Source organism: Serratia sp. X3 (assembly GCF_014982455.1).
In the GTDB taxonomy this organism is placed as follows: Bacteria; Pseudomonadota; Gammaproteobacteria; order Enterobacterales; family Enterobacteriaceae; genus Serratia; species Serratia ureilytica.
The window spans coordinates 172,854-215,642 of the sequence record NZ_JADCNB010000007.1; the positions used below are offsets into that span (position 1 = coordinate 172,854).

The window sequence follows — 42,789 nt, forward strand, 5'->3', positions numbered from 1 at the left end:
TGTGCGCGTCTTCCTGATGGTAATCGTACGTGCCGTTCTCCGGCGCGGCGAAGAAGCGGCCGACCTGCGAGCCTTCCATCACCGCGGCGTTGTCTTTATACGCCGACAGCACATAGTCCGGCGTCTGCTCATAGGTGTTCTTGATCATTTTGAACAGCGACTTGGGCTGCTGTTCGCCGTCGATGATCCAGTCGGCGTTGAAAATCTTGTGGCGGCAGTGCTCAGAGTTGGCCTGCGCAAACATATAGAGTTCGATATCCGTCGGGTTGCGCCCCAAACCGGTAAAGGCATTCAGCAGGTAGTCGATCTCGTCCTGCGCCAGCGCCAGGCCGAGCCGGACGTTGGCCTGCTCCAGCGCGGCGCGCCCTGCGCCCAGCACGTCGACCGACTGATACGGCGCCGGCTGATGGTGCGCGAACAGCTGTTCAGCCTGTTGCAGCTCGCTGAAGACGGTTTCCATCATGCGATCGTGCAGCAGCGCAGCGAGCTGGTGCCACTGGGCTTCCGTCAGCTCAGGCGCCTTGACGTAGAACGCCAGACCGCGCTCCAGCCGCAGCACCTGTTGCAAACCGCAGTTGTGGGCGATGTCGGTGGCTTTGGAAGACCAGGGGGAAATGGTGCCCGGACGCGGCGTGACCAGCAGCAGCCGGCCTGCGGGGGCGTGTTCGGCGAGAGAAGGACCGTACTTGAGCAAGCGCTGAAGTTTGGCGTGTTCTTCGGCACTTAGCGGTGCGCTAACATCGGCAAAGTGGACGTACTCGGCGTAGATATCACTGACGGGCAGGTGGGCGTCCTGGCAGCGGGACAGCAGTTTGGTAATGCGAAAAGCCGATAAAGCGGGCGAACCACGCAGAATTTCCATAATCAAAGTTCTCTCGTCTTCGAAGCGACGGATAAGACGCTTCATTGGGCGCAACAGGGGAAAACGCGCGTCATTATAGAGAATCCTCGCCGCCGACGAAACCGTTTGCGTAGGGATTATTGATAAAAGCGCGCCGCACCGTCGAATTGTCATAACGTGTCAATAAAGTTGCACACTGGCGTTTTGTTGCGCAAAATGCCCCCCGCACTGGTGATTTAACCATGAGAAAAGTCGCGGTTGTCGTCGCCGGCGTACCTGTGCCATCACTGGATAACTATTTGAAACGTCTTAAAATAAACTACATCCTCATCGGCGTTGTCACTCTGCTTCTGGCTCTCGCGCTGTGGCCCAATATCACCTGGCGCAGCGGCCAGGGCGGGCAACTCCAGGAGATCATTTCCCGCGGCGAGTTGCGTATCAGCACGCTGAATTCACCGCTGACCTATTTCAACACCAAGCAAGGGCCGGGTGGGCTCGACTACGAACTGGCCAAGCGCTTCGCCAACTACCTCGGGGTAAAACTGGTGGTGATCCCCCATCAGAACATCAATGACCTGTTCGACGATCTGGACGACGACGACGCCGACCTGCTGGCGGCGGGCCTTATTTACAACCAGGAGCGCCTCAGCCGCGCGCGCACCGGCCCCGCCTACTACTCCGTTTCCCAACAGCTGGTGTACCGGCTGGGCACCCCGCGGCCGAAAAGTTTCGCCGACATCAAAGGCAAGCTGGCGGTCGCCTCCGGTTCCGCGCACGTCAGCACGCTAAAGCAGCTCAAACAGGATAAATACCCGGATCTCGCCTGGGAGTCCTCCAGCGATCTCACCTCCAAAGAACTGCTGGAGCGGGTTGCCGACGGCAAGCTGGACTATACCCTCGGCGATTCGGTGACCATCGCGCTGCTGCAGCGCATCCATCCACAGCTGGCGGTGGCGTTCGACGTCACCGACGAAGAGCCGGTCACCTGGTACCTCAAACGCGACGGCGACGACAGCCTGTACGCGGCGATGCTGGATTTCTACAGCCAGATGGTGGACGACGGCACCCTGGCGCGGCTGGAAGAGAAATACCTCGGCCACGTCGGCAGCTTCGACTACGTGGATACCAAAACCTTCCTGTCGGCCATCGACTCGGTGCTGCCCAACTTCCGCCCGCTGTTCGAGAAACACGCCAACGAGATCGACTGGAAGCTGCTGGCGGCCATCGCCTATCAGGAATCGCACTGGAATCCGCAGGCCACCTCCCCCACCGGCGTGCGCGGCCTGATGATGCTGACCCGCGCCACCGCCGACGGTCTGGGGGTCAACGATCGCCTCGATCCGGAAGAGAGCATTCAGGGCGGCGCCCTGTACCTGCAGCGGCTGATGGCCAAGGTGCCGGACAGCGTGCCGGAAGACGAGCGCATCTGGTTCTCGCTGGCGGCCTACAACATGGGCTGGGGCCATATGCTGGACGCGCGCAAGCTGACCAAAACGCAAAAAGGCAACCCGGACAGCTGGGTCGACGTCAAACAGCGTCTGCCGATGCTCAGCCAAAAGCGCTACTACCCGCAGCTGACCTATGGCTATGCGCGCGGGCGTGAAGCCTACAATTATGTAGAAAACATCCGCCGCTACCAGGTCAGCCTGGTGGGTTATCTGCAGGAAAAAGAGAGAAAGGCGGCGCAAGCGGCCGCCGAGCAGGAAGCGTTGGGAAAAGGCTATCCGACGGTGATGCCGGAACTGGCGCTCAACTACTGATTATTCCGGCTTATCCGCCGCCCGCTGCGCCAGCTTGAGCGCTTTTTTCTGTTCGCGGCGCAGGCGGAAGAAATTGCTCAGGGTGGCGGCGCATTCGTCCGCCAGCACGCCCGAGACGATCTCCACCTGATGATTCATGCCCGGATGGCGCAAAATGTCCACCAGCGAACCGGCCGCGCCGGTTTTCTCGTCGGCGGCGCCGTACACCAGCCGGCGGATGCGGCTGTGCACCATCGCGCCGGCGCACATCACGCAGGGTTCCAGCGTGACGTACAGCGTGGCGTTCAACAAGCGGTAGTTTTGCAGCACCGCGCCGCCCTGGCGCAGCGCCATGATCTCGGCGTGCGCAGTAGGATCGTGCCGGCCGATCGGCCGGTTCCAGCCCTCGCCGATGACCTGATTGTCCAGCACCAGCAGCGCACCCACCGGCACCTCGCCCTCTTCCTGCGCGCGCAGGGCCAGCTGCAATGCCTGACGCATCCAGTACTCATCGTTATATTCAGTCATCGCATAATTCCTCGTGCGCTTTTGCGGCGGGCATTATACACACTAGCCTCCCTTTGTCGTAGCCGCGCGCCAATGGCTATACTGGCCTCATCAGCGTGTGATTCAGGGACAAGAAACATGAAACTCAGTAAAAAGAACGCCGTCGTGGTGCGCAAGGCGCTGGACGGCTGGGTTGGGGAAGGCGCCTTGACCCCCGAGCAACAACAGCAACTGCTGCTGCATGTGGACGTGCAGCCTTTCGACTGGCGACGGCTGGCGCGCTATGCGTTTCTCGCCGCGCTGGCCTCGTTGCTGATCGCCGTCACCAGCCTGTTCGCCGACAGCGCACTGCTTGAATGGCTGAGCGAACTGTTCCGCTTCGACGCGCCGGTGCGCATGGCGATCGCCGGCGTACTGGCGGCGCTGGCCTACGTTTGGGCGCTGCGTCGTCGTCAACGCCATCCGGAAAAACGCTACGGCAATGAGGCGGCGCTGTTTGTCGCCGTGTTGCTCACCGCCTGCGCCTTATGGCAACTGGGCGTCTGGCTGGATAACGGCAGCGGGCGGGTTTCCGTGCTGCTGCTGGTCGCCGCGCTGCTGTACGGCGCGATCGGCTGGTTCAGCCGCTCCGGGCTGGTATGGTGGTTCGCCCTGCTGTCGCTCGGCAATGCCTTCGGCGCCGAGACCGGCTACCTGTCCGGCTGGGGCGCCTACTGGCTCGGCATGAGCTACCCGATTCGCTTTATCGCCTTCGGCGGGGTGCTGATCGCCGCCGCATTGCTGCTGCGGCCGCTCTTGGCGCAGCGCGGCCTGCAGCGGGTGTCACTGGCGATGGGCCTGCTGTACCTGTTCATCGCGCTGTGGCTGCTGTCCATCTTCGGCAACTACGGCGATCTCGACAGCTGGTACCGCGCGCGCCAGATTGAGCTGTTCCACTGGAGCCTGCTGTTCGGGCTGGCCGCCCTCGCCGCCATCTGGCTGGGGTTGAAGCATGACGACGCCATGCTGCGCGGTTTCGGGCTGACCTTCCTCGGCATCAACCTCTATACCCGCCTGTTCGAGTTTTTCTGGGACAGCATGCCGAAGACAATTTTCTTCGCGCTGCTCGGCCTGAGCCTGTGGGCGTTGGGGCATTATGCGGAGAAGATTTGGCAGCTCGGGCGCAAACCACACGACGTGATCGACGACTGATCGCGGCAGCGATAACCGCAAAGGGCGGAATTCTCCGCCCTTTGTTTATTCCAGCTGCTGCAGCTCGCCCTGCTTGCTCACCCGCCAACGGTGCTCGCAAAAAAACAGCAGCGGGTTATCCTGCTTGCTGTCGCTGTAACCGCTGTACAGCTTCAGCGGCGCGCCGAGCCGTTGCTCCAGCTGCACCACTTTTTGCACGCCCAGACAGCGCAAGGTCAGCACCCAGCCGCCATAGCGACGCGCGATGCGGCTGCCGACCAACCGCACCCGCGGCAGAAACGCCGAATCCCGATACACCTGCGCCACCAGTTGCTCCGGCGAGCCGGTAATCAGCCACACCTCGGCATCGTGCTCATCCAGATACTGCCGCAAGCGCATTTGCACCACCGGAAACGCAGTGACCTTCTGGCGGAAAACCTCAATGAACTGCCGCTCCAGCGCCTTCAGCGTCGCTTCGGTACGCCCGAAGGTGATAGCCCACAGCAACAGGCTCATCGGCCAGCGCGCGGCGCGCCCCAGCAGCAACAGCGCCAGACCAATCAATGGCAACAGCGGTATCACTAGCAGCAGATTCAGCGGTAAACGGCGCAGCAGGAAACGCAAGAAACTGCCGAACATATCTTCCTGATGCAGAGTGCCGTCCAGATCGAAAAAGACCACGCGGCGCCCTGCTGCGGCCGACGGTTGCTGCTTGTCGTTCAAACGCTACTCCTCGGGATCGTTGAACCCCATCATCCAGGTGAAGAGAAAACCGGCGATAATCGTAATCAGCATCCCCGCCAGATACAACATCACCTTACCTGAGACGATGGTCAACGCCAAAGGCAGCCCCGAAATGCCAAAGGTAATCACCGTCGCCACTTTCCAGTAGCTGATCAGCGCGCCGCCTACCGCACCGCCGAGGCAGGCGCCGATAAACGGCCGGCCCAGCGGCAGCGTCACCCCGAAGATCAGCGGCTCGCCGATGCCGAGAATGCCGACCGGCAACGCCCCTTTGATCACCTTCTTCAGCCGCGCGTTGCGGGTTTTCAACAGCACCGCCAGCGCCGCCCCCACCTGACCGACGCCGGCCATCGCCAGGATCGGCAACAGCGGGTTGGAACCGTGCGCCTGCACCAGCTCGACGTGGATCGGCACCAGCCCCTGGTGCAAGCCGGACAGCACCAGCGGCAGGAACAGCCCGGAGAGCAGCGCCCCGACAAGCAGCCCGCCCTTGTCGATCGCCAAATTGGCGCCGTGGGCGATGGCATCGGAAATGGCGCCGCCGATCGGCTGCAGGATCAGGATCGCCAACGAGGCGGTCACCAGCGTGGTCAGCAGCGGATTGAGGATCAGTTCGACCGACTCCGGCAGTAGCGTGCGCAGGCGTTTCTCCACCCAGCACATCAACGCCACCACCAGCAGCACGGCGATCACCCCGCCGCGCCCCGGCTGCAGCGCCTCGCCGAACAGGGTGATCTGCGCCAGCGCCGGACTGGAAAGAATGCCGGCCATCACGCCGCCCATCGCCTGTGAGCCGCCGAATACCCGCGCGGCGTTCACCCCGACCAGAATGTTCATGATGGCGAACACCGCGCTGCCGAAGATCGCCAGCAGCCCCAGCGCGTTCGGGTAGTCCAACGCCAACTGTCCGGCGATGTCGGGCCGCTTCAGCAGGTTGATGATGCCGGTGATCAGCCCCGAGGCGATAAACGCCGGGATCAGCGGAATAAAAACGTCGGCCAGCTTTTTCAGCGCGCCGCTCATCGGCGCAGCGTATTTTTGCTTGGCCTGCGCCTTGGTGCGGGCAGCGTCACCAACGGCGGGCTGCGCGCTGCCGCTCAGCAAGGCGCGCATGGCGTCCACCACCTTGGCGGCGGCGCCCGGGCCGACGATAAACTGATGCTGTTCACCCTGCTTGATATAGCCCTTCACCCCCGGCAGCTGCTTGAGGGCCGCCAGATCCAGACGCTGTTCGTCGCTGACCTCGACGCGCACCCGCGTCATGCAGTTCTCCAGTTTGAGGATATTGCCCTCGCCCCCCACGCCCGCCAGGATCTGTGTTGCCAATGCCGTTGTCTTGTCCATCGCCGCCCCCACCGTGAATTAACGCGCCAACGCCGCGCGCAGGTAGCCGTCGTGCCGCTGCAGCCGCTGCTGCGCCTCATCGGCGCTGACGCCGGCTAAAATCATCAGGATCGCCGGTTTGACCTCAAAGCCGGTCTGCGCCAGCGCCGCTTCCGCCTGAGCGCGTTCGGCGCCGGTGGCTTCCACCACGATGCGGCAGGCGCGATCCACCAGTTTAAAGTTGGTGGCCTTCACGTCCACCATCAGGTTCTGGTAGACCTTGCCCAGCTTGACCATCGCGCCGGTCGACAGCATGTTGAGCACCAGCTTCTGCGCGGTGCCGGATTTCAGGCGCGTCGAACCGGTCAGGGCTTCCGGCCCCACCACCGGCGAGATCGCCACCTGCGCTTCGTGCGCGATCGGCGAATCCGGGTTGCAGGAGATGGCCGCCGTCGGGCAACCCAGCCCGCGCGCATAGCGCAGCGCGCCGATCACGTAGGGCGTGCGCCCGGAGGCCGCCAGCCCCACTACCATATCGACGGCGGTGAGATTCAGCGCCCGGAGATCGGCTTCGCCCAGGGCTGCGTCATCTTCCGCCCCTTCCACCGCTTTGAGCAGCGCGCCCGGTCCGCCGGCGATCAGCCCCACCACCACACCGTGTGGCACGCCGAAAGTCGGCAGGCACTCGGAGGCATCCAGCACGCCCAGGCGGCCGCTGGTGCCGGCGCCCAAATAAATCAGCCGCCCGCCGACCTTCAGCGCCGCCGCCGCCAGGTCGACCGCCTGCGCGATCGCCGGCAGCACCTTTTCAATCGCCTCCGGCACCTTGCGATCTTCCTGGTTAAAGCAGCGGACCATGTCCAGCGTCGACATCTCATCCAGCCCCATGGTGGCCGGGTTGCGGGTTTCCGATACCAGTGCGCCTAAGTTCATCTGTTCACCTTTGAATTTTTAATTCACAAAATTAAATCAATACTTGAATATTTTATTCAACAAAGCGAGCGTTATTTGCTATTTTAACGACGAGCTCACAAAAATTTTCACCGCGCGTTTTCGCCGCCTGCATGGCAAAATGACCGCTGGTTTCCTGGGAAAGATCAATGAGTACCCTTCTGCGCATTCGCCAGATGTATCCAACACTGGCGCAAAACGACCGCAAGCTGGCGGATTTTTTGCTGAACAACGCCGAACAGGCGCGCCATCTCAGCTCGCAAAAGCTGGCTCAGTTGGCCGGCGTTAGCCAGTCGAGCGTGGTGAAGTTCGCCCAAAAGCTGGGCTATAAAGGTTTCCCGGCGCTGAAGCTGGCGCTGAGCGAGACGCTGGCCCAGCCGCAGGCCGAACCGGTAGTGACCGTTCATAACCACATTCTCAGCAGCGACACGCTGAAAACCGTCGGTGAAAAGCTGTTGGCGGAAAAGCAGGCGGCGCTGCGCGCGACGCTGGACATCAACAGCGAAGAACGGCTGCATCAGGCGCTGGACATGCTGCGCCAGGCGCGCCGGGTGATGCTGATCGGCATCGGCGCCTCCGGGCTGGTGGCCAAGGATTTTTCCTTCAAGCTGCTGAAAATCGGGGTGATGGCGGTGGCCGAAGCGGATATGCACGTTCAACTGGCGGCGGTGCAGGCGCTGGACAAACGCGATCTGCTGGTGGCGATCTCCTTCAGCGGCGAGCGGCGTGAAATCAATCTGGCGGCGGAAGAAGCGCGCCAGGCCGGCGCCAGGGTGCTGGCGCTGACCAGCTTCTCGCCCAACGGCCTGCAGCAACGCGCCGATCACTGCCTCTATACCATCGCCGAAGAGCCCCGCACCCGCAGCGCGGCCATCTCTTCCAGCACCGCCCAGTACGCTCTCACCGACCTGCTGTTTATGGCGCTGATCCAGCACGACCTCGATCATGCCCGCGACCGTATCAGGCACAGCGAGCAATTAATGAAAAAATTGGTTTGAGGCGTATAATGGCGGCCGATAAAAAGCCGCCAGTTCAATTATTTCCCTTCTCTGCATTCGAAAAATAATGTGCAGGCGGTTATTTAATCAATTATCGAACGATAGTTGAGCTTGCATGGACAGCATTATTTGGCGATATCATTATGAATACACACTCAGTAATTTTAGATAAGTTACGGCATTCCGTCGCTCATCCTCTTCTTCGTGCCAGTTTGTTTTATATCGTTACGGCATTGATATTAATCAAAGCCATGGGATACAGCGGTGGAAAAGGCATTGATATTCTTTTTATTGCACTTATTTTACTATTATTATCTATTCATTCGCTTACTCGATACGGCCTGATTATTCCGTTTATTCTGCTGTGCGCGCTGTATGCGCCGGTCGGGGCTATTTACGGCACCCCTTCCGCTACCGTGATGTCAGCCCTGTTGCAAACCAACCTGATAGAAGCGACGGAGTTCTTGCAGACCCTGCCTGCCCGTTGCTATCTGCTGCCTGCCGCCATTCTGGTTATGCTGGCCATTCTCGGCCTATTTATTTGGCGGCAAGCCATTTCAAAACAAACAATACTTCCCTTGCTAGCCCTGCTGGCGATTATCATTATCGCCAGAGCCTTCAATGGCGGCGTGGCGAACCTTAAACTGCCTGACTTCTTTTTATCCATTTACTCGGCTTACCATCAATACCAACAGCAGGTTGATGAATTAAGTGCCGGTGCTTCAGCGCCGAATACCTGGTCAGTAACCGCAGGCGTGCCAACGGATGAAAACTATGTCATTATCGTCGGCGAAAGTATGCGCAGGGATCATATGTCCTTATTTGATTATCCGGTGTCCACTACGCCGTTTCTGGATAATGCCAAAGGACGGTTTTACAGCAATTATATTTCTACCGCGCCAAATACCTTCGAATCGCTCCCTCGCACGCTGGCTTTAAGCAACGGCCACAACATTGCCATCGGAGATAATATCATCACCCTGGCAAAAGCCGCCGGCCTCAACACCCACTGGCTGTCCAATCAGGGCATGTTCGGACAATTCGATACGCCGGTGTCAAAAATCGCGATGTTCAGCGATAGTCATTATTTCCTGAAGAAAGGCGACTTCCAATCGCGCAACACCGATGATGATGCGCTGCTGCCGATATTTGACCAATTATTGCGGCGCCAGGGGCAAGGCAACCTGTATGTGCTGCATCTGATGGGCTCACACGCCGACTTTTGCGAGCGGCTTAATGATGAACCACCAAGCATCGAGTCGCCGAATCAGGAACTGGCCTGCTATCTCTCCACCTATCGCAAGACCGACCGTTTCATCGAACAGGTTTATCAAAGTCTGAAACATAACGGTGCGCCGTTTAAACTGTTCTATTTCTCCGATCACGGCCTTTCCCATAAGGATATCGGCGGCGGGCGTTCTTTGCGCCACAGCGGCGATACCCGGCAGAATTACCAGGTGCCGTTACTGGTGCTGACCGATCGTGATCGGCAACATCAGGTTATTGATGCCCCCTTGAGCGCTTTCGATTTTATCGGGCTGTTTGCTCAAGAAGCAGGAATACGAATCGCCTATCCGAAAGTGATGCCCACCATGCATATGGTGGATGCAGACAAACGCTGGGTGTTTGACGGGCAGAGAATGGTTGATTTCGATCAGTTGGCTGACGACCCGCCTGAGTTACCCTAAGCGGTAAGATGACGAAAAAACGCCCGTTGCACGGTGATTCTATGATAGATTGCGCGCCAGCCCGAGCACACCGATGGAAAAATAACTGAAGATGGCACTGCTGATTACCAAGAAATGCATCAACTGCGACATGTGCGAGCCGGAATGCCCGAACCAGGCGATTTCGATGGGCGATGAGATCTACCAAATCGATACCGACCGCTGCACCGAGTGCGTTGGCCATTACGATACGCCAACCTGTCAGCAGGTCTGCCCCATCGACAACACCATCATTACCGATCCGCAGCATCGCGAGACTAATGAGCAGCTGTGGGATAAGTTTGTGGTGTTGCACCACGCCGATCGCATTTAACCCGCCGCAGGACTGACAAGGGCGCCATAGGCGCCCTTTCTCTTTTCAGCTTTCGACGATCACCGTCGCGCAGGCGTAGCGCCGTTCATCGGCCAGCGAAACGTGGATCGCGGTGACCCCCATCTCCCCCGCCAGCTCGGCGGCGCGGCCGTGCAAACGAATATTCGGTTTGCCCAACGCATCGTTGAACACCTCGAACTGGTTGAACGCCAGACCGTTGCGAATGCCGGTGCCGAACGCCTTGGCGGCGGCCTCTTTCACGGCGAAACGCTTGGCCAGAAAGCGAATCGGCTGCTGGTGCTGCTGGTACAGCGCCCACTCGGCATCGCTCAGCACCCGGCGCGCCAGACGATCGCCGCTGCGCTCCACCACCGCTTCGATACGCGCCATCTCGACGATGTCGGTACCCAGCCCGAGCACCGCCATTACCGGCGCGCTTCCCGCATCAGCACTTTCATGTCGGCAACCGCGGCCGGCAGCCCGCACATGACCGCCTGGCCGATAATCGCATGGCCGATGTTCAGCTCGTGCATTTCCGGCAGCGCGGCGATCGGCTGCACGTTGTGATAGGTCAGGCCGTGACCGGCGTTGACCTTCAGCCCCTTCTCGGCCGCGTAGGCGGCGGCGACCGCGATGCGGCGCAGCTCGGCCTGTACCGCCAGCTCGCCCTGCGCTTCGGCGTAGGCGCCGGTGTGGATTTCGATATAGGGGGCGCCCACCGCCACCGTCGCGTCGATTTGGCGATGATCGGGATCGATGAACAGCGAGACCAGAATGCCCGCCTGCGCCAGGCGCTCAACCGCCACGCTCATTTTGTCCAACTGGCCGGCGACGTCCAGGCCGCCTTCGGTAGTCACTTCTTCGCGCTTTTCCGGCACCAGGCAGCAGAAATGCGGCTTCAGCTCCACGGCGATGTCCAGCATCTCGTCGGTCACCGCCATCTCCAGATTCATGCGCGTCTGGATGGTCTGGCGCAGCAAACGCACGTCGCGATCGGTGATGTGGCGGCGGTCTTCGCGCAGATGCACGGTAATGCCGTCAGCCCCCGCCTGTTCGGCAATGAATGCCGCCTGAACCGGATCCGGATATTGGGTTCCGCGCGCGTTACGTAACGTGGCGATGTGATCGATATTGACGCCCAGCAGTAAATCAGCCATGACAACCTCTAAATACGATTTTCAGTGCCAGCAGTTTACACGTGGGCGCAGAACGGCAAAAGGGGAAAAGGTCAGGCGTCGTCGACCGGCGTATTCGGCTGTTTGCGCACGAATTGGCGAAACAGTTCGCGGCTCTTCAACGGCTTGCCGCCGAGGTAGGGTTTCAGCGCCATGCGGGTGAAACGCTTGGCGGCACGCAGCGTTTCGGCATCGGGAAACTGCCGCTCCGCCAGCGCGCGCAGTTCGCGCCCGGTGAAGCTGTAGTGATCCACCACCAGGCTGGCGATAAAGCCTTTCTCTTCACGATAGCGGTAAGTCATGGCGTCATCCACCGGCAGGCCGCTGCCGGCGCAGTGCAGGAAATCGAGGCCGTAACCCAGGTGCTGCAACAAGGCCAGCTCGAACTGGCGCAGCGCCTGTTCCGGCGAGCTGTCTTCCGCCGCCAGCGCCTGCAGGCACTGCAGGTAGTCGAAGAACAGCACCGAGTAGTTGGTTTCCTGCTCCAGCACGCGCGCCAGCAGTTCGTTCACATACAAGCCGCTGTAAAGCATCATGCCGCTGAGGGGTAAACCGAGAGAGACCGCTTCGGCGTTGCGCAGCGTTTTCACTTCGCCGCGGCCGCCCCAGCGTACTAACAGGGGGGTAAAGGGCTGCAGGCAACCCTTCAGATTGGAGCGGCGGCTGCGCGCGCCTTTCGCCAGCAAGCGCACCCGCCCATGACCTTCGGTAAACAGATCCAGCATCAGACTGGTTTCACTGTACGGCCGCCCATGCAGGACGAAAGCGCGCTCCCAGCCGTCCACGGATCGTTACTTCAGATCGTCAACATAGCCCAGGCTGCGCAGCGCACGTTCGTCGTCCGCCCAACCGGATTTCACTTTCACCCACAGCTCCAGATGCACTTTAGCGTCGAACATCTGTTCCATGTCCTGGCGCGCTTCGATGCCGATGGTTTTGATCTTGGCGCCCTTGTTGCCGATGACCATTTTCTTCTGGCCTTCGCGCTCGACCAGGATCAGGCCGTGCACATCGTAGCCGCCGCGATCGTTGGCCACGAACTGTTCGATTTCCACCGTCACCGAATACGGCAGCTCTTCGCCCAGGAAACGCATCAGCTTCTCGCGGATGATCTCGGACGCCATAAAGCGCTGGGAGCGATCGGTGATGTAGTCTTCCGGGAAGTGGTGCTCCGCTTCCGGCAGCAGCTTGCGCACGATGCCGGCGATGGTGTCGACGTTCATTCCTTTCTCGGCGGAGATAGGCACCACGTCGAGGAAATTCATCTGCTGGCTGAGGAACGCGATGTGCGGCAACAGCTTGGATTTGTCGGTGACGTTATCGACCTTGTTGATCGCCAGCAATACCGGGCAGCGCAGGCTGCGCAGCTTGTTGACCACCATTTCGTCGTCGGCGGTCCAGTTGGTGCCTTCGACCACGAAGATAACCAGTTCGACGTCGCCGATCGAGCTGCTGGCCGCGCGGTTCATCAAACGGTTGATGGCGCGTTTTTCTTCGATGTGCAGCCCGGGGGTATCGACGTAGATCGCCTGATAGGCGCCATCGGTGTCGATGCCCATGATGCGGTGACGTGTCGTCTGCGGCTTACGCGACGTAATGGAAACCTTCTGCCCCAGCAGTTGGTTCAGCAACGTCGATTTGCCCACGTTCGGGCGGCCGACGATGGCGATAAAACCGCAGTGTTGTTTTACTTCACTCATTCAAGCTCCAGCTTTTTCAGCGCTTGTTCCGCTGCCGCCTGCTCGGCTTTACGGCGGCTCGAGCCGGTGCCCACCACGGGCTCGCTCAAACCACTCACCTGGCAGTGGATGGTAAACTCTTGGTCGTGCGCTTCACCGCGAACCTGCACCACCAAATAAGAAGGCAACGGCAGATGACGCCCCTGCAAAAATTCCTGCAAACGGGTTTTCGGGTCTTTCTGCTTATCACCGGGGCTGATTTCGTCCAACCGGCTGCGATACCAGTCCAAAATCAGGCGCTCGACGGTCTGGATGTCGCTGTCCAGGAACACGCCGCCGATCAATGCCTCCACCGTATCCGCCAGGATTGACTCGCGGCGGAACCCACCACTTTTCAATTCGCCCGGCCCAAGCCGCAGACATTCGCCCAGGTCAAACTCGCGCGCCATCTCCGCCAGCGTGTTGCCGCGCACCAGCGTGGCGCGCATGCGGCTCATATCGCCCTCGTCTACGCGAGGAAAGCGGTGATAGAGCGCATTGGCGATGACAAAGCTAAGAATCGAGTCACCCAGAAACTCAAGACGTTCATTGTGTTTACTGCTGGCGCTGCGGTGAGTCAAAGCCTGCAGTAAAAGCTCCTGCTGTTGAAAAGTGTAGCCCAGCTTCCGCTGCAGCCTGTTTATTACGATGGGGTTCATGAGTTACCAATAGATCAAGAATGCGTCAAAAACTTGCAGCATACGGAACAGGCCTGCTTCGCCGAAAGCCGATCCAAAGCTGTTTCGTTTGCAGTGGCTCCCAGCAGGAGCCAACTTTTATCGCTCGAGAAAGTATTCTACAACGAGTGGAAACATAATGCTGTGTTTATATCCCCTTAATCTTTCACGCCGCAACAGGCTGCGGCGTGAAATTGACAGGGAATAAATCAGCGATTAATGAATGCCGCCAATCCGGCTGAAACGCACGCCGGTAGGCCACTCGCCTTCCTGCTTTTCAAAGCTCATCCAGATGGCCGTGGCTTTACCCACCAGATTCTTCTCCGGCACAAAGCCCCAGTAACGGCTGTCCGCGCTGTTGTCGCGGTTGTCGCCCATCATGAAGTAATGCCCGGCCGGCACCACCCACTCCGCCAGCGGTTTGCCCGGCTGTTGGTAGTAAGCGCCCACCTGATCCTGCGTGCCCGGCACGGTCAGGATGCGGTGCGTCACGTTGCCCAGGCTCTCCTGACGTTCACGCAGACGAATGCCGCCCTGCGGCACGTTGTCATTCAGCGGGATCTGGTAGAAACCGTTGCTGGCCTCGCCCATGCCGCTGCGGCTGAACAGCTGTACGAAGTCGCTCGGCTGCGCGTCGGCGTAGGTGACCGCCAGCGCGGTATCGCAGGACTGCCCGCTGTTGCACGACGGCTGCACCGTAACGCGCTTATTCACCGGATCGTAAGTAATACGGTCGCCCGGCAGGCCAATCACGCGCTTGATATAATCCAGCTTCGGATCCAGCGGATATTTAAATACCGCAATATCGCCGCGCTTCGGATGACCGGTTTCAATTAGCGTGGTCTGGGTTATCGGATCTTTAATGCCGTAAGCATATTTCTCCACCAGAATGAAATCGCCAATCAACAGCGTCGGCATCATTGAGCCGGACGGGATTTGGAACGGTTCGTAAATAAACGAGCGCACCACAAAGACCAGCAGCAACACCGGGAAGACCGATGCCCCGGTCTCTACCCAGCCTGGCTGCTTAGCCACTTTCGCCAGCGTTTTATCGTCTACTGCGCCCGCGGTCTGCTCGTTGACCGCCGCAATCTTCGCGCGGCGGGCCGGCGCCCATTTAAAGCGCTCGAAGCACCAGATGATCCCGGTGACCAGGGTGGCCAACGCCAGGATCAGGGCAAACATATTCGCCATGCAAACTCCCTCGTTTCGCGAACTCGTCGCGGTTACTTGCCGTCTTTACCGACGTGCAGAATGGCCAGGAACGCTTCCTGCGGCAGCTCGACGTTGCCGACCTGCTTCATGCGCTTCTTACCGTCTTTCTGTTTCTGCAGCAGCTTTTTCTTACGGCTGACGTCACCGCCGTAGCATTTCGCCAGCACGTTTTTACGCAGCTGCTTCACGGTGGAGCGCGCGATGATGTGCGTGCCAATCGCCGCCTGAATCGCGATGTCGAACTGCTGACGCGGGATCAGATCTTTCATCTTTTCCACCAATTCACGGCCGCGATACTGCGAGTTGTCGCGGTGGGTGATCAGCGCCAGCGCATCCACGCGCTCGTTGTTGATCAGCACGTCCACGCGCACCATGTCGGAGGCCTGGAAGCGCTTGAAGTTGTAATCCAGCGACGCATAACCGCGCGACGTGGACTTCAGGCGGTCGAAGAAGTCGAGCACCACTTCCGCCATCGGGATTTCATAGGTCAACGCCACCTGGTTGCCGTGGTAGACCATGTTGGTCTGCACGCCGCGTTTCTCAACGCACAGGGTGATGACGTTGCCCAGGTATTCCTGCGGCATCAGCATGTGGCATTCGGCGATCGGCTCGCGCAGTTCCTGGATGTTGTTCAACGGCGGCAGCTTGGACGGGCTGTCGACGTAGATCACTTCTTTGCCGGTGGTTTCCACTTCGTAGACTACCGTCGGCGCGGTGGTGATAAGATCCAGATCGTATTCACGCTCCAGACGCTCCTGAATGATCTCCATGTGCAGCAGACCGAGGAAGCCGCAGCGGAAGCCGAAGCCCAACGCGGTGGAGCTTTCCGGTTCGTAGAACAGCGAAGCGTCGTTGAGGCTCAGCTTGCCCAGCGCATCGCGGAAAGATTCATAGTCGTCGGAGCTGATCGGGAACAGACCGGCATACACCTGCGGCTTCACTTTCTTGAAGCCCGGCAGCGCTTTATCCGCCGGCTGGCGCGCCTGCGTCAGGGTATCGCCCACCGGCGCGCCGAGGATGTCTTTGATCGCACAGACCAGCCAGCCCACTTCGCCGCAGTTCAGCACGTCGCGATCGACCTGCTTCGGCGTGAAAATGCCCAAACGATCGGCGTTGTACACCTGGCCGGTGCTCATGACCTTGATCTTGTCGCCCTTGCGCAGCGTCCCGTTCTTGACGCGCACCAGCGACACGACGCCCAGGTAGTTATCGAACCAGGAGTCGATGATCAACGCCTGCAGCGGCGCATTCGGATCGCCCTGCGGCGCAGGAATGTCGCGCACCAGGCGCTCCAGCACGTCGGGCACGCCGACGCCGGTTTTGGCCGAGCAACGCACCGCATCGGTGGCGTCGATGCCAACAATGTCTTCAATTTCCTGCGCGGCGCGATCCGGATCGGCGGCCGGCAGGTCGATTTTGTTCAACACCGGCACCACTTCCAGATCCATTTCGATCGCGGTGTAGCAGTTGGCCAGCGTCTGGGCTTCTACGCCCTGACCGGCGTCCACCACCAGCAGCGCGCCTTCGCAGGCCGCCAGCGAGCGGGACACTTCATAGGAGAAGTCAACGTGGCCAGGGGTGTCGATAAAGTTAAGCTGATAGGTCTGCCCATCCAGCGCCTTGTAATCCAGCGTGACGCTCTGCGCCTTGATGGTGATGCCGCGCTCGCGCTCCAGATCCATGGAATCGAGCACCTGCGCAGCCATTTCACGGTCGGACAGGCCACCGCAGATTTGGATAATGCGGTCAGACAGCGTCGACTTACCGTGGTCAATATGGGCAATAATGGAGAAATTTCGTATATGCTTCATTATAAAAGTTTTTCTGCCTTGGTATTTCTGAATTACTCGCCTATAGAAACCCGCATGGACCTAAAGCGACAGTGAATGGGTTAGGCCGTCTTGCACCTGAATCGCTGCATTCTACATGCCACACCACTGAAAACCTAGCGATCGGTGCAGTGAAGGCATTCTATTATGCGCAGTTAAATGTTACAGGGTGCCCCGGCTGATGAAAACAGATGTTAACACGGGCCATACGGCCTGAACCCAAGGTTTGCAGGCGCTCCGTGGCCGTCAAACTCCGGCGCTAATACATAACCGGCAGCAGCGCAATAAACCCCTTCTGAAATTATCGAAAAAGAATATTTGGATCAACCTCTTAGAATTCGATTCTGCCCCACATCCTTTAGGAAAAACCCCATATACGCCACTGCCTTCCCTCGGATAGAAAGGGCGTGAACTCCGCGACAAAACATTATTCCGGGCACTACATCGGCAGCCCACCGGGGTTCACCAGCATATCTGCGTACGTTGATTGGAAGGTGCATTATGATCGATAAAGGGCAAATGCTGAGCCGGCACGATTTTTCGAAGGTCAACTGGGGCATTCTGGCAGCGGCGGCGCTGCTGTTTAGCGTGGGTGCGGCGCTGTTGGTGCTGCCGCTGCTGAGCAGCATTGATGAGAACGACGTCATCACGCTGTTGCAGGCCGGCGCGGGCACAATTTTACTCGGCTGTACGCTGCTGGCGCTGCGGCATTACCTGCGCCCGGTGTTGACATATCGGCTCTACGAGCACGGCGTGCGGGTCTTTGACGGCCATCATCACAAAGAGCGTTTCATCCCGTTTGAGAAAATCGGCGACATCTATCGCTTTCGCGGCGGCAAGGCTTTTGGCGGGTTGTTTGACGTCACGGCGTTTCGCGCCGGCGCGGATCAGCCCTGGTGTACGGTCTTCAGCAATGTCGCCCATTCGTGGCGGCTGGCGGACGTGATCGTCGATCAGCAGCTGCAGCAACGCGGGCCGCTGGCGTTGAATGCGCTTTATCAGGGGGAGACGGTGTCGTTTCACACCGTTGAGGGCAACGCACGCTGGTTGTGGCAACTGCTGCTCGGCAAACGGCAAGGCACGCCGACCGAAACGCTGCGGCTGAGCGCCACCCTGCTGACCACTGAACGGGGCAACGTGCCTATCGAGCAGATCCGCGCGTTGGAAAATCATCCGCAGCGCGGCATCCGTTTACTCGACGGCCAGGGAAATGTGCTGTTCGCTATCAACGCCGATTCGCTGCTCAGCGCCGATCTGTTCATCGCGCTGCTGGAACATATGATCCACAACCGCATCCCCGCCTATCACACCCCGGCAATGACGCGGCCGTCGGTTTAAATCAGCGGGGAGTTTTCCGCCTGCATGCGCATCGCGGTAGGCGGCAACCCAATCTGCAGCACCACCGGCTGATAATCGGCCTGCTCGCCCAGACGCCGGGCCAAGCGGCGCGCCAATATAAAGGCCGCCCCGCCGCCCAGTACGGCGCCGACTGCCGCCGAGGCGTCGCTGCCGAAACAATATTGCAATAACGCGCCGCCCAGCATCATCCCCAGCAGCGGCGTCAGGTAAACCAGCATGGCGGAGCGCAGCAGGCTGCCTTCCGCGATGCCGACCTCGACGCGCTGCCCCGGCTCGAGCGGCTGATCGATATGCACCTGCAGCTGATGCTCGGTTTCCGGCACCAGTTCGTTCAACGCGCGCGCGCCACAGCCGGAGCGCGCGGTGCAGCTGCCGCAGCCGGCCTTGGGTTCACAGCGCAGCAGCGCTACGCCCTGTTGCCACGAAACCACCGTGGCCCACTCTTTCATCATTACGGCGATACCTTGAAAGAAATGCTGTCGGCGATGCGTTTGGCCGTCGCCGGCGGCAATTCGCCCACAATCGTGATTTCGTTGCCCGCGCGCACTTCGGTCTGGATGGTGCGGCGCCCTTGACGGTAGTACTGCTGCCCGGCTCCGCTGCCCGCCGGGCTGACGTTGACCGAGAAGCTGAACAAGCCGTCGCTGTAAAGGCGGGATTCAACCGGCACGGCGACGTTCGGCAATTTGCGGCGGTTGCGCGCCACCTCGTCTACCCCCGCCGGCAGCCAGCCGGTGCTCCAGCTCAGCTGGACGTTTTCCACCGCCGGCAGCGACAGCAGCGGCGGCAGGTTGGCTTTGAGCAGCCCCTGCATCGCACCCTGCACGTCGGCGCCGACTGCGAAGGAGATCACCCGATATTGCTCCAGCGTTTCGCCGTCGCGATCGAGCAAATCCACCCGCAGCGGCAGCTTGGTGTCCTCGTCCATCCAGACGATGTAGCTGTAGCGGGAACCGTCGCGCGCCACCACGCGCAGCACTTCACACGGCCGATCGGCGATGCGGGTGCTGCCCACGGAGATGAAGTCGTAGTACTTGGCCAGGCGGGTGAAATCGGCATAAACGATCGCCGGCAACGCATCGACGATGTGATCGCCGGTGAGCGTGAACGGCTCCAGGCCGGGTTCGAAGTAGCTGATCCCGCCGCCGCGCTGCAGCACTTCGCGGCGCGGGCCGTCCATGTGCAACAGCTGGCCGAGCGGCACGTTGCCGATCACCGCATGGCGATAGCGCAACGACTCGATTCCCTGCTTGCTGATGCTGATGTAGGCGAGCTCGTAATTGAGAGAACGGCTGGCGCTGCTCATCTGTTGCAATAACGCCCCGGACGCAGTCGGCTGCGCCGGGGCGATGCTGGAATAGAGCAGGCTGCCCGTCAATAAACAAACGGAGAACCAGATTTGCTTCATTACTGCTGTTGCATTCCTAAAGACTGAGTTCCGGGAACCTGAATGGCAGCCTGTTGCGGATTACTTTGCTCAAGCTGCAGCTGATCCGAATGCAGGCGACGTTGCAGTTCATAGTCCTGCAGCATGGCGTTGATACGCTTACGCTGTTCCTGCACCTGCTGCTGTTGGCCGCTGCCGGTGGAGAAACTGTCGGCAGGAACGCCCAGGCTGACCGGTGAGGCCTGGCCCATGATCGGCAGCGTGGTGAAGGCCGGCGATTCGGCGGCGTTCGATTCCGCAGAAGGCTGGTTGTAGTGCTGCACGCCGACGATGACCGCCAGCGACACGCAGGCCGCCATGCCGATTTGCGTAATCTGGCTAGCCCAAGGACGCACTTTGTCCCAGAACGGCATTTTCTGCCAGGTGTGCGGCTGCGGCTGAGATTCCTGAACGGCGGAAGGCACCAGCCGGGCAGGTTCTTTCTCAAGTGCAGCGGCGACGCGATCGGCGATATCGAAATGCATCACTTGTCCGATATCACCCCGCAGTGTGTCACGTATCAGGTGATAGCTCTGCCAGCTTTGCTGAAGCGTTCGATCTTGCGACAGAGAACTCAACAGCTCGCTGTCGAACGATTCACCATCCATCAGAGCGGAAAGCTTTTCTTTCTGCATGCCTAAGTACCCTTCCTGTGCCCGCCATTGCTAACGCTGGATCAGCGGTTGAACTTTATTATCGATAGCTTCCCGGGCGCGGAAAATACGCGAACGTACGGTTCCGACCGGGCAATCCATGATGGCGGCTATCTCTTCGTAGCTTAGACCATCCAACTCCCGCAGGGTAATCGCCATGCGAAGATCCTCAGGGAGAGACTCAATGGTACGGAAAACTATCTGTCTCAGCTCTTCTGACAACATTAAGTTCTCAGGGTTCGAAATTTCTTTCAGTGCGCCCGCACTTTCGTAATTTTCCGCATCGTTGGCGTCCACATCACTGGATGGCGGACGGCGCCCCTGAGCAACCAGATAATTCTTTGCCGTGTTCACGGCGATTCGATACAACCAGGTATAAAAAGCGCTGTCGCCACGGAACGATTCCAGTGCGCGATAGGCCTTGATAAACGACTCCTGCACCACATCGGGCACATCGCCCTGCGGCACATAGCGGGAAACGAGACTCGCCACCTTATGCTGATAGCGCACTACCAGTAGGTTAAACGATTTCTGGTCGCCCTTTTGGACCCGCTCAACCAGAACTTGATCCGTTAACTGCTCGCTCATCCGAGGTAAACTCTCCCCAAATCCGTCTCCACGCGTAAAATTGTACTGCCAGCCATACATTATTTTCCTGAGCAAGCACTCGCTTGGAGTTCATATAGAACACGAAGTTCCATATCGCCATTGTTTTTTCTGTTGATGTCACCCTATCCGTGGCTTTTGCCCGGACAGTTAGGCTAACATGAAATTCACTCTTCTTCTGCACACATCATACGTTATGCAACCATCATCTGAACATGTTAGCGATGTACTGATCGTCGGCAGCGGCGCTGCGGGCCTGTCACTGGCGCTGCGCCTGGCGCAGCATTGCAAGGTTACCGTTCTCAGCAAGGGGCCGCTCAGCGAGGGGGCCACCTTTTACGCCCAGGGCGGGATCGCCGCGGTGTTCGATGAGACGGACAGCATTGCCTCACACGTTGATGACACTTTGATTGCCGGCGCCGGCCTGTGCGACAAAGAGGCCGTCGAATTCATCGCCGGCAACGCGCGCCACTGCGTGCAGTGGCTGATCGATCAGGGCGTGCTGTTCGACACCGAGGTCAACGCGCAGGGCGAGGAGCATTATCACCTCACGCGCGAAGGCGGCCACAGCCATCGGCGCATCCTGCACGCCGCGGACGCTACCGGTAAGGAAGTAGAGACCACGCTGGTGGGGAAAGCAAGCGCTCACCCCAATATTTGCGTGATGGAACGCCGCAACGCGGTCGACCTTATCACGTCAAACAAAATCGGCCTGCCGGGCACCCGCCGCGTAGTGGGTGCTTACGTCTGGAACCGCGAGCTGGAGCGAGTGGAAACCTACCGCGCCAAAACGGTGGTGCTGGCCACCGGCGGTGCGGCCAAGGTGTACCAATACACCACCAACCCGGACATCTCCTCCGGCGACGGCATCGCCATGGCCTGGCGCGCCGGCTGCCGAGTCGCCAACCTGGAGTTCAATCAGTTCCACCCGACCTGCCTGTTCCACCCGCAGGCGCGTAACTTCCTGCTGACCGAAGCGCTGCGCGGCGAAGGGGCTTACCTGAAGCGCCCGGACGGCAGCCGCTTTATGCCGGATTTCGACCCGCGCGGCGAACTGGCCCCGCGCGATATCGTCGCCCGCGCCATCGACCATGAAATGAAGCGCCTGGGCGCCGACTGCATGTACCTGGACATCAGCCACAAGCCGGCGGAGTTCATCACCCAGCATTTCCCGATGATCCACGAAAAGCTGCTGACGCTGGGCTTCGATCTGACCCGGCAACCGATCCCCATCGTCCCGGCGGCGCACTACACCTGTGGCGGCGTGATGGTCGATCAGCACGGCCGCACCGATCTCGACGGGCTGTACGCCATCGGTGAGGTCAGCTACACCGGCCTGCACGGCGCCAATCGCATGGCGTCGAATTCGCTGCTGGAGTGCCTGGTTTACGGTTGGTCGGCGGCGGAAGACATTCTGCAGCGCCTGCCGTTCATCCAGCAGGCCAAACAGGTGCCGCACTGGGATGAAAGCCGGGTGGACGATGCGGACGAACGGGTGGTGATTCAGCACAACTGGCACGAGCTGCGGCTGTTCATGTGGGATTACGTCGGCATCGTGCGCACCACCAAGCGCCTTGAGCGCGCCCTGCGCCGCATCAACACGCTGCAAGCGGAAATCGACGAGTACTACGCGCACTTCCGCATCTCCAACAACCTGCTGGAGCTGCGCAATCTGGTGCAGGTGGCCGAGCTTATCGTGCGCAGCGCCATGGCGCGCAAAGAGAGCCGCGGCCTGCACTACACGCTGGACTACCCGGATTTGCTGCCGGAAGCGCTGCCGACCATTTTGCAGCCTTAAACTCTGCGACAGGGCGCCTTATCGGCGCCCTTTTCTTTTTAGTAGAACAGGTAGAAGTCGGTGATCAACCGGCGGAAATCGTCGGTATAGCTGCCGTCGGCCTGTTTGATCGCCAGCGCCTGCTCCCGCAGCGGCGTTTCCTTACGCGTCAGCGCCAGCAGCACCCGGTGCAGCGGCGTATCGGCCCGATCGCTGACATTCACTTTCGCCGCCGTGTGCCAACCGCTTTGCTGCGCCAGGCGTTCGAATTCGGCGCCGATGTCGTGCGGCAGCACCACGCAGAACGTGCCCTGCGCGGCCAGCAGCTGCGCGGCGCAGCCCAACAGCGCCTCGTGCGTTAAGGTTTCGGTGTAGCGCGCGTTGTGGCGCGCCCGATCGCGGCAGGCCACCGCCGGCTCGAAATACGGCGGATTGCTGACGATCAAATCATACTCAGCGGCATGCTGCTGCGCATAATGGTGAATATCCTGCGCATGCACGCGGATGCGCTGCAGCCACGGCGATTCCGCCGCGTTTTCGCGCGCCTGGCCGGCGGCGGCTTCATCCAGTTCCACCGCGTCGATGGTCACTTCGTCGCCGCTGCGCTGCGCCAGCATCAGCGCGATCAGCCCGCTGCCGCTGCCGATGTCCAGCACCCGGCGCGCCTGCCCCAGCGGCGCCCAGGCGCCGAGCAGCACCCCGTCAGTGCCCACTTTCATGGCGCAACGATCGTGGGCGACAAAGAATTGTTTAAAGGTAAACCCCCCGCGGCGCGGGGTAAAATCGGCTTTCGATCGCTTGCTCACACTCACCACCTGGCTATAAAACTGGCGTAGCATAAGGCAATCTGATCGGCGGGAAAAGAGCGGCTTTCCGCTTAAATAGGTGAAGATCGCGGCCAACCCGTCTATAATCGGCGCCCCAAGTAGAGGTAGACCATGACAGCAACCACTTTTTCCGAACTCGAACTCGATGATCGCCTGATCGACGCGCTGCGCGACAAAGGCTACGATCGCCCCACCGCCATTCAGGCCGCTGCGATCCCGCCGGCGATGGACGGGCGCGACGTCTTAGGTTCGGCTCCGACCGGCACCGGCAAAACCGCCGCCTTCCTGCTGCCCGTGTTGCAGCACCTGCTGGACTTTCCACGCAAGAAATCCGGCCCGCCGCGCGTGCTGATCCTGACGCCAACGCGTGAACTGGCGATGCAGGTCGCCGACCAGGCGCGTGAATTGGCTGCTCATACCTCGCTGGATATCGCCACCATCACCGGCGGCGTCGCTTACATGAACCACGCGGAAGTGTTCAGCGAAAACCAGGACGTGGTGGTCGCCACCACCGGCCGTTTGCTGCAATACATTAAAGAAGAGAACTTCGACTGCCGCGCGGTGGAAACCCTGATCCTCGACGAAGCCGACCGCATGCTCGACATGGGCTTCGCGCAGGACATCGAAACCATCTCCGCCGAAACCCGCTGGCGCAACCAGACGCTGCTGTTCTCCGCCACGCTGGAAGGCGAAGCGATCCGCGAATTCGCCGAGCGCATCCTGAAAGAGCCGGTGGAAGTGGAAGCCGATCCGTCGCGCCGCGAACGCAAAAAGATCCTGCAATGGTACTATCGCGCCGATGACGTGCAGCATAAAACCGCGCTGCTGATCCACCTGCTGAAGCAACCGGACGTGCAGAAATCGGTGATCTTCGTGCGCAAGCGCGAGCGCGTGCACGAACTGGCCACCTGGCTGCGCGAAGCGGGCATCAACACCTGCTATCTCGAAGGTGAAATGGTGCAGGCCAAACGCAACGAAGCGGTCAAACGCATGATGGACGGCCGGGTTAACGTACTGGTGGCCACCGACGTTGCCGCGCGCGGCCTGGACATCCTCGATATCACCCACGTGTTCAACTTCGACATGCCGCGCACGGCGGATACCTACCTGCACCGCATCGGCCGTACCGGCCGCGCCGGGCGCAAAGGCACCGCCATTTCGCTGGTGGAAGCGCACGACCATCTGCTGCTGGGCAAAGTGGGCCGTTACCTGAACGAGCCGCTGAAAGCACGCGTGATCGACGAATTGCGGCCGAAAACCAAAGTGCCGAACGAGAAGAGCAACGGCAAGCCATCGAAGAAAGTGCTGGCCAAACGCGCGGAAGACAAAGCGAAGAACAAAGAAAAGGCCAAGGTGAAAGTGCGCCATCGCGACGCCAAGAACGTCGGCAAACGCCGTCAGGCGAAGGCCAAACCGGCCGGCGACGCGCAATAACCGCCGCAACCTAAGAAAAAACCGCCTGTACAGGCGGTTTTTTTATGGGCGTTTACTGCTGCGCGTAATGCGTGGCCAGGCGGCGCCCCTGCAGCCATTTATCCAGCTCGCGGAACTGCGCCTTCAGCTCGTCATTCTGCAAATGCGCCGGCGTTTGCGAGAAGTAAAACTGGAACGCATAACCCTGCTGATTGCGCGCCCGGGCATCAGCGCCAGACTGCAACAGCAACAGCGCCAGGTGCGGCGCGTTGATCTTCGCCGCCAGATGCAGCGGGGTATCCCCCAGCCGATCGCTCAACGTGGTGTCCGCCCCGGCCGCCAGCAGCAGCCGCAGCTGTTCCTCACGCCCGGCCAGCACCGCCGCCGCGAGCGGCGTGGCGCCGGTAACGGCATTGCGCACGTTCACCTGCGCCCCTTCGGTCAGCAACAACCGCAGATACTGTGCGTCTTGCAACATCGCCGCGGTGTGCAGCGCGCTGTTGCCGTCCAGCCCCGCTGTCGCCGGGTCGGCACCGAGCTCCAGCAACGTCTGCACGCTGGCCGGCTGTTGCGAAAGCACCGCCCACTGCAACAGCGTGACCTGCCGATCGCCCCGTTCGCGCAAGCGCTCCTGTGTGGCCTGCGCACCGATGCCCTGCGTATCGCCGCGCGCCACCGCCTGAGCCAGCGCCTGGTTGCTGCGGCCGTCAAACGGTGAAATCTCCTGCCCCATCTGTTGCTCCTTAGCCATCATCAGTAAACCGGTCACCGCGACCAGCGCCAGTAAGGCTATCGCCAGCGCCCGCCGCAAGCGGCGCCCTTCAGGCATTGGCCTTCGCCTCCCACGGCTTTTGTTCCGCCATCGAGCTTATCACCTTGTCGATGCCGTGCGCCGTCAGGCTGCGATCCAGATGCTTGCTCGGCCGCCAGTCATCGATGCCGGTCAGGGTATCGTTGTTGGCCAGGGTGATGTTGTGGCCGATGGCGTCCGGGATCAACGAAGTCGACTCCTGAGTGCTGGTCAGCATGTCATATTGCTCGCTGTAACGGCGAATGCCGCCGGCTTCGGCGTCTTTCTTCGCCGCCGCCGGATCGATACCCAGGCGATTCAGGGTGTAATCCGACACCCCGGCCGCATTGAAGGTGACCGCGACGGTGCCGGTCGCCAGCGCCGCCGTGGCCGCCAGACCGCCGCCGAGCGAATGACCGGCGATCACCAGCGCATCGCCGAAGGCCGCCTTGGCGCTTTTGGCGGCGGCAACTGCCTGATTGTACTGCACATCGTCATAACCCGTAGCCTGCCGCACGTTGCTCAGCCAGTCGCGCCAGTCGTTGGTGCCGGCGAACGCCAACACATACTGCTTGTCGTTGCTGTAAATCCCGGCCTGGAAACCGCTGCCCGCGTCGTGCAGGCTGGCGGGATCGATGCCGAACCCGAGCAACGCGCTGTCGCTCAGACGGTTGAACCCGGCGGCGCCCTGGCCGTTCAGCGAGTAAACGTCCTTGGCCAACAGCGCCAACGCATAATCGCCTTCCTGAGATTGTTGCCCCCGGGTCACGCCCGGCGCAACCGCCGTCGGCGCCGCCGCGGAGATATCGCCGACCAGCGTATTCAGCAGGTTCTGCGCGTTCAGCGTATTCTGAGAAGGGGTGGCCACCGGCGCCGGATTTGCCGGCGCTGCCGCAGGCTGCGATGCCGTCGCCGTTTCGGCAGCGGCGCGAGGTGTAGGGATCGCGGCCACCGGGGATACTGCAGAGGTAAAACTTAAAGGCATACTCATGCCGACTCCTTGTCGATAGACTTTTTTATTTAGCACCTGAATAGGTGCTGATTTAGCTATCGGCAGGTCGGATGAGTTCTGTATCAGGAATGCTTATCTTTGTGCAGAATGTGATCCGCCTTAAGTTTTCGGCCATCAAGCGCAAAAAAGGGAGCCGAAGCTCCCTGATTGACTGCGCCGCCGATTACAGGCTTTCGGTAAAGGTGCGGGCGATAACGTCGCGCTGCTGTTCCGGCGTCAGGGAATTGAAACGCACCGCATAGCCGGACACGCGGATGGTCAGCTGCGGGTATTTTTCCGGATGCTTGACCGCGTCTTCCAGGGTTTCGCGACGCAGCACGTTGACGTTCAGGTGCTGGCCGCCTTCCACGCGCACGGTCGGCTGCATTTCCAGCGGCACTTCACGGTATTCGATCTGGCCCAGATCGCTGACCGCGACAACCTGATCTTCCGCGTAGTTGGCCTTGGCGCACACGCAGCGAGCTTCCGCTTTTTCATCGTCCAGCAGCCAGAAAGAATTCACCAGCGCCTGGTCGTTCGCTTTGGTAATTTGAATACCGGTAATCATTATGTTGCCTCCGTACAAGGGCGTAAAAATTCACATCGTGAGAAAACCCAATTCTGGTTTCGGCCATTTGGTAAAACCATTGTTGTCTTGTTGTTCTGTATACCAGCCTGACCGGGCCAGTTCTTTGATTAAAGTCAATTTTTACCGGGTAGGCACAAGGCGTGAAGGGGCAAATTTATGTTTTATATCAATTTTCCCGTCGCGCTAAAAAACAATTATTTTTGTAAATTTTCAAAAATAATTGCATTACAAACGGCGGCGAGAAATGAAAAGCGGGTTTCGCTGCGCGGGCCGACACGGTAAGCTATAGCCCATGAATTGCTAAAGAAAACAAAGGAGAGCGTTTATGGCCACCTCCCTCACCTGGCATGACGTGATCGGCAAAGAGAAAGAGCAGCCCTATTTTGTTGAAACGCTCGCCTTTGTTGCCGCTGAGCGCCAGGCCGGTAAGACCATTTATCCACCGCAGAAAGACGTGTTCAACGCGTTCCGCTTTACCGAGCTGGCGGACGTCAAAGTCGTCATTCTCGGCCAGGATCCCTACCACGGCCCCAATCAGGCGCACGGCCTCTCTTTCTCGGTGCGCCCCGGCGTGCCGGCGCCACCGTCGCTGGTGAACATGTATAAAGAGCTGGCGACCGACATTCCCGGTTTCGAACGCCCTGATCACGGCTACCTGCAAAGCTGGGCCGAACAGGGGGTGCTGCTGCTCAACACCGTGCTGACGGTGGAAGGCGGCCGCGCGCACTCGCACGCCAACCTGGGCTGGGAAACCTTTACCGATAAAGTGATCGCCGCCCTGAACGAGAACCGCGAAGGCGTGGTGTTCCTGCTGTGGGGCTCGCACGCGCAGAAGAAAGGCAACTTTATCGACCGCAACCGCCACCATGTGCTGAAAGCGCCGCACCCGTCGCCGCTCTCCGCGCACCGCGGTTTCCTCGGCTGCCGCCACTTCTCGCAGGCCAATCAGCTGCTGGAGCAGCAAGGACTCACGCCGATCGACTGGATGCCGCGCCTGCCGCAGGAGTAGTCCAGAGACAAAAAAGGCACCCTCGGGTGCCTTTCTTTATGCCGTTGCCGGGGCGATTAAGCCTTGGCTTTGGAGACCGCGACCATCGCCGGACGCAGCAAGCGGCCGTTCAGCGTATAGCCTTTCTGCATCACCATCATCACGTGGTTCGGCTGGTGATCGGCAGATTCCATCATGCTCATCGCCTGATGCACTTCCGGGTTGAACGGCACGTTGACGTCGCCGACGATTTCGATGCCGTACTTGCGCACCACGTCCAGCAGCGATTTCAGCGTCAGCTCGATGCCTTCGATCATCGCGGCCAGTTCCGGATTGTTTTTATCCGCCAGATCCAGCGCGCGCTCCAGGTTGTCGATCACCGGCAGCAGATCGCCGGAGAATTTCTCCAGGGCGAACTTGTGCGCTTTCTCGACGTCCAGTTCGGCACGGCGACGGATGTTCTCCGCTTCCGCTTTGGCGCGCAGCAGGCTGTCGCGCTCGTGCTGCTGAGCTTCCGCCAGTTGGGCTTCCAGTTCGGCGATACGCGCATCGCGCAGATCGACGCCTTCCGCCGCTTCCGGCAGCGTATCCTCGTGATGAGCGTGTTGTTCCATTTCTTCCGAGACTTGCTCGTTTGGCGTCTTCTGTTCTTTACTACTCATGAATATCTCCGCGTTTTAGCATTAATCTCGCAACTTGGCTTATTATGGGGATCAAAACCGGGGTTTCAAGTCAACCGGTCACAATGTGGGGCATAAACGGATCCCGGTGAGGAAAATCACAGTAAATGAATAAAAAATTCACCTGTATTGGCATTGTTGGCCACCCGCGTCACCCTTCAGCGCTGGCAACCCACGAGATGCTGTTCCACTGGCTGGTCGCCCGCGGCTATTCGGTGATGGTCGAACGCCAAATCGCCCATGATTTGGGGCTGAAAGACGCCGTGACCGGCAGCCTGGCGGATATCGGCCAGCGGGCCGACCTGGCGGTGGTGGTCGGCGGCGACGGCAACATGCTCGGCGCCGCGCGCGTGCTGGCGCGCTACGACATCAAGGTGATCGGAGTCAACCGCGGCAACCTCGGCTTCCTCACCGATCTCGATCCCGACAACGCCCTGCAGCAGCTGGCGGACGTGCTGGAAGGCGAGTACATCGACGAACAGCGTTTCCTGCTGGAAACCATCGTGCATAAAGAGCACCAGCAGTGCCGCATCAGCACCGCCATCAACGAAGTGGTGCTGCACCCCGGCAAAGTGGCGCACATGATCGAATTCGAGGTGTACATCGACGATCGCTTCGCCTTCTCGCAGCGCTCCGACGGCCTGATCATCGCCACCCCGACCGGCTCCACCGCCTACTCGCTCTCCGCCGGCGGGCCGATCCTCACCCCGTCGCTGGAGGCGATCGCGCTGGTGCCGATGTTCCCGCACACCCTTTCCGCCCGGCCGCTGGTGATCAACGGCGACAGCACCATCCGCCTGAAATTCTCGCAGATCGGCAGCGATCTGGAGATCAGCTGCGACAGCCAGATCGCGCTGCCGATCCAGGAAGGCGAAGAAGTGCTGATCCGCCGCAGCGATTTCCACCTGAATCTGATCCATCCGAAGGACTACAGCTATTTCAACACGTTAAGCACCAAGTTGGGCTGGTCGAAAAAATTGTTCTAAAATCTGCGCCGGCCACTTTACTGTATATAAAACCAGTTTATACTGTATGAAACTACAGTTATGTGTTTATACACAGGAAGGTTCCCATGCTGGCGCAATTAACCATCAGCAACTTTGCTATCGTTCGTGAGTTGGAAATCGATTTTCAACCGGGCATGACGGCGATCACCGGTGAAACCGGCGCCGGCAAATCCATCGCCATCGATGCGCTGGGGCTGTGCCTCGGCAACCGCGCCGACGGCAACGTGGTGCGCCTGGGAGCCGCCCGCGCCGACATCTGCGCCCGCTTCTCGCTGGCGGATACCCCGTCCGCGCGCGAGTGGCTGGAGCAAAACCAGTTGGACGACAGCAACGAATGCCTGCTGCGCCGGGTGATCAACGCCGACGGCCGTTCGCGCGGCTTTATCAACGGCACCGCCGTGCCGCTGTCGCAGCTGCGCGAGCTGGGGCAGCGCCTGATCCAAATCCACGGTCAACACGCCCATCAGCTGCTGCTCAAGCCGGAGCACCAAAAAGCGCTGCTCGACGCCTACGCCGACGAACCCGCCCTACTGGCGGCGATGAGCCAGGCCTACCAACGCTGGCATCAGAGCTGCCGCGAGCTGGCGCACCATCAGCAGCAGTCCATCGAGCGCGAAGCGCGCAAGCAGCTGCTGCAATACCAATTGAAAGAGCTGAACGAATTCGCGCCGCAGGCCGGCGAGTTCGAGCAGACCGACGCCGAGTACAAGCGCCTGGCCAACAGCGGCCAGCTGCTGACCCTCAGCCAGCAGACGCTGCAGCTACTGGCCGATAGCGACGAGAACAACATGCTCAGCCAGCTTTACAGCGCCAAACACCTGCTGCTTGAGCTGGCCGGGCTGGACGATAAGCTCAGCGGCCTGCTGGACATGCTGGAAGAGGCCTCTATCCAGATCAGCGAAGCCAGCGACGAACTGCGCCATTACGCCGATCGCATGGATCTCGATCCCAATCGCCTGCACGAGCTGGAACAGCGCCTGTCGCGTCAAATCAGCCTGGCGCGCAAACACCAGGTCGCGCCGGAAGAGCTGCCGCAGCTGCATCAGCAGTTGCTGGATGAACAGCAGCTGCTGTCTCAGCAGGAAAGCGACCATGAGCACCTGAACGAGGCGGTCACCCTGCATCACCAGCAGGCGCTGGCGCTGGCGGAACAGCTGCACCAGAAACGCCTGCACTACGCCGCCGAGCTGACCACGCTCATCACCGACAGCATGCAGGCGCTCTCCATGCCGCACGGCAAGTTCAACATCGATGTGCGCTTCGAACCGCAGCATCTTAGCGCCGAAGGGGCCAGCCGTACCGAGTTCTGCGTCTCCACCAACCCGGGGCAACCGCTGCAGCCGCTGGCGAAGGTCGCCTCCGGCGGCGAGCTGTCGCGCATCGCGCTGGCCATTCAGGTGATTACCGCCCGCAAGATGGAAACCCCGGCGCTGATCTTCGATGAGGTGGACGTGGGCATCAGCGGCCCGACCGCCGCCATCGTCGGCCGCCTGCTGCGCCAGCTCGGCGAATCCACCCAGGTGATGTGCGTCACCCACCTGCCGCAGGTGGCCGGATGCGGGCATCAGCACCTGTTCGTCAGCAAGCAGACCGACGGCACGGTCACCGAAACCCAGATGGCACCGCTGGATAAACGCGCCCGCCTGCAGGAGCTGGCGCGCCTGCTCGGCGGCAGCGAAGTCACCCGCAATACGCTGGCCAATGCCAAAGAACTGCTGGCGGCATAAAAAAGCTCAACTTTTTCACTTTCCTGCGGTCTGACAGTGACGCTGTTGGCCCGAAAGATATCTAAAGTGCGGCGCGGCGGTGATCTTAAGCTTCCTCAACGGCCTGAAACCGGCCAAGCGCTTGAGGTGCTGAAGGAAAGCCAATGCGTCGCAACGTGAAAGATGAAGGGTATAAAGGTTTCCAACTGCCGCAAGGTCTATTATCATCGGCATCCTATGCCCTAAAGGAATGTGATTACTATGCGCTGTAAAACGCTGACTGCCGCCGCTGTAGTTTTTGTGATGCTGACTGCAGGCTGTTCTACTTTTGAAAAGGTGGTTTATCGTCCTGACATCAACCAGGGGAACTACCTGACGTCGACCGACGTGGCGAAAATTCAGAAAGGGATGACCCAGCAACAGGTCGCTTACACATTGGGCACCCCAATGCTGCAAGACCCATTCGGAACTCAGACGTGGTTCTATGTGTTCCGCCAGCAGCCTGGCCATGAAGACATCACCCAGCAGACGCTGACGCTGACCTTCGACAGCGCAGGCGTGTTGACCGACATCCAGAACAAACCGGCGCTGACCAAGTAATCGACGCCGCCCGCTCTTCCGGCCCATGAGGGGGCAAGGTGTTCCTCATGACAGTCGCAGGCTGCAACGCGGAAGAGAAAATCAGTTTCAGATAAAAAATAAGGCGCTATAAGCGCCTTATTTTTTTGCCTTTTCTGCCCGTTGCCGGCGCAGTTCTTTCGGATCGGCTATCAAGGGCCGGTAAATCTCCACCCGGTCGCCATCGTTCAGCATATCGCCCAGCTTGGCCGGGCGGCTGTAGATGCCGATTTTGTTACTTTTAAGATCGATATCCTGGCGCAGCTCCAGCAGGCCCGAAGCCTGGATCGCCTGCTCGACGCTGCTGCCCTCGGCCAGCTTCACCTTGCGCAGGTACTGCCGCTCCGGCAAGGCGTACACCACCTCGACCTGGATGTCAGACACTGTAGACCTCTTTCGCCCGCTGGGTGAATGCCTGCACCATGCTGCCCGCCAGCTCTTTGAACACCTTGCCGAACGCCAGCTCAATCAGTTTGTTGGTAAACTCGAAGTCCAGGTGCAGCTCCACCTTGCAGGCCTCTTCGCTCAGCGGCGTGAACTGCCAGCCGCCCATCAGCTTGCGGAACGGGCCATCGACCAGTTGCATATTGATGCTCTGGTTATCCAGCAGCGTATTGCGCGTGGTGAAGGTCTTGCTGATACCGGCCTTGGCGACGTCCACCGCGGCGGTCATCTCGTTGGAGGTAGCGTTAAGCACCCGGCTGCCGGTGCAGCCTGGCAGAAAATCGGGATAAGAATGAACATCGTTAACCAACTGATACATCTGCTCGGCGCTGAACGGCACTAATGCAGACCGACTGATCTGGGGCATATCATTTCCTGTAAAACATAAAACGTACAGATAATACCATTTATCTGGCGGCAAACAAAAAATCTGCTAAGGGATGAGGGAACCAAAAATGCGAAAAATAGCGCAGGTGCTGACCGGGAAAGGATTTCTTTCGCTGAAGCATCCAGTATAATGAACGCACTATGACAAAGAAAAAAGCACACAAACCCGGTTCCGCCACCATTGCCCAAAACAAGCGCGCGCGTTTCGAATACTTCATTGAAGAAGAGTTCGAGGCAGGCCTGTCGCTGCAAGGGTGGGAAGTTAAATCGCTGCGTGCAGGCAAAGCCAACCTCAGCGACAGCTACGTGACGTTCCGTGACGGTGAAGCCTACCTGTTTGGCGCCACCATCACCCCGCTCAACGTGGCTTCGTCGCATGTGGTGTGCGATCCGACGCGTACCCGTAAACTGCTGCTGAACCGACGCGAGCTGGACACCCTGCTCGGCCGCGTCAACCGCGACGGTTACACCGTGGTGGCCTTGTCCCTGTACTGGAAAAATGCCTGGAGCAAGATCAAGATCGGCGTAGCCAAAGGCAAGAAAGAGCACGACAAACGTGATGACATTAAAGATCGCGAATGGCAGACGGCGAAAGCCCGTATCATGAAGCACGCCAATCGTTAAGCCGCTGGCTTATCGAGGTAAACTTCTGGTATACTGACAAAGTTACTTGGGGCTGATTCTGGATTCGACGGGATTTGCGAAGCCCTAGGAGCATGCCGAGGGGCGGTTGGCCTCGTAAAAAGCCGCAAAAAAATAGTCGCAAACGACGAAAACTACGCTTTAGCAGCTTAATAACCTGCTTAGAGCCCTCTCTCCCTAGCCTCCGCTCTTAGGACGGGGATCAAGAGAGGTCAAACCCAAAAGAGATCGCGTGGATGTCCTGCCTGGGGCTGAAGCGTTAAACTCAATCAGGCTAGTCTGTCAGTAGCGTGTCCATCCGCAGCTGGCCGGCGAATGTAAAGATTGGACTAAGCATGTAGTGCCGACGGTGTAGTAATTTCGGACGGGGGTTCAAATCCCCCCAGCTCCACCAAAATTCTCCATCGGTGATTACCAGAGTCATCCGATGAAGTCCTAAGAGCCCGCACGGCGCAAGCCCTGCGGGCTTTTTTGTGCCCTCAAATTGTCCCGCGAAGTCCTAATTGAACTAATTAAATCCGAACCTTTTAGGCACCTTGTTAGGCACCTCATAAAGCTTTATTGTTTTTGAGGTGCCTAAAACTATGGAAACTCGGCAATGGCAAGACAAACTAAACCTCTCTCCGTTAAGGAAATCGAATCTGCCAAACCCAAGGAAGCGGACTATGTGCTCTATGATGGCGATGGCCTTGAGCTACTGATCAAATCCAGCGGGAGTAAAATCTGGCAATTTCGCTACATTCGCCCCGTCACCAAGAAGCGAGCGAAAAAGAGTATTGGCCCCTACCCGTCAGTTACGCTGGACTGACCCCACCCCGGTAGACGATCCTGCCCTATAGTTGGACTGGCTCCGCACAGATCCAGTAAAAAAACAGGCCCGCGAGAGCTTTGGGAATGCAGTAGGTGAAATGATTGGCACAGTGGAATCTTTGTAATGGCGACACAAAAATTACGTCGCCACTTTGTTACCGCTCCCCACGCAGCCATGCAATAGCCAGGGTGACTAGATAGCCGGCAACGAAGAAACCAACAAAGCCAGCAGCCTTCATCACTGCCCCATCAAGTAAGAACAGCGACATGAAAGCAGCAATCGCGCAAAAGCCGGTTACTATCGCTTCCAAAGCATGCGAAGCACCTAACCCTATATACTTAGTGAGTTTTCTGGTTAGAGAGGATTTTGCAGAGTTCATTCTGAATACCTTTACAAAGCATAGGGTGGCTGTTAATGAATTGGAGATACGGCTCTAGTTGCTCCTCAACCAAGAAATATGCCATATCTAAATTTAACGCCGACACCTTCCGGTATGTTTGAGGAAACTTAACTTGCATTCGTCGGGATGCTTGGGCTGCCTCTTCGATAAGTCCCTGTAACATTACAAGGTTGAGAGTGAACGAAGCACCAAAGCGTACAAATTGTTTATACGCTAATGCAGAGGTCGCTTTCCTTAGCATCATGTGAGCCGCAAATTGCGCCAATGCAAATTGGCCCCCAGTTCGTCCACCAAGACGACCAGCACCATAGGCTAGTTTATTATTGATGGACTCTTTGCCGCTAGCGTCTAATTTCTGATAGAAATCAGTGATCACAATAGTAATCAGGCGTCGCAAGGGTTCTTCGCTGTTACCCATCGACTTGACCATACGGGCGAAACGTTCTGTTTCTTCTTGGTTTCTAGTCTTGAGGCTACTACCAGCCAATCCAGCCCCCTGCCAAGTGCGAACGACGCCATGATACATCCCGCTGGGAATAGTCGAAATTCCATCCAAAATTCCATATGCAACTTGCTTTGCGTCCATTCACTTTCCTTAAGCAAAATGTGTCCAGCTCAGAGAATAACCAAACCAGAGCTCGATTACCAATTCACGCATTCTTCAGTTGCATTGTACAGACGCTTTTCCCCTACGATCTTTGCGGGTGCTGGCCCGCTGCGTTCTGGCGGTATTTCCATATGATTTTCAACCATAACGCTACGCGATCCAAAAACTGAAAAATACTGAAATTATTTTCAATCTCTTCAGTTTATCGGGGTGTTTGCAGGGATACTTACACCACGGCCCGGGCTCCCCCGGACCGATGCAGGCTAGTGATCCAGATAGAGGTAATGCAGCCAGCTGGTCATGCGCAGCAGCACTTTGCGCATCACGGAGACGTGCTCGAAGTGCCCGGTATAGACCGCCGCCTGGGCGCTCACGCCGTCGGGCAAGTGAGCCAGATCGGGGTTAGCCGCCAGATCGATCATTACGTACACCCCTTCCCGGCCCGGCGTGGCGCTCAGGCCCTGCAGTGCGCCGCTGGCCTGGTAGCTGCCGTCCGGTATCGCCGGCAACACCCGGCTCACGGTGCCGCCATAAACCTGTCCCGGCAAGCCGTTGAACACCACTTCAGCCTGACCCCCCTGCGCCAAACGCAGGATGGCGTTCTGGCGGAACACCGCCACCACCTGGCGCTTTTGCTGCGGGATAAAGATCATCACCGGTTTGAACGGCAGGCGAACCGCCGCCGTGCCCGGCCGCGCCAGCACCTGCGTAACATAGCCATCGCTCGGCGCACGCACCACCGTTTGTTCCAGGTTGTAACGCGCTTCGGCTATTTGCGATTTCAGGCTGGCTATCGTGGCGTCTTCGCCGTCATAGCGCCCGGACAACCGCGCCTGTTCCTGCTGGAACTGGGCTTTCGCCGCCTGCAGCGCGGCGGATTGCGCCTGATATTGCTGCTGCGCATGGCTGACGTCCTGCTCCGAAAACGGATTGACCGGCATGGCCGCCCCTTTCGCGTAGCGCTGGTAATCCTTGCGGGCGCGCTCGTATTCCGCGTTCGCCCGCTGCACGTTGGCGGCAGACTCGCTGAGCGCCGCCCGGCGCGTTCTGATCTCCGCCTCCGCCCCGGCCAGATCCGCTTCCAGCTTGGTGAGCCGCGCGCGGTAGCGGCTGTCGTCGAGCCGGAACAGCACCTCGCCTTTGCGCAGCAGCACGTTGGTTTTCTCCGTCACCTCAACGATCATGCCCGAGACCTGCGGCACCATCGGCACCGACACGGCAATTTTCTGCGCCCGATCGCTGTACGGATGGTTGTAGTTCATCGTCAGAATCAAGGCGCCGACGATAAATATTCCGCCAAGCACCGCAGTCGGCACGGTCCATTTGTTGACCGGAATGCGGAACAGTTTAAATACGCCGTAGCTCAGCGCCACGTAGCTGAGAATAATAAGTAAATCCATAGGCTACGCTCAACTCACCGTGGGGCCGGGAACCGCCGTCGGCTTTTCCTGCAGGCGTTGTAATTCCGCTTCGAGCAGTGCGATGCGCGCCTGCAGATCCGATGAGGATTCCGTTCTTTCACTCATGCCCCAGCCGCGTTCCGGCCGATAGAGCGTCGCCCAGATCCACAGCAGCGGCCAAATGGCGTGCAGCGTAAACAGGCTGACCCAACCGGCAACGTGAATCGCATCCTGATGCGGATGGCGGCGTTTTTTCGCCAGTAAATAAGGAATGTCATGAATAATAATGACGCCGTAGAATAATATCAGGAATACCGCGATCAGTACGCCTAAAGCAAAATAGTTAAGAAACATGTAAAGTCCTGGTTGAGAATAATGGAAATAAATAATCTCTATAGCGTGTTATATTGTCTGATGTCGTTGGCGATGGTATCGATGGCGTTCTTCACGTCGGTGACTTTCAGCTGTGCTTTCTCATTATTAAGATTTTCTCCCGAAGCCTTACGTACCACTTTAATCACCGGCTGATTGGTCGCGGCATCGATAAACTCGCCTTCCATATAGACCGCGCTCTCCATAGTACGGTGCCCGGTTACGCTTTGCGTCGCGGCGATCAGCAGCGTGATTGGCAAGACTTCATAGACCTGCAGCCCTTTCTTCTGCGTGTCGATCGCCGTGATGGCGCCGCGGAAAATCAGGGTATGCTCGCGCGGCATGTCCACCAGCGTAAAGTGGGTGCCCATCGCCTGCTTAAACTGCTGGTTGGTGTAATTCAGGATATTGTCGAGCGCGCGTTGGCTCACCATTTCGCTCGGTTTCGGCCGCGGGAAATAGATCATCGGTTGATAAACCAAATATTGATAACGGGAAAAATCGACGCTCTGATCTTTCCAATATAAAACGTCTTTGCCGGACGCGGATTGACCTTTATTGATATCGTCATAATTGGTCAGAAAGGTCGAGTATTTTTCTTTTTCGGTCACGGCGGACGAGCACGCGGCCAGTAATAACAGCGCAGGTAAAATAACCGCTCTTGTCACTTTCATTGACGGATTTCTCTTTATTTTTGTGGATAGCAAATAATCAAATCGAATGATACCCACCCACCCGTGATAAGTCATATGACAATGCCGCCAAAGGTGTATATCATTTTTGATATACAAACTCATACGAGCCGGCCAGTGAAAGAGAAAGACTTCCGCATTGAAGAACTCAGGATTGTCCGCGTCATTGCCGAAACGGCGAGCGTCAGCAAAGCGGCGCAGCTGTTGGATATGCCGCAGTCTAACGTGTCGCGCGCCCTCACCGCGCTGGAGCGACGGCTCGGGCTGGAACTGTTCCTGCGCAGCCCGCGTGCGCTGGCGCTGACCGAGTTCGGCGAACAATTCTTGCGCCGCGCCGCACTGCTGCTGGACGAGCATAGCGATCTGCTCGATATGTCCGGCACCTATAAGCGCAGCCTGAGCGGCATGGTCACGCTCGGCGCGCCGATCGGTATCCACGCGTTCCTGGCCAGCTATTTGCTGCCGCCGCTGCTGTATGCCGCGCCGGAACTGACGGTCGATCTGGTGACCCGCAATCCCGATGAACGCGAAAAAAAGTATGGTGCGGTGTTCGACAGCGACTGCGATTTGCTGATCAGCTTCTTCCAGCCGCAAAACGAAAGCCTGATCGCCAGGCCCTTTACCCGTTTTCGCGTCGGGCTGTTCGCCGCGCCGGATTACATCGCCCGCTCGCCGCTGAATGAGCTGGATGAACTGTCGCAGCATCGCTGCATTACCTTGCGCATGCTGGGCGGCATTCGCAATACCTGGAGCGGCTACAGTGCGCAGGGGGAGTTGGTGCAGGTCGAGATCAACGGCGCCAGCGTCTGTGATAACATTCTGCCGGCGATCGAGCTGGCCAAACAGGGCCTGGGCATCGTCTACGCCCCATATTATTCCGTCGCCGCCGAGCTCGATGCCGGCACGCTGCTGCCCTGCCTGGCGCGCGAGCGCGGCATCGATATGCAGGCCTACCTGATCTACCGCCGGCGCGGCGTGTTGCCGCACCGCGTGCAGGTGACGATGGACAGCATCATGGAAAGCGTCAAACTGCACGCACACCGGCTGATATAGCCAAGAAAAACCCCGCCACAGCGGGGTTTAACGCATCACATCAGCGCAAAATACCTCACCGCCCCTCTTTTTCCCCCAGGAAGAAATACCACAGCGGAATGGAAAGCAGCAGGGTGAACACCAGCGTATACAGCAGCACCATCAGGCTCTGCATGATCACCATCTGGGCGCTCCAGTCACCGATCGGCAGCTGAAACTGTTCGACGGTGCCGCCGAGGATCGCCCGGCCCATCACGCAGCCGACCGCCACCGCCACTGTCGCCACCGCCGCGCGGAACTTGCGCACCTCGGCGCGGCGGGCGGCCGCTTCCGGCGTTTCGTCCCGAAGCCCTTGCCGCTGGCCGCGCCAGCGCCCTACGTCCACCAGCAGCAACGCCGCGAGGCTCACACCCATTACCGGCAGGCAATAACCCAGCGCCGCTGCCACCAGCAGCGTGACGGCGCGCGCCGGCAGGGAAAGCGCCAGCCAGGCGGCGACCAGCGTCTGCACCGGATGTTGCTCACCCGCCACCGGGCGGCGCAGCCACCACATGCGGTAACCCAGCACGATCGTCAGGCACAGCCCAAGGCCAAACGCCGCCAGCAGCAGCTGATTCGGCAAGCCGAACAGAATGCCCATGTGGGCGTCGATGCCCCAGCGGGTCAGCTTGGCGATGAGCGGGAAGGTGTCGAACCACACCTGATCGACGACGGCGAAGCTTTGCGGCGCGATGGCAACCGCGTCCACCTGCGTCGGCCAGCTGCGATCCACTTCGGTCACCGTCCAGGCTTTGCCCTCGCCTTTCGGCTGGCGAAGCTCGACCTTAGCGGCGTCTATTCCGGCGGCGCGCGCGGCATGCAGCGCCCGATCCCAATCGCCGTTCAGCGCATTGCTTTGCGCGGCAGGGCCCATCTTCATGCCCGGCATCATCCCGCGGTGCTCGGCGTGCGGATCGGCCGGCGTCTGCGGCGCATCGGCCTGCAGGCTGGTGTTGACCTGCGGCGTCAGCCAGCCCAGGTTGGCCCGCAGCGCGTCGATGTTGCCGCCGGCCCACTGCGACCAGGTCAGCCCGGTAGCCGAGAAGAACAGCAGCCCGGCCAGCAGCGCCACACCCAGCGTGATATGCCAATGGCGGCTGGCGGCAAAGCCCCCTTTTGCCCTTTTCAGCTTGCGCTTCGGCCGCGTCGCCAGCCACAGCGCCACGCCGCCCAACGCGGCCACCCACAGCCAGGAGGCCGCGAGCTCGCTGTAATTGCGGCCCAGATCGCCGAGCAGCAGGCTGCTGTGCAGCTTGTCCAGCCAGGTGCGCAGCGGCAACACGCCGGAGGTGCCGTACACCGTCATGTCGCCCTTGATCGCCAACGTGTAAGGATCGACAAACAGCGCGCGCGACTCGGAAGCGCCAAGATCGGCACTCGCGAACTGCACGCGAGTGGTGTCCGTTGCGCTGGGCGCCGGGCGCACGGCGTAAATGCGCGCCTCGGCACCCGCCTCACGGCGGGCGGCGGCGATTTGGTCGGCCAGCGATCTCGCCTGCCCGTGCGGCTCGGTAGACAGCGCATCGCGATACAGCGCCTCTTCAAGCTGCGGGGTCAGCACATACAGCGTGCCGGTCAGTGCGGCGACAAAAATAAAAGGGGCAACCAGCAGGCCGATATAGAAATGCAGCCGTCTGATCAGGTTCAGCATCGCGCCACGCGGCGATGCGGCAGGTGGAGTTTTGGTTATTGAAGACATGGCCTTTCTCGTTTTTCAAACTGTGCGCGCAGGCAAACCGTCCGCAGCGATACGGACGGCGTTACCCATGATCAAGCAATAAGGAAAAACGGCTGGTCGGGCGGCCCGCGCGGGCTCGGCCGCAGAGTAAGGCGCCGAAGGGGCGGGGGGACGATGCGCGGCGCGCAAGGCAGGCGCGCGATGCGCGTCATCAGCCACAGCAGCGGGACGAATGCCCACAGCAGCAGCGGCACGTGGATCAGCAGCTCGCAATAGCCGCAGAAGATCATCTCTGCCGGATCCATGCCATGGTGGCCGGCATGTTCGGCGGCGGGCATCACCATTCCGTGCATCTCATGCTGCATGGTAGCTGCCGGCTGCGCCATGCCGCTCATCATCTGATGGTGCATCAGCGATTTCGACACCACCGGCGCCACAAACAGCAACAGCACCGCCATAATGGCGATGCAGGCGGCAAAGCGTTGCTGTAGCTGGCGTGGCACTCTCATCGCAGCGGTGAATTAACCCGGTCGGTTGCGAACAAGCGGCCAGTGTAACCTCAATGAACGGTGAGGTGAATGAAAAGCGAAACGTGTGGGATCAGGGAGATCTCCCGCTAACGATTTGGTATCCGCTATAGGCTCTCGACACGACGACGGATTGCCGGCCGACGCTTCTTTCTTGCTGCCCTCCCAATCATGCCCTGGGTGTTTATATTGAGCCTCTTTTTCTTAACCGTTTTATAGTGCATATAGAATGAAAACAAACTCAGCAACAACAGCAATAACGCCAAAAACAATAAAATCATCAATGCACCTTGTATTCAAAAATCCATTTACAGCTCATTGCCACGCAAAATCAGCCAGTTATAGAGTTCAACTTTGCGGTTAAAACCGAACTTCTTCATGACCGCCCCCCGGTGCGAACTGACGGTTTTAATGCTGATATTCAGACGCACTGAAATATCCGCGGGGCTGACGCCTTTGGAGAGCAGCCGCATAATCTGCCGCTGCCGCACCGTCAGCGCCTCCTCTTCGGAAAACGCCTCCCCGTCCGAACCAGATATTTCTCGTTCATGCCATAATGCATCTAAATAAAAACGCAGCTGCTGCAGATCGCCGCGCTTAGGCAGCGTTTTCTGCAGTCGCCCCAGCCGCCACGTCGCCAGGCTGTTTTTCCCCTCACACAGTGAAAAAACGATGCAATCTTTCATGCCTGCACGCTGCGCCTCACCAATCAAACGGGCCATAGGCCGGCTGGCGTCGTAAAAAATAATGTCGGCACTGGCCAGGCGACTTTGATTAACAAACTGCACCCGTTTATTCCTGCCGCAAAAATATTCCACCAGAAAGAATATCAGTCCCTGAGAAATAAAAGCATCTTTTCCCAGCAGGGCAATGTTAATCATAATCAGCAAGCTCCTTGTATTTCCTCTTAAATTATAAAAATCAGAAAAAGCAACCAAGCAGAACAGTCTTTGGTCTTATGGAAATTATTCAAATGCATACATGGCGGTTAGCAGAAGCACCTTCATTGAATCTCCTGCTTCCCATATATCCTCTGCATCCATCCTAATAAAAATTAAGGAATGGCAATAATAATCGGCAAACTGCCAGAGAACTCGCCTACCGACTGAGCATCGTAATTGCTTAAAGTTGACGAAAGCCTTAAACGGGTTGGCGACGTCGAAGCAACAACCTCAACGCCATCACCCAACTTACGTTCATTAATCGTGAGATCGCTGCGTAACTTACCGCCATTGGCCGAAGACAGCGACACCGAATTGACCTTTGCCTGCGATCCTACAATAACCGACATTTGTGAAGAACATGTAATGTGAAAATCAGCATAAGCGGAATGACCATTAATCTTGGCCGGCGCCAGAACGCCATGATTTATTTCCACATAGGGCTCATTAACCCTGCAAA

Annotated in this window: 46 protein-coding genes, 1 other RNA gene and 1 pseudogene (1 of these 48 cut by a window edge); 16 read left to right on the forward strand and 32 right to left on the reverse strand. The window is 59.0% G+C overall.

Annotation, left to right across the window (positions count from 1 at the left end; translation table 11 throughout):
* Nucleotides 1–865: the start of a phosphoribosylformylglycinamidine synthase gene (purL, locus tag IMX17_RS21525; RefSeq protein ID WP_193550228.1), read on the reverse strand. 3,029 nt of this gene lie to the left of the window's left edge; 865 of the gene's 3,894 nt are visible here — the first part of the coding sequence; it begins with the start codon at nt 863–865; the stop codon falls past the left edge of the window.
* Nucleotides 866–1,140: 275 nt separating this feature from the next.
* Between purL and mltF the strand changes: the two genes are divergently transcribed.
* The gene (gene mltF, locus IMX17_RS21530) at nt 1,141–2,601 is read left to right on the forward strand and encodes a membrane-bound lytic murein transglycosylase MltF (RefSeq protein ID WP_004941352.1); all 1,461 of its coding nucleotides are present in this window, start codon (nt 1,141–1,143) and stop codon (nt 2,599–2,601) included.
* Here mltF and tadA read toward each other — a convergent pair whose 3' ends face one another.
* Complete coding sequence (gene tadA, locus IMX17_RS21535) at nt 2,602–3,108, reverse strand: tRNA adenosine(34) deaminase TadA (RefSeq protein WP_033644114.1); 507 nt, start codon at nt 3,106–3,108, stop codon at nt 2,602–2,604.
* A gap of 117 nt (nt 3,109–3,225) precedes the next feature.
* On the opposite strand from tadA, the gene IMX17_RS21540 reads away from it, so the two are divergent.
* Nucleotides 3,226–4,278, forward strand: a complete 1,053-nt coding sequence (locus IMX17_RS21540) for a DUF2157 domain-containing protein (protein ID WP_193550211.1) — start codon at nt 3,226–3,228, stop codon at nt 4,276–4,278.
* Nucleotides 4,279–4,323: 45 nt separating this feature from the next.
* Here the strand turns inward: IMX17_RS21540 and yfhb are convergent, their stop codons facing one another.
* Genes yfhb through murQ form a run of 3 tightly spaced genes read right to left on the reverse strand, consistent with a single transcriptional unit; the run spans nt 4,324 to nt 7,257 of the window.
* Nucleotides 4,324–4,980 (reverse strand): phosphatidylglycerophosphatase C, encoded by a 657-nt coding sequence (yfhb, locus tag IMX17_RS21545; RefSeq protein WP_046897770.1) that lies wholly within the window; start codon nt 4,978–4,980, stop codon nt 4,324–4,326.
* A 3-nt stretch (nt 4,981–4,983) separates the two neighbouring features.
* Nucleotides 4,984–6,345, reverse strand: coding sequence for a PTS transporter subunit EIIC (locus IMX17_RS21550; protein WP_033644117.1), 1,362 nt, complete (start codon nt 6,343–6,345; stop codon nt 4,984–4,986).
* 18 nt (nt 6,346–6,363) lie between these two features.
* On the reverse strand, nt 6,364–7,257 hold the full coding sequence (gene murQ, locus IMX17_RS21555) for an N-acetylmuramic acid 6-phosphate etherase (RefSeq protein WP_193550212.1): 894 nt from the start codon (nt 7,255–7,257) through the stop codon (nt 6,364–6,366).
* Between the two features lie 167 nt (nt 7,258–7,424).
* Here murQ and IMX17_RS21560 point away from each other — a divergent pair, with 167 nt between their 5' ends.
* From IMX17_RS21560 to IMX17_RS21570, 3 genes are all read left to right on the forward strand, one after another.
* Nucleotides 7,425–8,273 carry a MurR/RpiR family transcriptional regulator gene (locus IMX17_RS21560; RefSeq protein ID WP_033644119.1) on the forward strand — a complete coding sequence of 283 codons (849 nt, stop codon included), beginning with the start codon at nt 7,425–7,427 and terminating at the stop codon, nt 8,271–8,273.
* A gap of 143 nt (nt 8,274–8,416) precedes the next feature.
* Nucleotides 8,417–9,961: a phosphoethanolamine transferase gene (locus IMX17_RS21565; RefSeq protein ID WP_193550213.1), complete on the forward strand. Its 1,545-nt coding sequence runs from the start codon at nt 8,417–8,419 to the stop codon at nt 9,959–9,961.
* A 91-nt stretch (nt 9,962–10,052) separates the two neighbouring features.
* Nucleotides 10,053–10,313 (forward strand): YfhL family 4Fe-4S dicluster ferredoxin, encoded by a 261-nt coding sequence (locus IMX17_RS21570; RefSeq protein WP_033635622.1) that lies wholly within the window; start codon nt 10,053–10,055, stop codon nt 10,311–10,313.
* Nucleotides 10,314–10,358: 45 nt separating this feature from the next.
* Here the strand turns inward: IMX17_RS21570 and acpS are convergent, their stop codons facing one another.
* From acpS to lepA, 7 genes are all read right to left on the reverse strand, one after another.
* Nucleotides 10,359–10,739: a holo-ACP synthase gene (gene acpS / locus IMX17_RS21575; protein WP_004929169.1), complete on the reverse strand. Its 381-nt coding sequence runs from the start codon at nt 10,737–10,739 to the stop codon at nt 10,359–10,361.
* Entirely contained in the window at nt 10,739–11,470 is a 732-nt protein-coding gene (pdxJ, locus tag IMX17_RS21580; RefSeq protein WP_193550214.1) for a pyridoxine 5'-phosphate synthase, read from the reverse strand. Before pdxJ ends, acpS begins: the two co-directional genes overlap by 1 nt.
* A 71-nt stretch (nt 11,471–11,541) precedes the next feature.
* Nucleotides 11,542–12,273 (reverse strand): DNA repair protein RecO, encoded by a 732-nt coding sequence (recO, locus tag IMX17_RS21585; RefSeq protein WP_015378804.1) that lies wholly within the window; start codon nt 12,271–12,273, stop codon nt 11,542–11,544.
* A 6-nt stretch (nt 12,274–12,279) separates the two neighbouring features.
* A complete protein-coding gene (gene era, locus IMX17_RS21590) occupies nt 12,280–13,188 on the reverse strand; it encodes a GTPase Era (protein ID WP_004929162.1) in 909 nt (302 codons plus the stop codon).
* Nucleotides 13,185–13,865 (reverse strand): ribonuclease III, encoded by a 681-nt coding sequence (gene rnc / locus IMX17_RS21595; RefSeq protein ID WP_004929158.1) that lies wholly within the window; start codon nt 13,863–13,865, stop codon nt 13,185–13,187. The genes era and rnc overlap by 4 nt, the downstream gene beginning before the upstream one ends.
* A 234-nt stretch (nt 13,866–14,099) precedes the next feature.
* Nucleotides 14,100–15,077, reverse strand: coding sequence for a signal peptidase I (gene lepB / locus IMX17_RS21600; RefSeq protein ID WP_033644122.1), 978 nt, complete (start codon nt 15,075–15,077; stop codon nt 14,100–14,102).
* A gap of 32 nt (nt 15,078–15,109) precedes the next feature.
* Nucleotides 15,110–16,909, reverse strand: coding sequence for a translation elongation factor 4 (lepA, locus tag IMX17_RS21605; RefSeq protein ID WP_182265545.1), 1,800 nt, complete (start codon nt 16,907–16,909; stop codon nt 15,110–15,112).
* 519 nt (nt 16,910–17,428) lie between these two features.
* On the opposite strand from lepA, the gene IMX17_RS21610 reads away from it, so the two are divergent.
* Complete coding sequence (locus IMX17_RS21610; RefSeq protein ID WP_193550215.1) at nt 17,429–18,265, forward strand: hypothetical protein; 837 nt, start codon at nt 17,429–17,431, stop codon at nt 18,263–18,265.
* Here IMX17_RS21610 and rseC read toward each other — a convergent pair.
* Genes rseC through rpoE form a run of 4 tightly spaced genes read right to left on the reverse strand, consistent with a single transcriptional unit; the run spans nt 18,262 to nt 20,953 of the window.
* Nucleotides 18,262–18,738, reverse strand: a complete 477-nt coding sequence (rseC, locus tag IMX17_RS21615) for a SoxR-reducing system protein RseC (protein ID WP_193550216.1) — start codon at nt 18,736–18,738, stop codon at nt 18,262–18,264. The two genes, IMX17_RS21610 and rseC, sit on opposite strands and share 4 nt — an antisense overlap.
* Nucleotides 18,738–19,694 carry a sigma-E factor regulatory protein RseB gene (gene rseB / locus IMX17_RS21620; protein ID WP_025303948.1) on the reverse strand — a complete coding sequence of 319 codons (957 nt, stop codon included), beginning with the start codon at nt 19,692–19,694 and terminating at the stop codon, nt 18,738–18,740. The genes rseC and rseB overlap by 1 nt, the downstream gene beginning before the upstream one ends.
* Nucleotides 19,694–20,347 (reverse strand): anti-sigma-E factor RseA, encoded by a 654-nt coding sequence (rseA, locus tag IMX17_RS21625; protein WP_046897774.1) that lies wholly within the window; start codon nt 20,345–20,347, stop codon nt 19,694–19,696. Before rseA ends, rseB begins: the two co-directional genes overlap by 1 nt.
* A 30-nt stretch (nt 20,348–20,377) precedes the next feature.
* Nucleotides 20,378–20,953, reverse strand: coding sequence for an RNA polymerase sigma factor RpoE (rpoE, locus tag IMX17_RS21630; RefSeq protein ID WP_004929136.1), 576 nt, complete (start codon nt 20,951–20,953; stop codon nt 20,378–20,380).
* A gap of 214 nt (nt 20,954–21,167) precedes the next feature.
* Between rpoE and nadB the strand changes: the two genes are divergently transcribed.
* The gene (nadB, locus tag IMX17_RS21635; RefSeq protein ID WP_019452310.1) at nt 21,168–22,769 is read left to right on the forward strand and encodes an L-aspartate oxidase; all 1,602 of its coding nucleotides are present in this window, start codon (nt 21,168–21,170) and stop codon (nt 22,767–22,769) included.
* Between the two features lie 38 nt (nt 22,770–22,807).
* Here nadB and IMX17_RS21640 read toward each other — a convergent pair whose 3' ends face one another.
* Nucleotides 22,808–23,587, reverse strand: a complete 780-nt coding sequence (locus tag IMX17_RS21640) for a tRNA1(Val) (adenine(37)-N6)-methyltransferase (RefSeq protein WP_227414663.1) — start codon at nt 23,585–23,587, stop codon at nt 22,808–22,810.
* A gap of 99 nt (nt 23,588–23,686) precedes the next feature.
* Here IMX17_RS21640 and srmB point away from each other — a divergent pair, with 99 nt between their 5' ends.
* Nucleotides 23,687–25,009: an ATP-dependent RNA helicase SrmB gene (gene srmB / locus IMX17_RS21645; protein ID WP_004929122.1), complete on the forward strand. Its 1,323-nt coding sequence runs from the start codon at nt 23,687–23,689 to the stop codon at nt 25,007–25,009.
* A 52-nt stretch (nt 25,010–25,061) separates the two neighbouring features.
* On the opposite strand, the gene IMX17_RS21650 is transcribed toward srmB, so the two are convergent.
* The 3 genes from IMX17_RS21650 to grcA form a co-directional block, all read right to left on the reverse strand.
* On the reverse strand, nt 25,062–25,817 hold the full coding sequence (locus IMX17_RS21650; protein WP_182265549.1) for an ankyrin repeat domain-containing protein: 756 nt from the start codon (nt 25,815–25,817) through the stop codon (nt 25,062–25,064).
* On the reverse strand, nt 25,810–26,769 hold the full coding sequence (locus IMX17_RS21655) for a DUF2974 domain-containing protein (protein WP_033644128.1): 960 nt from the start codon (nt 26,767–26,769) through the stop codon (nt 25,810–25,812). Before IMX17_RS21655 ends, IMX17_RS21650 begins: the two co-directional genes overlap by 8 nt.
* Before the next feature lie 184 nt (nt 26,770–26,953).
* Nucleotides 26,954–27,337 carry an autonomous glycyl radical cofactor GrcA gene (grcA, locus tag IMX17_RS21660; RefSeq protein ID WP_004929114.1) on the reverse strand — a complete coding sequence of 128 codons (384 nt, stop codon included), beginning with the start codon at nt 27,335–27,337 and terminating at the stop codon, nt 26,954–26,956.
* Nucleotides 27,338–27,683: 346 nt separating this feature from the next.
* On the opposite strand from grcA, the gene ung reads away from it, so the two are divergent.
* Nucleotides 27,684–28,367, forward strand: a complete 684-nt coding sequence (gene ung, locus IMX17_RS21665; protein ID WP_193550218.1) for a uracil-DNA glycosylase — start codon at nt 27,684–27,686, stop codon at nt 28,365–28,367.
* Between the two features lie 56 nt (nt 28,368–28,423).
* On the opposite strand, the gene grpE is transcribed toward ung, so the two are convergent.
* Nucleotides 28,424–29,008, reverse strand: a complete 585-nt coding sequence (gene grpE, locus IMX17_RS21670; protein WP_025159545.1) for a nucleotide exchange factor GrpE — start codon at nt 29,006–29,008, stop codon at nt 28,424–28,426.
* Between the two features lie 125 nt (nt 29,009–29,133).
* Between grpE and nadK the strand changes: the two genes are divergently transcribed.
* From nadK to bamE, 3 genes are all read left to right on the forward strand, one after another.
* Entirely contained in the window at nt 29,134–30,012 is an 879-nt protein-coding gene (nadK, locus tag IMX17_RS21675; protein WP_015378817.1) for an NAD(+) kinase, read from the forward strand.
* A gap of 86 nt (nt 30,013–30,098) precedes the next feature.
* The gene (recN, locus tag IMX17_RS21680; RefSeq protein WP_038870807.1) at nt 30,099–31,760 is read left to right on the forward strand and encodes a DNA repair protein RecN; all 1,662 of its coding nucleotides are present in this window, start codon (nt 30,099–30,101) and stop codon (nt 31,758–31,760) included.
* Between the two features lie 240 nt (nt 31,761–32,000).
* Nucleotides 32,001–32,339, forward strand: coding sequence for an outer membrane protein assembly factor BamE (bamE, locus tag IMX17_RS21685; RefSeq protein WP_044030646.1), 339 nt, complete (start codon nt 32,001–32,003; stop codon nt 32,337–32,339).
* Nucleotides 32,340–32,456: 117 nt separating this feature from the next.
* Here the strand turns inward: bamE and IMX17_RS21690 are convergent, their stop codons facing one another.
* Both IMX17_RS21690 and IMX17_RS21695 read right to left on the reverse strand, forming a co-directional pair.
* Nucleotides 32,457–32,741 carry an RnfH family protein gene (locus tag IMX17_RS21690; protein ID WP_148874418.1) on the reverse strand — a complete coding sequence of 95 codons (285 nt, stop codon included), beginning with the start codon at nt 32,739–32,741 and terminating at the stop codon, nt 32,457–32,459.
* Nucleotides 32,734–33,168 (reverse strand): type II toxin-antitoxin system RatA family toxin, encoded by a 435-nt coding sequence (locus IMX17_RS21695; RefSeq protein ID WP_004929096.1) that lies wholly within the window; start codon nt 33,166–33,168, stop codon nt 32,734–32,736. The genes IMX17_RS21690 and IMX17_RS21695 overlap by 8 nt, the downstream gene beginning before the upstream one ends.
* A gap of 161 nt (nt 33,169–33,329) precedes the next feature.
* On the opposite strand from IMX17_RS21695, the gene smpB reads away from it, so the two are divergent.
* The 3 genes and pseudogenes from smpB to IMX17_RS21710 all read left to right on the forward strand — a co-directional run.
* Nucleotides 33,330–33,812, forward strand: coding sequence for an SsrA-binding protein SmpB (smpB, locus tag IMX17_RS21700; RefSeq protein WP_016929804.1), 483 nt, complete (start codon nt 33,330–33,332; stop codon nt 33,810–33,812).
* 48 nt (nt 33,813–33,860) lie between these two features.
* Nucleotides 33,861–34,224, forward strand: a transfer-messenger RNA (tmRNA) gene (gene ssrA, locus IMX17_RS21705).
* Between the two features lie 204 nt (nt 34,225–34,428).
* A pseudogene (locus IMX17_RS21710) lies at nt 34,429–34,632 on the forward strand (integrase arm-type DNA-binding domain-containing protein); the annotation flags it as partial.
* Between the two features lie 163 nt (nt 34,633–34,795).
* Here IMX17_RS21710 and IMX17_RS21715 read toward each other — a convergent pair.
* From IMX17_RS21715 to IMX17_RS21735, 5 genes are all read right to left on the reverse strand, one after another.
* On the reverse strand, nt 34,796–35,020 hold the full coding sequence (locus tag IMX17_RS21715; RefSeq protein WP_193550220.1) for a hypothetical protein: 225 nt from the start codon (nt 35,018–35,020) through the stop codon (nt 34,796–34,798).
* Nucleotides 34,980–35,627: a hypothetical protein gene (locus tag IMX17_RS21720; protein WP_064581110.1), complete on the reverse strand. Its 648-nt coding sequence runs from the start codon at nt 35,625–35,627 to the stop codon at nt 34,980–34,982. Before IMX17_RS21720 ends, IMX17_RS21715 begins: the two co-directional genes overlap by 41 nt.
* A 284-nt stretch (nt 35,628–35,911) precedes the next feature.
* Nucleotides 35,912–37,048, reverse strand: a complete 1,137-nt coding sequence (locus IMX17_RS21725) for an HlyD family secretion protein (RefSeq protein ID WP_193550221.1) — start codon at nt 37,046–37,048, stop codon at nt 35,912–35,914.
* Nucleotides 37,049–37,057: 9 nt separating this feature from the next.
* Nucleotides 37,058–37,402, reverse strand: a complete 345-nt coding sequence (locus IMX17_RS21730; RefSeq protein WP_193550222.1) for a DUF3302 domain-containing protein — start codon at nt 37,400–37,402, stop codon at nt 37,058–37,060.
* A 38-nt stretch (nt 37,403–37,440) separates the two neighbouring features.
* Nucleotides 37,441–38,094 carry a DUF3313 domain-containing protein gene (locus tag IMX17_RS21735; RefSeq protein WP_015378822.1) on the reverse strand — a complete coding sequence of 218 codons (654 nt, stop codon included), beginning with the start codon at nt 38,092–38,094 and terminating at the stop codon, nt 37,441–37,443.
* A gap of 135 nt (nt 38,095–38,229) precedes the next feature.
* On the opposite strand from IMX17_RS21735, the gene IMX17_RS21740 reads away from it, so the two are divergent.
* Nucleotides 38,230–39,165, forward strand: a complete 936-nt coding sequence (locus IMX17_RS21740) for a LysR family transcriptional regulator (RefSeq protein WP_193550223.1) — start codon at nt 38,230–38,232, stop codon at nt 39,163–39,165.
* A 55-nt stretch (nt 39,166–39,220) separates the two neighbouring features.
* On the opposite strand, the gene IMX17_RS21745 is transcribed toward IMX17_RS21740, so the two are convergent.
* The 4 genes from IMX17_RS21745 to IMX17_RS21760 all read right to left on the reverse strand — a co-directional run.
* Complete coding sequence (locus tag IMX17_RS21745; RefSeq protein ID WP_193550224.1) at nt 39,221–40,882, reverse strand: DUF2534 family protein; 1,662 nt, start codon at nt 40,880–40,882, stop codon at nt 39,221–39,223.
* A gap of 71 nt (nt 40,883–40,953) precedes the next feature.
* Entirely contained in the window at nt 40,954–41,370 is a 417-nt protein-coding gene (locus IMX17_RS21750) for a DUF2946 domain-containing protein (RefSeq protein WP_227414665.1), read from the reverse strand.
* Nucleotides 41,371–41,696: 326 nt separating this feature from the next.
* The gene (locus tag IMX17_RS21755; protein WP_227414666.1) at nt 41,697–42,269 is read right to left on the reverse strand and encodes a helix-turn-helix transcriptional regulator; all 573 of its coding nucleotides are present in this window, start codon (nt 42,267–42,269) and stop codon (nt 41,697–41,699) included.
* A gap of 173 nt (nt 42,270–42,442) precedes the next feature.
* Nucleotides 42,443–42,789: hypothetical protein (locus IMX17_RS21760; RefSeq protein WP_227414667.1), on the reverse strand; the 347-nt coding region annotated here is incomplete at its 5' end.

Coding starts and splice junctions, on each gene's coding strand:
- tadA (WP_033644114.1), bottom strand. CDS start 3,108: ATGACTGAATATAACGATGAGTACTGGATGCGTCAGGCATTGCAGCTG.
- IMX17_RS21540 (WP_193550211.1), top strand. CDS start 3,226: ATGAAACTCAGTAAAAAGAACGCCGTCGTGGTGCGCAAGGCGCTGGAC.
- IMX17_RS21550 (WP_033644117.1), bottom strand. CDS start 6,345: ATGGACAAGACAACGGCATTGGCAACACAGATCCTGGCGGGCGTGGGG.
- murQ (WP_193550212.1), bottom strand. CDS start 7,257: ATGAACTTAGGCGCACTGGTATCGGAAACCCGCAACCCGGCCACCATG.
- IMX17_RS21560 (WP_033644119.1), top strand. CDS start 7,425: ATGAGTACCCTTCTGCGCATTCGCCAGATGTATCCAACACTGGCGCAA.
- IMX17_RS21565 (WP_193550213.1), top strand. CDS start 8,417: ATGAATACACACTCAGTAATTTTAGATAAGTTACGGCATTCCGTCGCT.
- IMX17_RS21570 (WP_033635622.1), top strand. CDS start 10,053: ATGGCACTGCTGATTACCAAGAAATGCATCAACTGCGACATGTGCGAG.
- acpS (WP_004929169.1), bottom strand. CDS start 10,739: ATGGCGGTGCTCGGGCTGGGTACCGACATCGTCGAGATGGCGCGTATC.
- pdxJ (WP_193550214.1), bottom strand. CDS start 11,470: ATGGCTGATTTACTGCTGGGCGTCAATATCGATCACATCGCCACGTTA.
- era (WP_004929162.1), bottom strand. CDS start 13,188: ATGAGTGAAGTAAAACAACACTGCGGTTTTATCGCCATCGTCGGCCGC.
- rnc (WP_004929158.1), bottom strand. CDS start 13,865: ATGAACCCCATCGTAATAAACAGGCTGCAGCGGAAGCTGGGCTACACT.
- lepB (WP_033644122.1), bottom strand. CDS start 15,077: ATGGCGAATATGTTTGCCCTGATCCTGGCGTTGGCCACCCTGGTCACC.
- lepA (WP_182265545.1), bottom strand. CDS start 16,909: ATGAAGCATATACGAAATTTCTCCATTATTGCCCATATTGACCACGGT.
- IMX17_RS21610 (WP_193550215.1), top strand. CDS start 17,429: ATGATCGATAAAGGGCAAATGCTGAGCCGGCACGATTTTTCGAAGGTC.
- rseC (WP_193550216.1), bottom strand. CDS start 18,738: ATGATGAAAGAGTGGGCCACGGTGGTTTCGTGGCAACAGGGCGTAGCG.
- rseB (WP_025303948.1), bottom strand. CDS start 19,694: ATGAAGCAAATCTGGTTCTCCGTTTGTTTATTGACGGGCAGCCTGCTC.
- rseA (WP_046897774.1), bottom strand. CDS start 20,347: ATGCAGAAAGAAAAGCTTTCCGCTCTGATGGATGGTGAATCGTTCGAC.
- rpoE (WP_004929136.1), bottom strand. CDS start 20,953: ATGAGCGAGCAGTTAACGGATCAAGTTCTGGTTGAGCGGGTCCAAAAG.
- nadB (WP_019452310.1), top strand. CDS start 21,168: ATGCAACCATCATCTGAACATGTTAGCGATGTACTGATCGTCGGCAGC.
- IMX17_RS21640 (WP_227414663.1), bottom strand. CDS start 23,587: ATGCTACGCCAGTTTTATAGCCAGGTGGTGAGTGTGAGCAAGCGATCG.
- srmB (WP_004929122.1), top strand. CDS start 23,687: ATGACAGCAACCACTTTTTCCGAACTCGAACTCGATGATCGCCTGATC.
- IMX17_RS21650 (WP_182265549.1), bottom strand. CDS start 25,817: ATGCCTGAAGGGCGCCGCTTGCGGCGGGCGCTGGCGATAGCCTTACTG.
- IMX17_RS21655 (WP_033644128.1), bottom strand. CDS start 26,769: ATGAGTATGCCTTTAAGTTTTACCTCTGCAGTATCCCCGGTGGCCGCG.
- grcA (WP_004929114.1), bottom strand. CDS start 27,337: ATGATTACCGGTATTCAAATTACCAAAGCGAACGACCAGGCGCTGGTG.
- ung (WP_193550218.1), top strand. CDS start 27,684: ATGGCCACCTCCCTCACCTGGCATGACGTGATCGGCAAAGAGAAAGAG.
- grpE (WP_025159545.1), bottom strand. CDS start 29,008: ATGAGTAGTAAAGAACAGAAGACGCCAAACGAGCAAGTCTCGGAAGAA.
- nadK (WP_015378817.1), top strand. CDS start 29,134: ATGAATAAAAAATTCACCTGTATTGGCATTGTTGGCCACCCGCGTCAC.
- recN (WP_038870807.1), top strand. CDS start 30,099: ATGCTGGCGCAATTAACCATCAGCAACTTTGCTATCGTTCGTGAGTTG.
- bamE (WP_044030646.1), top strand. CDS start 32,001: ATGCGCTGTAAAACGCTGACTGCCGCCGCTGTAGTTTTTGTGATGCTG.
- IMX17_RS21695 (WP_004929096.1), bottom strand. CDS start 33,168: ATGCCCCAGATCAGTCGGTCTGCATTAGTGCCGTTCAGCGCCGAGCAG.
- smpB (WP_016929804.1), top strand. CDS start 33,330: ATGACAAAGAAAAAAGCACACAAACCCGGTTCCGCCACCATTGCCCAA.
- IMX17_RS21715 (WP_193550220.1), bottom strand. CDS start 35,020: ATGAACTCTGCAAAATCCTCTCTAACCAGAAAACTCACTAAGTATATA.
- IMX17_RS21720 (WP_064581110.1), bottom strand. CDS start 35,627: ATGGACGCAAAGCAAGTTGCATATGGAATTTTGGATGGAATTTCGACT.
- IMX17_RS21725 (WP_193550221.1), bottom strand. CDS start 37,048: ATGGATTTACTTATTATTCTCAGCTACGTGGCGCTGAGCTACGGCGTA.
- IMX17_RS21730 (WP_193550222.1), bottom strand. CDS start 37,402: ATGTTTCTTAACTATTTTGCTTTAGGCGTACTGATCGCGGTATTCCTG.
- IMX17_RS21735 (WP_015378822.1), bottom strand. CDS start 38,094: ATGAAAGTGACAAGAGCGGTTATTTTACCTGCGCTGTTATTACTGGCC.
- IMX17_RS21745 (WP_193550224.1), bottom strand. CDS start 40,882: ATGTCTTCAATAACCAAAACTCCACCTGCCGCATCGCCGCGTGGCGCG.
- IMX17_RS21750 (WP_227414665.1), bottom strand. CDS start 41,370: ATGAGAGTGCCACGCCAGCTACAGCAACGCTTTGCCGCCTGCATCGCC.
- IMX17_RS21755 (WP_227414666.1), bottom strand. CDS start 42,269: ATGATTAACATTGCCCTGCTGGGAAAAGATGCTTTTATTTCTCAGGGA.